The following is a 52,481-nucleotide window of genomic DNA, read 5'->3' as shown; positions in this document are numbered from 1 at the left end:
CTGGTGCAGGCAGGGCAGGTACTGCTGCAATTCGACCCGGCCGACAGCGAAGTGGCCCTGCAGTCCGCCGAGGCCAAACTGGCGCGCAGCGTGCGCCAGGTGCGCGGGCTGTACAGCAATGTCGACGCGCTCAAGGCGCAGGTGCAAACCCGTCAGGCCGAGTTGCAGAAGGCTCAGCAAAACTACAACCGGCGCAAGGTGCTGGCCGACAGCGGCGCCATTGCCCAGGAAGAGATCGCCCATGCCCGTGACGACCTGACCGTGGCCCAGGCTGCCGTCAACAGCGCGCGCCAGCAGCTCAACACCAGCACGGCGTTGGTCGACGACACCGTGGTTTCGTCGCACCCCGAAGTCATGGCCGCCGCCGCCGACCTGCGCCAGGCCTATCTCGACCACGCCCGCACCACCCTGGTGGCGCCGGTCACCGGCCATGTGGCCAAGCGCACCGTGCAGCTGGGCCAGCGCTTGCAGCCGGGCACCGCGACCATGGCGGTGATCCCGCTGGATGAGGTGTGGATCGACGCCAACTTCAAGGAAACCCAACTGCGCGACATGCGCATCGGTCAGCCGGTGCAGATCACTGCCGACCTGTACGGCAGCGAAGTGAAGTACAGCGGCACCGTCGACAGCTTGGGCGCCGGTACCGGCAGCGCCTTCGCCCTGCTGCCAGCGCAGAACGCCACCGGCAACTGGATCAAGATCGTTCAGCGGGTGCCGGTACGTATCCACCTGAACCCCGAGCAGTTGAAAGACCACCCGCTGCGCATCGGCTTGTCCACGGTTGTGGAAGTCGACCTGCATGACCAGAGCGGCCCGGCCCTGGCCCAGCAGCCACAGCAGCAGGCCAGCTACAGCACCCAGGTGTATGACCGCCAGTTGGTCGAGGCCGACAACCTGATCGCCCGGTTGATCCACGACAACAGCGCCAGCGGCAAGACGGCGCAGCGATGAGCCAGGCGGCCCCCGCGCAGTTCACCCCGCCGAGCCTGCTGCTGACCACCATCGGCCTGTCGCTGGCGACCTTCATGCAGGTGCTCGACACCACCATCGCCAACGTGGCGTTGCCGACCATCTCCGGCAACCTCGGCGTGAGTTACGAGCAGGGCACCTGGGTGATCACCTCGTTCGCGGTGAGCAACGCCATCGCCTTGCCGCTCACCGGCTGGCTGAGCCGGCGCTTCGGTGAGGTCAAGCTGTTCATCTGGGCCACCTTGCTGTTCGTGCTGGCATCGTTCCTCTGTGGCGTCGCCCAGTCGATGCCCGAGCTGGTCGGGTTTCGCGTGTTGCAGGGCGTGGTCGCCGGGCCCTTGTACCCGATGACCCAGACCTTGCTGATTGCCGTGTATCCGCCGGCCAAGCGCGGCATGGCCCTGGCGCTGCTGGCGATGGTCACGGTGGTGGCGCCGATAGCCGGGCCGATACTCGGCGGCTGGATCACCGACAGCTACAGCTGGCCCTGGATCTTCTTCATCAACATCCCGATCGGCCTGTTCGCCGCCGCGGTGGTGCGCCAGCAGATGCGCGCGCGGCCGGTGGTCACCAGCCGCCAGCCGATGGACTACATCGGCCTGCTGACCTTGATCGTCGGCGTCGGCGCGTTGCAGGTGGTGCTGGACAAGGGCAACGACCTGGACTGGTTCGAGTCCTCGTTCATCGTCATCGGCACCCTGATATCGGTGGTATTCCTGGCGATCTTCATCATCTGGGAGCTCACCGACCGTCACCCGGTGGTCAACCTGCGATTGTTCGTGCACCGTAACTTTCGCATCGGCACCATCGTGCTGGTGGGTGGCTACTCGGCGTTTTTCGGCATCAACCTGATCCTGCCGCAGTGGTTGCAGACGCAGATGGGCTATACCGCCACCTGGGCGGGCCTGGCGGTGGCGCCGATCGGCTTGCTGCCGGTGCTCATGTCGCCGTTCGTGGGCAAGTACGCGCACCGCTTCGACCTGCGCCTGCTGGCCGGCATCGCCTTTTTGGCCATCGGCACCAGTTGCTACATGCGCGCCGGCTTCACCAACGAAGTGGACTTCACCCATATCGCCCTGGTGCAGCTGTTCATGGGCATCGGCGTGGCGCTGTTCTTCATGCCGACCCTGAGCATCCTGCTGTCGGACCTGCCGCCGCATCAGATCGCCGATGGCTCGGGCCTGGCCACTTTCCTGCGCACCCTGGGCGGCAGTTTTGCCGCGTCGCTGACGACCTGGATCTGGATCCGCCGCGCCGACCAGCACCACGCCTACCTGAGCGAGCACCTCAGTACCTTCGACCCGGCCACCCGTCACACCCTCGACCAGTTGGGCGGGGCCAACCCGCAGAGCTATGCGCAGCTGGAGCAGATGCTCAACGGCCAGGCCTACATGATGTCGACGGTGGACTATTTCACCCTGCTGACCTGGGTGTTCGCCGGTTTGATCCTGCTGGTGTGGCTGGCCAAGCCACCCTTCACCGCCAAGGCCGGGCCGGCGTCGGCGGGGCATTGAGCCGTCGAGGCCGGGGCAGGGGCATCAGAGCGCCTGTGCCCCGGCCTTGGCCACTTCGGCATCCTGCCCGGACTTGACTCCCGACACGCCGATCGCGCCGACCACCTGGCCCTCTACCCGCAGTGGCACGCCGCCTTCCAGGCTGGTCAGCAGCGGCGCGGTGACGAATGCGGTGCGCCCGTCGTTGACCATCTGCTCGTAGTCGCGCGATTCCCGGCGGCCCAGCGCCGCGGTGCGGGCTTTCTCCATGGCGATGTAGGCGCTGGCCGGGGCGCAGCCGTCCAGGCGCTCCAGGGCCAGCGGATGGCCGCCGTCGTCGACCACGGCGATGGTCACCGGCCACTGTTGGGCCTGGGCATGCTGACGGGCGGCGGCGAGCAGCCGGGCGACGTCCGCCTGGTCGAGTGCGGGTTTGCTATGCATGGGGTGCCTCCAGGGCGTCTTCGACAATTTCGATCCAGTGCCGTACCGGTGTGCGGCCAGCGCCGTCGAGGTGGAGCTGGCAGCCGATATTGGCGGTGGCGATGATCGCAGGTTTTCCGCTTTCCAGGGCCGCCAGGCGGTTGTTGCGCAGTTGGCGCGACAGCGCCGGCTGGGTCAGCGAGTAGGTGCCCGCCGAGCCGCAGCACAGGTGGCCGTCGGGCACGCTGGTGAGGTGGAAACCCAGGCGGGTCAGCAGGCTTTCCACAGCACCGCCAAGCTTGAGGGCGTGCTGCAGGGTACAGGGGCAATGGAATGCCAGGCGCTGTTCGGTACACAGGCCCAACTGCTCCAGCGGCTCGGCCTGCAGCAGTTGCACCAGGTCGCGGGCCAGGGCGCTGACACGGGCGGCCTTGGCGGCATAGCGCGCATCGTCCTTGAGCAGGTGACCATAGTCACGCACGAAGGCACCGCAGCCGCTGGCGGTTTGCACGATGGCTTCGGCGCCGGCTTCGATGGCCGGCCACCAGGTGTCGATATTGTGCCGGGCGCGTTGCAGGCCTTGGGCCTGGGCATCCAGATGGTAGTCCACGGCGCCGCAGCAGCCGGCCTCAGGGGCCGGCTCGACGCTGATGCCCAGGCGGTCCAGCAGGCGCGCGGTGGCGGCGTTGGTGTTGGGCGACAGTGCTTGCTGCACGCAGCCTTCGAGCAGCAGCACGCGGCGTGGGTGGCGGGGCGCCGGGCGCTGGCCGGCGTGGTGCACCTGGGCTGGCAACTTGGCCTTGAGGCCGTTGGGCAGCAACGGCCTGAGGGTTTGGCCGACCTTGGCCAGGGCCTTGAACGCGGCCGGGTGCGGCACCACGGCGCGCAAGCCTTCGCGCAACAGACGCTGCCGCAGCGGGCGCGGCACCTGTTGCTCGACCACGGCGCGGCCGATATCGAGCAGGTCGTGGTACTTGACCCCCGAGGGGCAGGTGCTCTCGCAATTGCGGCAGCTCAGGCAGCGGTCCAGGTGCAGTTGGGTGCTGGCGGTCACCGGCTCGCCTTCGAGCACCTGCTTGATCAGGTAGATGCGCCCGCGTGGCCCGTCCAGTTCGTCGCCGAGCAATTGATAGGTGGGGCAGGTGGCCGTGCAGAAGCCGCAGTGCACGCAGGAGCGCAGGATGCTTTCGGCCTCTTCACCGCGGGCCAGTTGCTTGGCGGCATCGCTCAGGTGGGTTTGCATGGCGTGGCCTCACAGGTCCGGGTACAGGCGGCCAGGGTTGAAGATGCCCTGGGGGTCGAGTTGCCGTTTCAGTGCCTGGTGGTAGCGCATCAGCGCCGCCGGCAGCGGCGCCGTGCTGTCATCGCCGGGGGCATAGGCGGTGGCATGGCCGCCGACCTTGGCCACCTGCTCGCGGATCGACTGCGCCGGCGCATTTGACGTGAGCCAGCGCTGCGCGCCGCCCCAGTCGATCAACTGCCGCCCCGGCAGGTCGAGCAGGGCGCAGGTGTTGGGCACCGACAGGCGCCACAGTGGCGCCGGGTCGTCGAAGAAAGGCAGGCGCTGTTCGCGCAGGTCGCCCCACACCCGGTTGTCCACCGTGTCGCCACCCAGCCGCTCGCGGGCCGAACGCACCGAGCCTTCGCCACCCTCCAGGCGCAGGTACAACGCTTCACCGTCATGGCAGGCCGCACTGATCGGCAGCGGCTGCTGGCCCCATTCGGCCAGTGCGGCCAAGGCCTGCCGGCTGTCCATCGGCAAACACAGGCTCAGGCACTGACGCGGCCGGGGCAGTACCTTCAGCGACACTTCGGTGAGCAGCCCCAGGCAGCCGAAGCTACCGGCCATCAAACGCGACACATCGTAGCCGGCGACGTTCTTCATCACCTCGCCGCCAAAGCGCAGCAGTTTGCCGTGGCCGGTGATCAGTCGCGTGCCAAGCACGTAGTCGCGCACTGCCCCGGCCCAGGGCCGCCGTGGCCCGGACAGCCCCGCCGCGACCATGCCGCCGAGCGTGGCCCCAGGCCCCAGGTGTGGTGGCTCGCAGGGCAGCATCTGCCCGGCCTGGTGCAGTGCCGCTTCGATTTCCATCAGCGGCGTGCCGGCGCGAGCAGTGATGACCAGCTCGGTCGGGTCGTAGCTGACGATGCCGTGGTGGCCCCGGGTGTCGACGATCTCCCCGGCCACCGGGCGCCCGAGCATGGCCTTGCTGTTGCCACCCTGGATACGCAGCGGTGTGCCCAGGCTAAGCGCCTGGTTGACCTGTTCCAGCAGGTCCTGGCTGAGGTCGCGGCTCATCAGAAACGCTCCAGGTCAGGGAAGGGCAGTTGGCCGTGGTGCACGTGCAACGCGCCGAATTCGGCGCAGCGATGCAGGGTGGGGATGTTCTTGCCGGGGTTGAGCAGGCCTTGCGGGTCGAAGGCGGCTTTCAGCCCATGGAACAAGGTGATTTCGTCGCTGTTGAACTGGGCGCACATCTGGTTGATCTTTTCGCGGCCCACCCCGTGCTCGCCGGTGATGCTGCCGCCCACCGCCACGCACAGTTCGAGGATCTTGCCGCCGATGGCCTCGGCCCGCTCCAGCTCGCCGGGCAGGTTGGCGTCGAACAGGATCAGCGGGTGCATGTTGCCGTCGCCGGCGTGGAACACGTTGGCCACCCGCAGGCCGTACTGCGCCGACAACTCGCTGATGCCCTTGAGCACCCGGGGCAGTTCGCGGCGGGGGATGGTGCCGTCCATGCAGTAGTAGTCCGGCGAAATGCGCCCCACCGCCGGGAAAGCGTTCTTGCGCCCGGCCCAGAAGCGCACCCGTTCAGCTTCGTCGCAGGCCAGGCGCACGTCGCGGGCATGGGCCTTGCGCAGCAAGGCATCGACCCGCGCGCAATCGTCCTGCACGTCGGCCTCTACGCCGTCGAGCTCGCACAGCAGGATGGCTGCCGCGTCCACCGGGTAGCCGGCGTGGATGAAATCCTCGGCGGCGCGGATTGCCAGGTTGTCCATCATCTCGAGGCCGCCGGGGATGATGCCGGCGGCGATGATGTCGGCCACCGCGCGGCCTGCATCCTCGACGCTGTCGAAACTGGCCAGCAACACCCGCGCTACCTGGGGCTTGGGCAGCAGCTTGACGGTCACCTCGGTGACGATGCCGAGCATGCCCTCGGAGCCGGTGAACAGCGCCAGCAGGTCGAAACCCGGGCTGTCGAGGGCATCGCTGCCCAGTACCAGGCGCTCGCCCTCGACCGTGAGAATGTCCACCTTGAGCAGGTTGTGCACGGTCAGGCCGTACTTGAGGCAGTGCACGCCACCGGCGTTCTCGGCGACGTTGCCGCCGATGGTGCAGGCAATCTGCGAGGACGGGTCGGGCGCGTAGTACAGCCCGAAGGGGGCTGCCGCCTGCGAGATCGCCAGGTTGCGCACCCCGGGCTGGACCCGGGCGAAGCGCCCTTGCGGGTTGACTTCAAGGATGCGGTTGAAGCGCGCCATCACCAGCAGGATGCCCTGGCTCAGCGGCAGCGCACCGCCGGACAGCCCGGTGCCGGCACCGCGTGCCACTACCGGCACGCCGCGTTGGTGGCACAGTTGCAGCAAGGCTTGCACCTGCTCCAGGCGCTCGGGCAGCACTACCAGCAGCGGCACCGTGCGGTAGGCCGACAGGCCGTCGCATTCATAGGGCTTGAGGTCTTCGCTGCGGTGCAGCACCTCAAGGTCGGGCAGGGCGTCGCGCAGGGCCTGTAGCAGCGCGGCTTTGTCCACGGCCGGCAGCGGGCCATCGATGTGCTCGTCGTAGAGGATGTTCATGCGGCTCACTCGGCGGATTCTTGTTGTTGTCCGGCACGCTGCGCGGGATCAAGCAGCAAGCGTAGCGGTTGGTGAGGGCGAAACTCGAAGAAATCACGCAAATCCCAGTCGTTCAGCTATACAAGACACAGTGCGATGCGGCGCAAGTACGCGCCTGGCAATGATTTATCGACACCACAAGGAGCAAGACCATGACTGAACAAGCCCTGATCGAAAGCGTGAACGTCGAAACCCTCACCAGCCTGCTGCAGGACGCTGGCCTGCGCGTCAACCGCAGCGAGCAGAACGGCCTGGTGCAACTGCTCAGCGCCAGCCAGGGGATCGGCTTTGCCGTGCGCCTGGGCAACCCAGGGGCGATCGAAGGGCAGTTCCTCGACTTCACCTTCAGCTGTGCTTTGCGCATCCAGGGTGAACTGCCCGAGGGCGTAGTGGAGCACTGGAGTACTTCGCGGCGTTTCGCCCGCCTGTATCGGCAGGGCGAGTTCCTGGTGATGGAACTCGATGTACTGGTCAGTGACGGGGTCACTGCCAAGCACTTGCTCAACCATCTGCAGTTGTGGGATCGCCTGTTGCAGGAGTTCATTACCTACCTGCGCGATTTCAGTCGCCATGCCGCGCAAACCGAGCAGCTGGAAACCCAGAGCGCCTCGTGAAGCGGCGCAATCCCTGACGAGTAACTGCGCGTTGAATGCCGGCGCTCAACGCGCAGTTGCAGTTTGCTTCAACGCCCCAACGGCAGCGCCACACCGATCAGCGCGAACAGCCCGCCGCAGCACCTGTTGAAGCCCTTGCCGCCCTTGCTCAGCCACGGCCGGATGCGATAAGCCAGCCGCGCCAGCAGGTATTCGACCACGAACTCCACACTGGCGAAGGTCGCCGCCATCACCACGAACTGCAGCGCCAGGCCGCGTTGCGGGTCGATGAACTGCGGCAGGAAGGCGCCATAGAACAGCAGTACCTTGGGGTTGGCCATGGCTGACAGGAAGCCCTGGCGGAACAACCCGGCATTGCCCAACCGAGCACTGCCTGCGCTCAGTTCCAGGTGCAGCGCCGGGGTGCGCCACAGCTGGATGCCCAGCCACACCAGGTAGGCGCCGCCGACCCATTTGAGCACCGTCAGCACCGAGGCCGAGGCCTGCAGCAGGGCGCTCAGGCCGAACATGGCCAGGGCGATCAGGGCACTGAAGCCGAACACCCCGCCGACGATGGTGAACAGCGTGCGCCGCGCGCCATACAACGCGCCGTGGGTCAGCGCCAGCAGGCTGTTGGGGCCTGGGGTCAGCGACAGGCCGATGCTGGCGAGCAGGTAGATGAGCCAGGTGTCGAGTGCCATGGGGTATGCCTTGTAGGTTTTCAGGGCGCCAGTGTAGGGCTGGGCGGGTGGCTTTTAGGGGTATGATCCGGACATCTGACGGTAATATCTGGACATTCTGCATGACCCCTGACTTGCGCCTGCTGATCCTGCCTGTGCCGGAGTTCGCCTTGCTGCCGTTTGGCGCCTTCCTCGACAAGCTGCGCTTCTCCGCCGACGACGAGGACTACAGCCGCCAGCGCTATTGCAGCTGGACCGTGCTGGGGCTGGACGCGGCACCCGTGGTTTCCAGCAGTGGTGCAGTGGTGCAGGTCGAAGCCAGTGTCGAGCAGGTGGTTTGGCGTGATTACGACTACATGGTGCTGTTTGGCGGGCGCAGTGCGGGGGCCACGGTTGCGCTTGCCCCGCGTTACCGGGGCCTGTTGAAACAGGCGGCGAAGGCCGGGGTGAAGCTGGTAGGCGTCGACAATGGGGTGTTTCTGCTGGCCGCCTGCGGAGTGCTGGACGGGCACAAGGTGGTGGTGCACTGGCGCCACGAGGCCGAGTTTCGTGCCGCATTCCCCAGGGTGCAGGTACTGACCGAGCAGCTGTATTGCATGGACGGTGGCCGTATCACTTGCGCGGGAGGGACTGCGGCCGTCGACCTGGCAGTGGAACTGATCGCCCGCGCCAGTGGCCGGGCCCGGGCGCTCAAGGGCCTGGCCGACATGCTGGTGGACGAGAGTCGCGACAGCCGTCATGCCCTGCGCTCGCTGGAAGCAGGGCCGGGGCACGGGCGCCAGGTGCAGCGGGCTACTGCGTTGATGCGCCATCACCTGGCATCGGGGCTTTCGATCGAGCAGTTGGCGGCGCAGCTGGGCATCAGCCGGCGCCAGCTCGACCGCCAGTTCCAGGCCAGTCACGGCATGAGTGCCAAGGCCTGGTGGCTGGAATTGCGGTTGCAGCAGGCGCGCTGGCGGTTGGTCAATGGCAGCCACAGCCTGGCGCAGATTGCCGAGGAGGTGGGGTTGGGGGATGGGAGTTACCTGGGCAAGTGGGTGCGGCGGCGCTTTGGTTGTACGGCGTCGGCACTGCGCAGCAGTCGCGCGTCGGATTAGCCACTGACTAATCAAGGCATGCACCAAGGCAGGCGCCGGTAGTTGCACAGGCATAATTGGCCCGCCTTGGTGCATGGCGTGAGACATGCATGTGGCAGCGGTTTGACTGTACGAACAGACTAACGCGCACCCCCCGCCCCGCGCTCGCGCAACGCCTTGGCCACTTGCGCCTCGATGGCGTAGGCCGGCCCCTCCAGGTCATCGTAATTGCGGGTATAGCGCCGGGCGAATTCCTCCACCCCCAGGTCCTGGTACTGCTGCACGTGCTTGAGTTCGTGGGCCCACAGCGCCACGTTGTCCTCGGCATCGGTTGCGCGGCGGAAGATCACCGTATCGATCAGGGTCACGGCGTTCACATCGGGGTTCTGCAGCATGGCGTTGGCGGCGCTGACCTGCTGCTCATCGCCGACCTGGTAGCGAACCGTATCGAGCACGGCGAAGTCGTACCAGGGCTCAAGCTGGGCACGGATATGCAGCGGGATCGGCTGGGTGCCTCGGTTGGTGGCGTCATCGCGGGCCTGGCGCAGGGCGAACACCAGGCTGGCGGTGGCCATGCGTTCGACATCCTGCAGCACCTGCCCGCCCTGGTTGGGGTCGAGCGGGGCGCAGAAGCACACCACCAGGCACACCTGGTATTGCCCTGTGGGGCAGCTTTGCTGGGCGGCGGCGGGGAGTGCAAGCAGCAGGCCGAGCAGGGCGCTAGCAATCTTCATCGAACACCTTGCCGACCAGCGCGCGGCTGGCCTCCAGCACCTGTACCTGCACCTGTTCGCTGGCGAGCATGCGCCCGACCACCAGCGCGCCGACGCATTGGCTGAGCAGCGCCCAGGCCAGTTGCGGGTCCTCAAGGGTGTCGCTCCAGGCCCGGTGCAGTTCCACCAGCCAGTGCTCGGCCTCCTCGCGCACCGGGCGTTCGGCGCGGGCGATCTCCACGCCCAGTGGCGGCAGCGGGCAGCCACCTTCGGCGTTGTGCAGGTGGGCGAGGGTCAGGTACTGCTCGAGCAGGCGCTTGAGCCGCGCGCGGTCGGTGCCGCGGTTGGCCTGGCGCGCCAGCGGGCTGTTGCACAGCTCGCGGCGGACCACCTCGGTGAACAGGTCGTCCTTGGACGGGAAATGGTTGTAGAACGCGCCGCCGGTCAGGCCGATGGCCTTCATCAACCCGGCCACGCCGGTGCTGGCGAAACCACCGCGCTTGGCCAGCGCGCCGCTGCTGGCCAGCAGTTTCTCGCGAGTCTGTTGCTTGTGTTCGGTGGAGTAGCGCATGCACAGGACCTCGTTGCGCTGGCTTGACGGTGGCGTGATCGTAGCATAGCGTTCGTTTACTAAACGATCATTCATCAATGGAGAGGTCCATGGCAGAACAACAAAAGGTCGTGCTGGTGATCGGTGCGGGGGATGCCACCGGCGGCGAAATCGCCAAGCGCTTCGCCCGCGAGGGTTACACCGCCTGCGTGACCCGGCGCCAGGCCGAGAAGCTGCAGCCGCTGCTGGACGAGATCCGCGCTGCAGGCGGGCAGGCCCATGGCTTTGGCTCGGATGCACGCAAGGAAGAAGAGGTGGCCGAACTGATCGAGACCATCGAGCGCGATATCGGCCCGATCGAGGCGTTTGTCTTCAATATCGGCGCCAATGTGCCCTGCAGCATCCTCGATGAGACACCGCGCAAGTACTTCAAGATCTGGGAGATGGCCTGCTTCGCCGGCTTCCTTACCGCGCAGGCGGTGGCACGGCGCATGGTCAAGCGTGAGCGAGGCACGATCCTGTTTACCGGCGCCACTGCCGGCACCCGCGGCGCCGCCGGCTTCGCGGCCTTCGCCGGGGCCAAGCATGGCCTGCGCGCCCTGGCCCAAAGCATGGCGCGGGAGCTGGGGCCACGGAACATCCATGTCGCCCATGTGGTGGTCGATGGCGCCATCGACACCGCCTTCATCCGTGACAGCTTCCCTGAACGTTATGCGCTGAAGGACCAGGACGGCATCCTCGACCCTGCGCATATCGCCGACAGCTACTGGTTCCTGCACGCCCAGCCGCGCGATGCCTGGACCTTCGAGCTGGACCTGCGGCCGTGGATCGAACGCTGGTAACCCCTCCCTGAAGAAAGGACTGCCGTATGAGCAAGACCGTTGAGTTCTATTTCGACCTGGGCAGCCCGGCCAGCTACCTGGCCTGGACCCAGCTCCCCGCACTGTGTGCGCGCCACGATGCGCAACTGCTGTACCGGCCGATGCTGCTGGGCGGGGTGTTCCAGGCCACCGGCAACGCTTCGCCGGCGATGGTGCCGGCCAAGGGGCGCTACATGTTCATCGACCTCAAGCGGTTTGCCGACCGCTATGGCGTGCCGTTTGGCCTGCCGCCGGGGTTTCCGGCCAACACCCTGAACCTGATGCGCGGGGTCATGGGCACGCAATTGCGGGCGCCGGAGCGTTTCGAGGCGTTGCTCAAAGTGCTGTTCGAGGGGATGTGGGTGCAGCAGCGCAACCTGTCGGATGCGGCCGTGCTGCAGGCAACGCTGATCGAGGGTGGTTTCGATCCCGAGGCGCTGCTGGGGCTGGCCGGGCAGGATGAGGTCAAGCAGGCCTTGAAGGAGGCCACCGGGCAGGCCGTGGCACGCGGTGTGTTTGGTGCGCCGACCTGCTTTGTCGGTGAGCAGATGTTCTTCGGCCAGGACCGCCTGGACTTCGTCGAGCAGGCCCTGGCAGGTTAGGCCAGCAGCTGTTCGATGCGCTGGCGTTCCCACAGGCTCAGGTGGTCGACGGGGTTGGTACCGTAGCGGTGCCAATCCTCGAGCGCGCCCTGACGCCCGTCGGGGCTTGCGCACTGGCTGCAATGGGCCAGGCCTTCGTCGTCGAGGGCCAGGCTCAAGCGCCAGCCCTCGATGCACACGGCCACCTCTGCGGCGCGGGCGACGATCTCCAGCGGCGCAACGCCGAGGGCGGCGTCGCGCAGGCACTGGTAGGCTTCACGGCTGCTGACCAGAGGCATCGCGCAATCAGAAGTTAGCCGGGGTGTTGGCGCTGATGATCTCGGCCTCGTCCGGGCCGATATTCTTGAAGCTGTGGGCGAGGGTGGTGGGGATGTAGTAGCCGTCGCCCGCGTTGAGGATGCTCACCTGGCCGTCGACCCACAGTTCCATGGTGCCGCGGGTGACCAGGCCGCACTCTTCGCCTTCGGCATGCACGATCGGCTCGCCGGAGTCGGCACCGGGGGCATACAGCTCGCGCAGCATGCGCATCTGCCGGCCTTCGACGCTGGCGCCGACCAGCAGCATGCGCAGGCCGTTGCGGCCCAGGTCGGGCTGTTCGCCGCCGCGGAACACGAAGCGTTCTTCGCGCACCGGCTCGTCGAAACTGAAAAACTCCGCCAGCGACATGGGGATGCCTTCGAGCAGTTTTTTCAGGGAACTGACCGAGGGGCTGACGCGGTTCTGTTCGATCTGCGAGATCGTCGAGTTGGTCAGGCCGCTGCGACGGGCCAGTTCCCGTTGCGAGAGGTTGTTGCGTTCACGCACCAGTTTGAGTCGTGTCCCCGTGTCCATAGCCGCCTTGTTTGCAGAGGTGTAAAAAATAATGGGCGACGCATTAAAACACACTCTGGCTGCCTGCGCGCTGTGCGTGTCAGTGGCGCTTGTCGGCAGGTGCAGGCCATAGCCCGACCAGCAACAGCAAGGCGGCCACGGCCAGGAACGGCAAGCGCGGATCGACGGCATACACCAGCGTGCCGGCCAAGGGCCCGATCACCGCGCCCATGCCCTGGGCGGCGCCAACGGAGCCGGCGGTGGCACCCTGTTCCGAGGCGTGCATGGCATTGGCCGCCATGGCCGAGAAGGCCGGGAATACGAAGCCCATGCCGAATGCGGCAATGAAGAACGCCGCCCACAGCCAGGGCGCACTGGCGGCAAAGGACGCGGCGGCAAAGCCCAGCCCGGAAACGCTGGCACCCACGCGAATCATCTTCAGCGGTGGCCATTCGAGCTGGCGCAGCAGCACCTGCGCCAGCATCAGCGCCACGCCCACGCTGGTCAGCGCCACACCGGCCGCCTGGGCGGCTTCGCCTGCGGCCAGTTGCAGGCGGTCGAGGGCGAAGAAACCAACGGTGATCTGCGACACGGTCACGCTGAGCATGGCGCTGAAGGCCACCAGCAGCGGCCGGCGCAGGCGTGGGTCGGACAGCCGTACCGGGCTTGGCGCATGGCGCTGGGGCAGCGGCTGTGGCTTGAGCTTGAACAGCAGCACCACGAACGCCGTGGCCGGCAGCACCGACAGCACGTAGAACGGCAGGCTCAGGCTGTAGCGTGAAAGCAGTGCCGCCAAGGCCGGGCCGAGCACCAGGCCGACGGCGTTGGCGGCACCCAGCGAGGCCATGGCCCGGGCCCTGCGCTGCGGTTCGACATGGTCGGCGATCAGGGCATTGCCGGCCACCGGCAGCGCCGCGTAGAAGGCGCCGATCAGGCCGCGGGTCAGCATCAGGCCGATGAATGCCAAGGTGGCCCCGGGCAACCAGCGCAGGGCGCCGTCGATGAACAGGCACAGCAGCCAGTAGGCCAGGGTGAACCCGGCGCTGCCCAACAGCAGCACGCGGCGCCGGCCGAGGCGATCGGCAGCGCGGCCCCAGGGCCGCGCCAGGAGCACCCAGACCACGCCGGCCACGGTGACCGCCGCACCGGCCTGCCAGGTGGCCATGCCCAGCAGGCGGGCGATCGGGCCGATCAGGGCAACGAAGGCCATCATCGACAGGGTGCAGGCCATGTTGACCAGCAGCAGCGGGCGCAGGTCGAGGGTGCTGGCCGGGGTGAGGGTGGCAGGGTCCTTTGCGAGGTTCATGTGCAGTCCGTGGCAGTTCGGCGGAATAAGTGCCGATGTTAGTAATCATTATTTACATCTGTCGACCCCGCGCGGCCGCCGGTATTCATTCACCCCGGCGCAACGGGCCGGGCCACATGCTACGCAACACGCCGTCGCGGCGCACCAGGGCATGCATCAGCGCCGCGCCCAAATGCACCAGCACGGTGGCGAACAACAGGTAGCCCGCCCAACCGTGGGCCTGGCGCAGCACAGCGTACAGTTGCAGGTCGTGGGGGGCGATGGCGGGCAGCTGTAGCGGGCGTGGATAGCCGCCCGCCGAAAGCATCGCCCAGCCCAAGAGCGGCATGGCCAGCATCAGGGCGTACAGCAGCAGGTGCGAGGCGCCGGCGGCCAGGCGTTGAATGGCGGGCAGGTCGCGCGGTAGCTGCGGGTGCGGCAGACTCAGGCGCAGGCAGATGCGCAGTATCACCAGCACCAGCAGGGCCAGGCCGGTGGCCTTGTGCAGTTCGACCATCAATGGATGGCGGGTGGACAGGTCGCTGACCATGCTCACGCCGATGAACAACATGGCCAGGATCAGCACCGCCATCAGCCAGTGCACCAGGCGGGCCAGGGGGTGGAAAGCGGCGGGGGTCATGGGCGGGCTCCTTCGCTCAGGGCTTCATGGCTGCGGCGGTTGAACGATACCGAGTAGGCCGCCGAGCGGGCGGCGAGGATCGGGTCGTCGGACGCTTCGATGCCGTGGGGCAGGATCAACGGGTCGAAGTTGAGGTCGCGGCAGGCACCCTGTTCGGGGCCGTCCACCTGCTCCAGCACCAGGGTGCCGGCGTCGATGCTGCGCCGCTCGCTGGGCCAGGGGCGGGCCGGGTCGTTGACCGGGTCGCCGGGCTCGGCCAGGGTCAGGCGCAGGGTCCAGCGCAACGGGCCTTGCGCCAGGCGCTGGGCGAGGTCGTGCTGGAGGAACTGCTTGTCATCGACCTGGGTGGGCAGGGCGGCGAACGGCGTCTGTGGCTCCAGCGTCCAGCGCACCGGGTGCTTGTTGCCGTGGGCGTCGATCAGGCGGAAGGCGTTGATGCTGTTGTAGGCGGTACTGGCAAAGCTGTCGCTGGGTTTATAGCCCGCCGCCCATTGGCGGAATGCCGCGCTTTCCGGGTGGGCGGCAAAGAATGCCTGGAGCCTGGCCGGGTCGGGCTTGCCGGTGGCCGGCACCGGGGTGCTGGCCAGCACCTGGTCATAGAAGGCTTCGGGCGTGCTGACCGCCAGCACTGGCGGGTTGTTCATGCCGGTACGCCAGACCTGGCCGTCATCGCTGTTCAGCTCGATGGCCAGGCTGCGCACCGGCACCGCGGTGTCCGGGGCGAACGGGTTGGCGCCGCCGATGGCGAAGCGGCCGATCACCGGCACCTTCTGCTGGCTGAACACCCGGGCCGTTGAAAACGGCGCGGCCTGGCCGCTGCTTTGGAAGTAACCGCTCACGCACAGGCCCTTGGCGTGGTTTTTCCGGTAGCCGGGGTGATGGCCGGCCTGGGCTTCAAAGGTGTCGATGATGCGCTGGGGCGTGAGCTTGGCGGCGCCGATCCAGCCGGCGGCATAGGCGAAGCCCGCGCCGAGGGCGGCCAGCGTGACGCCGATGGCGGCCAGGCGCAGGGCTTTGGCGGGGCCGTGCAAGGGTGTGTTCATGGGGCGATCCGGTGGCGGTGAATGAGCCGGTACGACGGGCGGCCCACTCTTTTATTCCAGATCCGGGAATAGATTTTCGCTTGCGCCGTCTGCCTCTTACACTGACTGCCCATTGGGGGCCTGGAACCCGACCATGCACGACCTGGACGACCATCAATGGCGCGAGCTGCTGCAGCGCCTGCGCCGCTTCGCCCTGTGGCTGACCCGCGAAGCCAGCAGCGCCGACGACCTGGTTCAGGCCACGGTTGAGCGCGCGCTCAGCCGGCGCGGCCAGCAGCGCGAGATGGACAGCCTGCGGCCCTGGCTGTTCACCATCCTTTACCGGCTGTTTCTCGACGGCAAACGCCGCGAACGCCTGCATACGCGCTGGCTGGCCTGGTTCGGCCGCAGCCAGGCCGAGGAGCCGCTGGGCGGTGATACCGAGAGCATCGTGCTGGCCCAGGCCGACCTGCAGGCATTCGCGCGGCTGTCGGCCGAGCAACGGGCGCTGCTGTTGCTAGTCAGCGTCGAGGGTTTGAGCTACAAGGAGGCCGCCGAAACCCTCGGTATCCCCATCGGCACGGTGATGTCGCGCCTGTCGCGCGCCCGCGCCGCCTTGCGTGAACTGACCGAGGGCAACCCGGCGCCAACGTCCCTGCGGAGACTCAAATGACCCGTCTGATCCCCACCGAGCACGAGCTGCACGCCTACATTGACGAACGCCTGACGCCTGAGCGCCGGGCGCAAGTGGCGGCCTGGCTGGCAGCCAACCCGCAGGAAGCGGCGCGGATCGAGGCCTGGCGCAGCGATGCTCGGCGCCTGCGTGCGGCCCTGGCGGGGTTTGCCGAGCGCCCCGTTGACCCTGAACTGGATCTTGCCCCGCTGCGCCGTCGCTTGCGCCAGCGTCGGCAGCGGCGGCTGGCCTCGGCGGCGGTGCTGGTGCTGGCGGTGGGGTTGGGGGGGCTCGGTGGCTGGCAGGCGCGGGAGGCGACGTTGGTAGTCGCTGGGTTGCCCATGGCCGATGCGGTGCAGGCGCACCGGATGTTTGCCGAGGCGTCCACGCTCGATATCCAGGCGAGTGATCCGGGGCGGCTGCAGGCTTGGCTGGGGCGGCATTTCAATCGGGTCGGGCAGTTGCCTGATTTGAGCGGGTACGGCTTTCAGCCGGTGGGGGCGCGGCTGTTGAGCAACGAGGTGGGGCCGGCGGCGCTGTTGGTGTTCGAGGATGGGCAGGGGCAGCGGATCAGTCTGTTCTTGCGCTCGCCTGGTGAGCGGTTCGAGCGGATGCCCAGTGGGCAGCGTACCGATGGGGGGTTGGAGGCGCGGTACTGGTCCCATGGGGATTACAACTTTGCGTTGGTCAGTGCGGTGGATGATAGTCGGGGGGAGGAGTTGCGGCGGGCTTTGAATCTGAGTTTGTGAGTTGGTTGCTAGTTTTTGGGTGTTGGGTGTTGGGTGTTGGTTTTGAAAGTTGTATGCGCATTCATTTGTGATGTCGACGCGTAGTCACCTTTCCGCCCTTACGGCGGGTTACTTTTTTTCTTGGAAAAAAGTAACCAAAAACCGCTCGCTCCATTCATACTGTGAGCAAGCGGTAGAGATGGCATATGTCAAAGGGGTGGTGGGTCTTTGTGGGATGACCTGGGTTAATCCGGGCAGGCCAGACAGGACGCGGGGTGTGGGGAGGCGAAGAACCGGGAAGTGGCAAAAGCAGTGCCAAATACCGGAAACCAGCTTAAGCGCGGTTATGGCAGGGGTATTTGGCACTACGATTCGGGGTGGGCAATCTGGTCTGACACACTAGGGCGTCAGATCATCCAGCCGCCGGACCAAACTACACGCCCGACAATCTGTAGCTCATCGAGGCGATCACGCGGCACGGTCAGCTCTTTGTAGGCCTTGTTGTGACTGATGATCAGCACTGAGCCATCGAACTGCCGCTGCAGTAACTTGGCGTACAGATGATCATCTAGCAGCAAGACGTAGACACCCTCACCCTCAAGCGTATTGCGGCTTTGGTCGATCATGACCGTATCGCCATCTTCAAGCAGACCAGTCATTGAGTCGCCATCCACGCGAAGACAGGCGAGATTGGCTGGCGAGAGCCCTTGTTTACGAAGGCTGTAGCGAGTGAACGAAAGGTTCACCAGCACACGGCTACGCTCGTTCCAAGCCCCGCTCCCTGCGCTACAGCGAGCGTCGTAGAGTGGGACGTATGCGTAGGCATCGTCCTCATTGGCTCGGGCAGGTGCAGCCTGAGCGACCTTATCTCCCTCGCCAGCCGCCAGCCAGGCGATGCTGACCCCAGCAGCTTTCGCCATCACCACCAGGTTGTCAGTACCAGGGAGCGAACCTGCCAGGTACTTCCTGACCAAGCTATCGCTGATTCCGCACCTTTTGGAGAAGGCAAGAACAGATTGAGCCCCTATAGCCTCACGCAAGCGCTCACTGAATTTTCCGGTTTCAAGCTCCAGGGGCGAACTTGAAAGCGAATCGCCCTCCAAACCTTCCACTTTCAAGTTCTCGCAAGTCCTTGATTTACCTGTATTTTCCAAACTGGTAGCACCATATGGGTGAAAAATGAACTTGAAACAAGCTCTCTGGTGTTGATTTTTAAGCTCTATGGTTCTATGTTTATCCGCAACAGGGCGTTAGACAGCCCAAAAAAACCACCCGCCAAGATGGTTGTTGCAGATGAACATCTCCGAAATGCCACGTGATCCAGCCAACCGCTGGGAGTGGATCAAATACCAGCTACGCATTCATGGCTGCCCACCCGCCGAACTGGCGCGCGAGCTGGCCGTTACTGACCGAGCAATCCGTACGGTGAAGTCTTCGCCGTACCCGCGTATCGAGCGCGCCATTGCCCAGAAACTGGGCGTTGAGCCCATGCAGCTTTGGCCTGAGCGCTGGAATCAGGACGGTACTCCGTGCCGTCAACGACCGAATCGCGCCGAAACATTCCCGCGTAGCGTCGCCAAGGATAGCCGTTACTCTCCTGTTTCGCACCGTATAACGGGCGCGGGGGTGTAGCCATGCGCCGTGTTCATGACGACCGCACCCTAGATCTCTTCGCGATCCCGCAGCCAGTCCTGGCTGTGCCTGGCCAGGGCAACTACTCGGTTCAGGTCAGTGAACTGGTGGCTGAAATGCTCAAGGCCACCGACATTGACCGCTATGAAGTGGCCGCACGCATGTCTCGCCTGTCTGGCGACGATGTGAGCAAGGCCATGTTGGACGCTTGGTCAAGCCCGGCTCGCACGGACCACAACCTGCCTTTCTATAGAGTTGCCCTCCTCGAAGAGGTCTGCGCTACCCATATCCTCACCAACTGGCTGGTTGCTCAACGTGGCGGCCGAGTGGCTTACGGGCGTGATGCCCTGTTGGCTGAGCTGGGCCGTTTGGAGCGCACCCGTGAAGAAGCTGGGCGCCAGGCCCGCGATCTCAAGCGGATGCTCGGGGGTGACCATGCTTAATTGGCTCACTGCTCAACACCTGGTTGGTCTGCCAGGCATGCCAACCACCGTTCAGGGTGTGAACGCCCGTGCAAAACGCGAGGGTTGGGAAGCACAGCTTCGCCTGGGGCGTGGCGGCGGACAGGAGTATTCATTCGCCGTGCTGCCTAAGGAAACTCAGACCGCTTTGCTGATGCGCGAGGTCGCGCAACAAGAGCCAGCCCCGGCGCAACAGCTGCAACAGCCAGGCGCAGCCCAGGTTGTTAACTCGCCTAAGCGTGACGCCTTTACAGAGTCACGCTTGAATGATGATCAGCGTTCGGTGATGGCGGCACGCATGGTGTTGATCCGCGAAATCGAGCGGATGAGCAAGGTCGTGTCCCAGCAACGGGCCATCGATACCTTGGTAGGCCTGGCGCGCACTGGCGGCCTGAGCCCCTACTTGGCCGAGCGGGCCGAGCGTGCGAATGACCGCAAGAACGCCGACCGCGCCCTGAGCGAGCGCACCCTCAAGCGCTGGCTGGCGGACTATCGCAAGCACGGGGAAGTTGCCCTAGCGCCGGCTCGACGCAAGCCGAACATGAGTGTTCCGGTTTGGGCAGCCGACTTCCTTAAGCACTACCAGCGTCCCCAGAAGCCAAGTGCCCAAGCGGCATATTTGGCATTCCAGCGCGAATACCCTGGGGCGCCGAGTCTCCATGCGGTGCAGCGCTTCCTGGCCAAGCTATCCCCGCAGGCACGTGAAATGGGCCGAATGGGGCCACGCGAGGCCAAGGCACTGCTGCCATATAACAAGCGCCTCACCGATCACATGTGGCCGAACGACGTGTGGGTCGCTGACGGGCACAAGTTCGACGCCGAGGTCATCAACCCCAACAGCGGCCAGATCTTCCGACCGGAAGTTACCAGCATCATCGACTGGGCAACCCGCCGTATCGTGGGCTTCGCCATCAACGTGGCGGAGTCCACCTTGGCCACGCTGGACGCGCTGCACAGCGGCATCAGCCGTGTCGGCATGTTTCGCGTCTTCTACGTGGACAACGGCAGTGGCTTCGCCAACGACACCATCCGCGAAGTGGTCGAGCGACTCGGGGGCGAGATGACTCACTCGCTGCCCTACAACTCGCAAGCGCGGGGCGTCATTGAGCGTGCCCACCGAACCATCATGGTGAGACTGGCCAAGGACTTCGACAGCTACATCGGCGCTGACATGGATGGCGAGGCCGGCAACAAGGTGCACCGGATCTCGCGGGCAGACCTCAAGAAAGGCAGCCAGCCCCGCCACATCCCAACGCTGAACGAGTTCTACGAGCGCCTGGCCATCGCCCTGGACGAATACAACCACTCGCCACACCGTGGGTTAACCAAGATCCGCGACAGCGAGACTGGCCGATTCCGCCATCCCTCTCCAATGGAGGCCTGGCGCCGGGCCGAAGCCGAGGGCTTTGCAGCACTGCAACCATCGACCGAGCTGTCGATGCTGCTGGTGCGGCCGCAGGATCTGCGCCGCACCCACCGAGGCCTGGTCCGCACCAATGGAGCCAACTACTTCCTGCAGGATCTGGTGCCCCTGCACGGCGATCAGGTGCGGGTGGCCTGGGACTACCGCGATGCCAGCAAGGTGGCGGTGTTCACCCTGGATGGCGACCTGATCGGACAAGCGATCCTGGATGGCAACGCATCTGATGCCATGCCTCGCATCGTGAAGGACCAGGACCGCCGGGTGAGCGGCCAGCTCGCCAAGCTCGTTCAGAAGGGCAAGACGCTCACCGGGAACGACGTCGAGCTGCGTGTCATCGAGCGTCCAGCCGAAGACGACCGCTTCCAGCAGCACTTGCTGGAGGCCGAGAAGTTCGTCGCCCTGGCACATGAGCCGGAAGCCGACGCGTTCAAGGCGCCGGACAACGAGATGACTCGCTACGACCGGTGGCAACAGCTCGATAGCCGGCAGCGCCTGGGCGAAGCCCTGAGCGACGAAGAGGCCCGCTGGCACGCCTCCTACCCCAATCACCCGGACTTTAAATCCATTCAGCGCATGTACGACCACTTCGAGGCCGAACAGGCCCGCGCTTGACCATCAGGGAGTAACACCGTGATCACGAAAATTGTTCCATTGACCAACGTCGGCCTGCTGTCGGCTGCAATCGGTCGCGCCCTGCAACGCCCAGTCGGCCTGCCCGGCTTGGTAGTGATGTATGGGCCGAGCGGCCTCGGCAAGTCGGTATCCGCTGCTTACGCCGCCAACCAGTACCGGGCGTATTACGTTGAGTGCCGTCACACCTGGACGAAGAAAGCCTTTCTGCAGGCGATCCTCCGCGAGATGTCCATCAAGCCGGAAAGCACCCTGTACCAGATGGTCGATCAGGTCGCCGAGCAACTGAGCCGTAGCGGTCGCCCGCTGATCGTCGACGACGTGCAGTACCTGCTGGCCAAGTCCGCAGCCGATGTGTTGACGGACCTCTACAACGCCAGCCAAGGCACCATTGTGCTGATTGGTGAGGAAGGCGTTTCGAACAGCCTGGGCAAGCTTGAGCGACTGCACAACCGAGTCCTGGAATGGGTGCCCGCACAGCCCGCATCGCTGGGCGATATCCAGCGCCTTGCAACGGCGACCTACCCAGGCGTGGCCTTTGCCGAAGACTTGCTCAATGACCTGAACAAGGCCGTAAAGGGCTGCCTGCGTCGCATCACCGTGAACCTGCACCGTGTTAACAGCGAAGCTGCAGCGGCCGGTAAGGATCACGTCGACCTGGCGGATTGGGGTAAGCGCGGCTGGTTCACTGGCCAGGCTCCTGATCGGAGGAGCGCGTAATGCCTTCCGGTAAGAGACCGACCCACCTGTCGATGACTGGCGGCAAGTCCCAGCGCCAACAGATCTGGGAAGCGCTGCGCAAGTTGATCAAGGCAGATGGCAAGGCTGATACCTACACCGTCGCTCGGCGCAGCAACCAAACAGACAACACCGTCCGTTGCTACCTGTATTCCCTTGAGCGGGCGGGTCTGCTGGCCAGGTCCAGCGAGCCAGGCACCTGGCTGCTCCTCAAGGACGAAGGCGTAGAGGCTCCACGGGTCAACAAAGAGGGGCAGCGACTCGCCCCCGATGGCTACGAATGCATCTGGCGGGCGCTGCGCATCACGGGCGAGCTGAACGCCGAAGAAGCTGTCGCCATGGCTGCTGCAGGTGGGTCGTCGATCACTGACCAGAGCGCTCGCGTCTATCTGCAATACCTGGCCAATGCGGGTTATGTCGCTCGCACCGATGGCATCCCAGGTAAACCTGCGCGCTACACGCTCATTGCCTCGCGTAACACTGGGCCATTGCACCCGGTTTACCAGCGCATCGACGCCGGCCAGTTGTTCGATCCGAACATTGATCGCGTTGTCTGGACAAAGGGCGAGCAGCCGAACCTGGCTGAACTCAACGGCTACCGGATCGAGGCCGAGCGTATGCGTGCCTTGCTGCGCGAGTGGCTGGTGGACGAACGCTCGGGTGGAGCGTCCCGTGACTTGGTCGCCCGCACTGAGAAAGAGCTGGAGATCGAGGCATGACCCAGCCCGCCCGCCTTGACCTGAGCGCCTGGGGTGACCAGCCACCGCTGTTCGTCACCCTGCTGGCTCGCGAAGTCGAGCAGTCCAACCGCACCCGTGCCGGTGCTCGCATTGGTATGAGCCGCACCGCTGTCACCTTGGTCCTGCTCAACCGCTACCCAGCGACGACCACTGCGGGCGTAGAGCGTCGTGTGATCGAGGCACTGGGGCGCATCGACTGCGTGGCAGTCGGTGAGGTCGTCACCGTCGAGCAGTGCCAAAACTTCCGCGAAAAACCCGCCCCAACTCACAACCCCCACGCGATGCCGGGCTGGCGCGCATGCCAGCACTGCCCGCACAACCCTGCATGTGGAGAGCAACCCGATGGCCACCACTGACAGCCTGAAAGTCCTGACGCCTGAGCTTGCCAAGAGCCTGGGCACGTTCAACGAAACCGCCCGCGAGCTGCAGCGGCTGGGGGTCAAGATCGCCGGCTTTTTCCCCAACGAAAACCGCCTGCAGATCACTGCGGAGGGCGGCCAGAAGCTGCTGGCCGAGCACCTGGTCAGCGGCTTCCACCGTGCAGCCTCGGCAGGCAGCACACATTTCACCGTGCAGTTCCAGGGGGTCACCCTCGACTGGCACGAGTCCATCACGTACCGCAACTACCAGATCTAAGGAACGCGCTATGCCACACACACAAACCATTCCAGAAGGCTACCGCCGAGACGCCCAAGGCCGACTGATCCACGAAACCATGATCAAGCCGATCGACCAGGAGCGCGACCGCCTGGTGTTGGAGTTGGTCAACTCGGCCCGAGCCCTCAACACCATGCTGGCCACCTTCAAGGCCAAGGTGTTCGGCGATGTTCGTGCCTTCGTTGAGATGAGCTTCGAAGAGTACGGCGCCAAGGTCGGCGGCAAGAAAGGCAACGTCACGCTGGTCAGCTTTGACGGCCGTTACAAGCTGCAGATTGCCGTGCAGGACAGCATCAGCTTTGACGAGCGCCTGCAGGCGGCTCGCGCATTAATCGACGAGTGCCTGGCGGAGTGGACCGAGGGCGCCCGCCCCGAAGTGGTCACCCTGGTCAACGATGCATTCCGCACCGACACCAAGGGCGAGATCCGCACCGCCAGCGTTCTGGCCCTTCGCCGCCTGGAGATCGCCGACGTGCGCTGGCAGCGCGCCATGAAGGCAATCAGCGAAGCCGTCCAGGTCACCAGCTCGAAAGAGTACGTGCGCATCTACGAGCGCATCGCGGACAGCGAGCTGTATCGCCCGATCAGCCTGGATATCGCCGTTATCGCTGCCCTGGAGGTGAAGTAATGGGGCTGCTCACTGAGATGACCTGGTCGAAGACCACGCTGTTGGATCTGCTCAATGACGCGGAACTGATCGACGGCGAAATCTGCGATGTGGTGCACCTGGAGCTGAACTCCGGCCTCGACTACCTCATTGCCGTCATCACCGGCAGAAAAGCCGAGCAAGCCGCTGAGCTGCTGGAGCGCCTGCGCTCGCCCAAGCCGAAAGCGGCCGAGGGGGATGCAGTCGCCTACATCAACGACGAAAACATCGTCGCCATGGTTGAGATGCTGCAGCAGTGGCACGGCAGCCGCGTCGAGAAGCTGGAACTGATCGCCAGCGCCAAGCCTGGGACGGAAATCCAGGCGCGAGGACCAGATGGTCAGCCTCTGGTCCTTACCAAGGAAATGCGCACCGGTCTGCTGCTCGGCGTCGATGTGGCCCTGCAGATGTTCCGCAAGCTTCCACTGACCCTGGAAGAGAACGCCAGCGATGACCTTGAAGAGGACGAATGAGCATGGCCGCCCAATCCAAACAGAAAAAGCTCATCGCCTACTGCTGGTCCACTGGACGCATTGACTTCGGGTACGTGCTGCCCGAAGGCGCTATCGCAATTGCGGAAGGCGACGAGGCCACGGTCCGTGACGAGATCGAGGTCACGGCTCGGCTGGCCTACGACAACAAGACCCTGCTGGTGCCCGGTGTTCCTGAGGCCCCGAATCAGCGCGCTGGTATTGAGGCATTGGCTCGCCATATCCAGTGGTTGAGCGAGCGCAACGGGCCAGGCTTCCGGGCCTTGGGGGTTTGACCATGAAGGTAGATATCAACGTCCGCTGGGCATCGCTGACTTACCAGGCCTCATGCCCTGGACAGAAGCTGCGCGCCACCAACGTGATCAGCCAAGACGCTGCCGCCAAGGCCTTGGTGGTGAAGCTGTACCCCACTGCCAAGGTCGACCAGGTCGAGTGCATCAAGGCAGCCGCACAAGGGCAGACCGCAGTCTGGCGCTGCCATCTCAGTTTTGAGGAGTAATGACGTGGACTTCGAAGATCGTAAGGAAATCAAATTCGAGAACAACCCGACCCGCTCCGAAGAGCGGGACGAGCTGCGCCAGCTGCTTGCCGACCGTACCGAGGCATTCATTGCTGCAGGCGGCCAGGTTCAACAAGTCGGGCACCAGATGCGCGAGCCGTCCAACAAGTTCACCGTCTCGCCAGCTAAGGCGACCCCGCTTGAACGCCTCCTAGGCAAGCCGACGACAACCCGTCCACAAGCGATGCCAAAGCCCCTGACAGCTCAGGCCAAGCCACAGCGGCCCCAGCCTGCGCAGCTCCTGCCTACTGATCAGTTGGCTGCGCGGCTGATGGCGCAAGCAGCACTTGGCGCATCGCCGTCAGCCGCAGCTAAAGCGATCGGCATCACCGAGAAGCAAGCCAGGCAGATCGCCCGCGATTTCCACATCAACTTCACCCGACAGCGCTAAGGAGACCAATCCATGTCTGAGTTCACCATCAAGGTCACTGACGAAAACGGCGTGCTCGGTATCACGCTCAGTAGCCCGGAGGAGTCCAGGCCGCTTGCGCAATTGGTCTCCGATGAGCTGACCGCCGTCCTGCCGGTAATCGTCTCTCGCGCTGCTTTCAAGCTGTCGGGGAAAGCCAAGTGCAATTGCCCGAAGTGCGAGCAACGACGTGCTGGGAGCGATATGCCTGCCGCAGACCGCGTTCTCCACTAAGCGAAACCGCCCCGGCCTGGCCGGGATGGTCTGCCGGACGTGGTGGTCCGGTACTGATGAGCAGCCCTGTAGATGGAGAGAAGTATGAGCGAGCAACGAGACCCGTTACGTCGATCGGTAAACGACGAAGACCAAATGAATTTGCCCGAGGGCAAGACTTGCGGCGATTGCGTGCACTGCCGTCGCTGCACATCGATGTTTGGCCACATCCCAGCTGATGAGTCTTGCGACTGGAGCCCTTCGCGCTTTCGCGAAGTCGTGCCAACTACCGTTTCAGCCTAATTAGCAAAGGACAGGATATGGACCGTAACAAGGCCCTGGACAAGATAAAGAAGTGCCTGCGCCTGGCGAGCAGCAGCAACCCGCATGAGGCCGCTGCAGCACTGCGCCAGGCCCGTGCGCTGATGGAAAAGTACCAGGTCACCGATGGTGACGTGCTGATGGCTGACGTACAGGAAACCACTGTACGCAGCGGCTCCAAGGTGAACCCGCCCAAGTGGGAAGTTCAGTTGAGCGTCACCGTGGCCTGGGCCTACAACTGCGGGATTGTATTCCTGGTCGGTCCTGGCCAATGGGCATTCATCGGTGAAATGTCCGAAGTCGCCAGCTACGCCATGACCGTGCTGTTGCGCCAGGTGCGCCAGCACCGTCGTGACTACATGGCGGACAAACTCAAGCGCTGCAAAGCAGCCACAAAGACCAAGCGCGCCGATGTGTTCTGTGAGGCATGGGTGCGCGGAGTGCGCCGGGCAGTGGCCGAGTTCGCCGGGACGAACAAACCATCGGCAGCGGTCCTGGCCTACATGGGCAAGCACTACCCGGACCTGGACAAGCTCAATCCACTGGATCGCAACGCCAGCACCAACAAGCTCAGCGCGCGAGCCCTGAACGATGCCGCCAATGGCATCGAGGCAGCCAACGGCGTGCAACTCAATCACGGCGTGAACGGTGAAGCCCCACGAACCCTGCATTGAGCGAAACCGCCCCGGCCTGTCCGGGGATGGTCTGCCGGGCGTGGTGGCCCGGTACTGATGAGCAGCCGATATGCCAAAGAAAGTACGAACAGATCGAATTCGAAAGCAGGACGCAGCCCGGCAACAGGCCCGCCGCGACCGCGAAGCCGCCGGCCGTCAACGGATCGGGGCGCAAAAAACGAAGTTCACCAGCTCGCAGAGCACGCGGGATGACATCGCCGTGATGCAGCAGGTGGGCGGATTTGAGCAGGACGAGGCCATCAGCCTGGCCCTGCGCTGGATGGCCGGGCTAGCCCGGCGCGATGCACCTGCATTCCTTGCAGCCATGGACCCGAGGAACCCCGCATGAGCCGACTGATGGCCAAGATTCACATTGCCAAGGCCCAGTTGGGCATGGATGACGACACCTATCGAGCGCTGCTAGCCCGCGTTGCCGGCGTACGCTCCGCGAAAGACCTCGGCCCCCGCCAGATCGGCGCGGTGCTGCGCGAGTTCGAGCGCCTGGGCTTCCAGCCCAAGCCAGCAGCCAAGGCCAAGAGCCGTCCTGCGCCGAACCCTAGCGACGAGCGCAAAGCCCTGATTGGCAAGATCGAGGCGCAACTCACCGAAGCCGCTCGCCCCTGGTCCTACGCCGACGCCATGGCAGCCCGCATGTTCCAGGTCGAGCGCGTCGAGTGGTGCGACCCCGAGCAACTGCGCCGCCTTGTTGCTGCGCTGGCCTATGACGCCCGGCGCCATGGGAGGACTGTATGAGTGAGCAGGACATGTTTGGTGACGAAGTGCCGGATGATGCACTGGATTACCTGCAAGATCCCGAGATCAAATCCAAATGGCCCAAGCTCCTGGTCGAGTTGATCGACGTAATCGAGGTAGCCAGCATCAACAAGGGCTATGAGCCGGCCTTTGCAAAAGAGCACGCCATCGTTGTCACTCGCGCTCTGGCTCGCTATGCCGGAGGCCGTCCCTTGTACCTACCAGGAGACAAGAGGCTGGAACGTGCGCTACGGGACAGGGATATTTGGGCTGAGTTCTCGGGCGATAACGCTGACGAGTTGATGGCGAAGTACAAACTATCGGCAAGGCAGGTATACACAATCCTTGCCGAACAGCGTGCATTGCATAGAAGGCGTGTGCAGCCCTCACTGTTTTAGACAGGCTGGACTTTACAGAACGTGTATCTACCGCGTTCAATTATCAGGTTCTCTACGGCCCGCCTTATGGCGGGCTTTTTTGTAAGGGGGACCGCATTCTCCCGCTTTAGCCCTTAATACTTATTGTCAGTGCTCCTTTCTCGATTGCCTCTCGCATTCACCTGGAGCCTGTACATGACCATCAAACGCCACACCTTCCTGGACAAACTTCGCTGCTGGCCCTGGTTGCTCGCAGCCTGTCTTTCTACCGTCGTCGTTTATATTGTCGCCCCCCAACAAGTCGGCCTGCTGGCCTGGGCTCTCAGCAAGTTGTCGTTTGCTGCGTACCTGGGCTACTGGATCGATCGTGGCGTTTATAGCTACGCCCGCCCACGCGACCTGTACACGGCCGGCGAAATCGCACGCGACAAGGGCGACATGCCCAGAGCCAAGTACCTGGCACGCCTGGCATTCGCTGCAGCCATTCGCCGCGCCATCATCATGGCCGCTGCCATCATGGCCATCGGCCTGGGGATCTGATCGTGCGCGCCGCTCTGATTCTGTTGGTCAGCCTGCTGGCGTGCCCGCTGACCTGGGGCGATGTGCCCCAGGAGGCGGCGCGTTACAAGCGCGAATTGACCCGCATTGTTGGCCAGGAATGGGGCCTCGGTGGCCCTGTCGCGCTGCACGCTGCGCAGATCCACCAGGAAAGCGGCTGGCGTGCCGGCGTCAGCAGCCCGGCCGGGGCACAGGGCCTGGCTCAGTTTATGCCAGACACCGCGAGCTGGATGGCTCAGGCTTACCCTGATCTGGGCCAGGCCGCGCCTTATTCCCCAGGCTGGGCTATGCGCGCCATGGCCCGCTACAACCGCTGGAACTGGCAGCGCCTGGCCAATACGGCCGACGGCTGCAACCGTTGGTCCATGGCCCTGTCGGCCTACAACGGCGGACTGGGCTGGGTGCAACGTGACCAGCGCCTGGCCAAAGCAGCCGGCGCTGATCCCCGCACTTGGTGGGGCAGCGTCGAGCGCTACACCAACCGAGCAGACTGGGCGCGGCGCGAGAACCGCCAGTACGTCAGCCGGATCATGTACACGCATACCCCGCTGTATATCGAGGCAGGCTGGCCGGGAGGTTCGCCATGTCCGTGATCGAGAAAATCCAGACCGTCTGTATTTTTGCGCTGCTGGTCGTAGTGGTGTTCCTTTCCCAGGGTGCGACCAATGCCAAAAAGGATGCAAAAGACCAAGAGCGCCTGGCCGCCCTCTACAAGGGTGAGCGCGACGGCTGGATCAACACCGCCGAGCAGCGCGCCCTGGACCTGCAGCTTGCAACCATCCGCCGAGCCCAGGCCGAGCAGTCGGTAACCGACCTGCAGGCGCGCCTGGGCGACTTGGGCCAGCAGCATGAGCCAGCCCGCCAGGCCGTGCGGGCGTCGACTCTCGCAGACGACGGCCCTGTGGCCCCCGTGTTGCGCAACGCCCTGGAGCTGCTGCCATGACGCGCCTGCTCCCCCTTGTCCTGGTGCTGTTGGCTGGCTGCGCTCACCACCCTGAGAGCCGGCCAGCCCCGACGCCTGTCGAGACACCCGCTGACTGCGCGGCGCCTGCAGGCCTGACGGGCATTGATTCATCACCTACCAAGCCCACCGGCAACTACGGCCAGTCGGCCGTCGCCGAGTACCTAGTTGAACTCCACGCCTGGGGCGCGGCGGGCTGGGCTCGGGTCGAACAAATCGCAATAGACAGCCGCGACTGCCAGCGGCTCAACAAGGAAAAGACATGGAAATCAACTGGGACGCAATGAAGGTGATGTGGGACGTGCTGCAGGCGGTAGCCCTGGTCGCGTTCTCGGCTTACGTGTGGTGGTCGAATCGCAACCGGGCCAGCGAAAGCACCATCCATGACATCAACCGCCGCCTTGACGGCGTCGACGGGAAGATCGCTCAGATGGAACAGACCATTGCGCGGCAGCCTGGCCACAAAGACCTTGAAGAACTGCGCGACGAGATGGCCGAGACCAACCGGCTCTTGGCCGAGATCAACGCCACGCAGCGCGCCACCTCAAATCTGGTGAACCGGCTGCACGACTACCTACTGACCGAACGGAGCAAGTAATGAGCAAATTCAAGGACTACGAAACCGAAGGCCGCCGCCTGGTTATCCTGCGCATCCTGTCGCGCCGGACCCAATACACCACGAACGAATACTCGCTCAACGACGAGCTGGTGGACGCCTATGCCCATCGCGTGAGCCGCGATCGCCTGCACAGCGACCTGGCCTGGTTGGAGGAGCAAAGCCTGGTGATCGTCCAGACCCCGCGTGCAGGTCGGATCATCACGCTGACTTCGCGTGGCCACGACGTAGCCACCGGCCTGGCCCGCGTGCCGGGCGTTTCCGCACCGCTGCCGGAGGCCTGACATGCCACCTCGCAACAGCGTGTACGACCTGCCGACCGAGGTTCGCGAGGAGCTGAATGCGCGCCTGGTCGGCAATGGGTTCCAGGGCTACGCCGGGCTGGCCAAGTGGTTGGAGGAACGCGGCTTTAAGGTGTCCAGGTCGTCGGTCCATCGCTACGGCCAGGACCTGCAGCAGGACTTTGAGGAGGCCATGGGCGACGTGCGCAAGACGCAGGAGCTGGCCCGCGCCATGGTTTCCGAGCAGGAGGACGAGTCCGGTGCGCTGATCGACGCCACGGCGCGGATCGTCCAGGACCAACTGCTGCGTATCTCCATCGAGATGCGCAAGGCCGAGCACGAACCCGAGAAAGCCGCCAAACACCTGGCCAGCGTGACCAAAGCACTGTCACAGATCGGTCGGCTTAGCCTGGTCCAGAAGAAGTGGGCCTCGGAGGTTGAAGCCCGCCGTGCTGCCCTGGAAGAGGCTGCAAGCCGCATTGATACGGCGGCGAAGGCTCGCGGCCTGACCGCCGAAGAGGCCAGTTTCTGGCGTGAGCAAGTCTTGAAGGGGATGGGCTGATGGGTATCCCCGCACCACTGCACGACACTGAGCGCGTCCTCGACTGGGAGGAGTTGCCGGAGAGCGTCCGTAACATTCCTGCTGACTTCAACCCGCTCGCCAAGGGTGTGCTGATGGCGCACCAAAGCGAGTGGATCACGATGCAGCAGGACCTGGACATTGCGGTTTGCCAGAAAGGCCGCCGAACCGGCATCACCTTTGCCCAGGCCATGACCGACACCATTACCGGCGCTTCCGCGAAAGCGGCTGGGGGCGACAACGTCTGGTACATGGCCGACACGCGGGAAAAGGGCCTGGAGTACATCGGCTATGTGGCCAAGTTTGCCCTGATCGTAGCCCGTGGCCAGGCCACCATGGTCGAGCAACACATCTTCATCGATCAGCTCGAAGACGGCAGCAGCCGCAATATCCAGGCATTTCGGGTGCGCTTCGCCAGCGGCTACCGAGTCACCGCGCTGTCGTCCAGGCCGGAGAACATCCACGGCCTGCAGGGTCTGGTCAGCATCGACGAAGCGGCCCTGCACAAGAACGTCGGCCACGTCCTGGAATCGGCTACCGCCTTGCTGATCTGGGGTGGCCGCATCCGGGTCTGGTCGACCCATCGGGGCAAGAAGAACCCTTTCAATCAGTTCGTCCAAGACGTTCAAGCCGGTCGCTACGGCAAGAAGGCCAAGGTCATCACGATCAGCTTTGACGATGCAGTGGCCAACGGTCTGTTTGAGCGCGTGTGCTTCATGCGTGGCACCACGCCGACCGAGCAGGCCAAGAAAGAGTGGTACGAAGCCATCCGGGCGGGCTACGGCCCGCGCAAGGCGGCCATGCGCGAAGAGCTGGACGTGATCCCGCGTGACGGTGAAGGCTCGGCCATCCATGGCGTTTGGATTGAACGGGCCATGCCTGAGATTCGCCCTGTTCTGCGCATTGTGTTCAACGACGATTTCCCCAAGCGCCCGGAGTATGAGCGAGAGTCCTGGTGCGCCACCTGGATCGCTACCAATCTGCTGCCCGTGCTCGATGACGTGACCAAGGGCTTTAGCGGCAATTGGGCGGTCGGGATGGACTTCGCCCGTCATCGCCACTTTTCCGTCATCAAGCCAGCGCGGATCACACAGGAGCTGCGTCGAGATGTGCCGTTCCTGATCGAGCTGGCCAACGCTCCGACCCGCCAACAGGAGCAGATCCTGTGGGCATTGCTCGACACCTTGAAGAACTGGACGTTTGCCGGTGACGCCAGCGGTCCTGGTCAGACGCTCATGGAATACACCGGAGACCGCTATGGACGGGCCGAGTGGGCAGAAGATCAAAACCGCTGGACCGGTGGCCCGGTGCACGAAATCACCCTGTCACGGCCGTGGTATGGCCTGTGGATGGGGAAATACATCTCCCTTTTTGAAGACGGCTTTATCACCCTGCCTCGGGACGCTTCCCTGGAGGATGACCACCGCGCGGTGGAGTTCATCGACGGTATCCCGATGGTGCCAAAGATCGAGCGAAAAGATCTCAAGGACGCCGAACTGGTGCGCCACGGTGACGGTGCGATCGCGGGTGCGCTGATGAACTTTGCCGCCCTCAATCAAGTGGGTGGCTGGGTCAGTGAATTCACGTCAGCCCCCCGAGGCGGAGCGTTCGGTGGACAAGATGTCAGCGATGACGATGACAACGATGGACATAGCGGCTCTGGAGGCGGCGCATGGTAATTCCTGGATTCATTAAACGTCTGTTTGGCAGCGATGCCGCCACCTCTCTCATCGAGCAACAGACCGACGATCCGGCCCGCGTAGGCCAAATCAAGCACGAGTTCGCCAATCACCCGAGCAAGGGCCTGACGCCTTCGCGCCTGTACCAGATCCTGGAAGGCGCCGAACAGGGCGACCTGCTGGCCCAGTCCGACCTGTTCGAGGACATGGAAGAGAAAGACCCGCAGATCGGCGCTGACATGCTCAAGCGCCGGCAACTGGCGGCCGAGCTGGAATGGCAGATCATCCCGCCCGAAAACCCGTCGGCCAAGGAGAAACGGGCCGCTGACCAGGCCAACGAGCTGTTCTCGGCCCTGGAAGTGGAAGACCTGGTGCTCGATCTCGGCTCTGGCCTGGGCCACGGCTACGCCAACCTGGAACTGTCCTGGCAACTGGACGGCAGCATGCGTTACATCGAGCAGCCGACCCTGCGCCCCCACCGCTGGTTCCGCCTGCACCCGGACGACCAGAACGTGCTGACCCTGCGGGACATGAGCGCGACTGGGGCCGAACTGTGGCCGCTGGGTTGGGTCGCGCACCGGCACCGTGCTCGACCAGGTTACGTTGCTCGCTCAGGCCTGCACCGCATGCTGGCTTGGCCGTACCTGTTCCAGAACTACGCCCTGGGCGACCTGGCCCAGTTGCTGGAGATCTACGGCATGCCGGCGCGACTCGGCAAATACCCGAAGAACGCCACTGACAAAGAGAAGGCCACACTGCTTCGGGCCGTGGTGAGCATGGGTAAAGATGCGGCCGGCATCATCCCGGAAGGCATGTCGATCGACTTCCTCGACGCGGCGCAGGGCCGTAGCGACGTGTACCTCGCGATGATGAACTGGTGCGAGCGCTCCAAGTCGCGGGTGATCCTGGGCGGTACGCTGACCAGTGGCACTGGCGACGGCACCAACACCAACGCCCTGGGCAACGTCCATGAGCGTGGCCAGAGCAGCCTGATCCGATCGGACGTGCGTCAATACTGCAGCAGTATCCGCAAATCGATCCTCTGGCCACTGGCGGCGCTGAACTTCGGCATTGAGGACGCTAACCGTGTCCCGCGTTTCCGCCTGGACATGGGCGAGACCGAAGACTTCCAGGCCCTGGCCAGCTCATTGCCGACCTTCGTCGATATGGGGGCCAGGGTGCCGGTGTGGTGGCTGCATGAGAAGACCGGCATTCCCGAGGCCTCGGAAGATGACCAGGTGCTGCAGCCACGGCCACAGCAGCCGATGACCGCCATGCTGCGTCAGCAGCCTGGCCAGCCACTGGCGATCCTGAACCAGGCGCAGCGCCCGGTTACCCCGGCCGACGCCATCGCGGCCCGTATAGCGCGTGAGGGCGATCCCCAGGTCGCGGCCTGGCTGGAGAAGATCGAAGCCATGTTGCAGGCGGCGAGTACCTTGGAGGAGTTCCGCGAGATGCTGTTTGCCGCCCAGGCCGACCTGGACGAAAGCCAGCTCGCCGCGTTGATTGGCACCGGGCTGTCCGTGGCCGACCTGGCTGGGCGTGTCGATCTTGAAGACGCTTCGGAGAGCGCAAATGGCTAAGGGGCAGCCGGTCATGCGTGCCGTCCTGGGCAAGCCATTTGCCGAGCAGGCGGCGTTCTTTCGCAACAAGCTGGGCAACCTGGTGCCCACTGAGCGCTGGGATGATATCCAGCGGGATGCCCATGACACGGGCTTTATGGTTGCGGGCGCCGCCAAAGCCGACCTGCTGACTGACCTGGCCGTGGCTGTCGACCGGGCGATCACCGAGGGCCGAGGCCTGGGCGAGTTCCGCAAGGACTTTCGGTCGATCGTCGAGCGCAACGGCTGGCACGGCTGGACCGGTGAGTCGACGGCGGCCGGCCAGCGCTGGCGCACCAGGACGATCTACCAGACCAACGCCATGACCAGCTATTCGGCCGGTCGACTGGCGCAGTTGCAGGAAGGTGGTTTCGACCTCTGGGTCTACAAACACAACGATTCGGTACGCTATCCCCGGCCGGAGCACCAGAAGCTCCACGGACTAACCCTGCCTGCCAACCACCCGCTGTGGAAGCGCTACTATCCGCCGAATGGCTGGGGTTGCCAGTGCTATGTCGTGGGAGCGCGTTCTGCAGCTGGTGCACGTCGACTGGGTGGCGACCCTGACAAGGCGTTGCCCGAGGGCTGGGATGCGGACAAGGCGCCGGGGATCGATGACGGCTGGGACTACCAGCCTGGCGCCCGTGTAGCGCAGACCGTGAACCTGATGGCGGAAAAGGCGCAGGCCTGGCCCGCTGAGATCGCGAGGGCTTACATGGGAGGCGTACCAGAGCACCTGCGTGACAGCATGGCCATCAGCTACCGGGCGCTGCCCAGCGTTGCAGATGACGCCAGGCGTTACGCTCAGCGAGTCCTCAAGGGTGAGAGCGCGGCGAGACTGCCGGCATCGAGCACCCTTGGCCCCCTGACCATTGCCGACGTCGACCAGGTGAACAAACTGGCCGATTTCAAGGCTGCCGGGTTCGACTTCGCCCTGGATGCCGCTGCTGTCAGGGCGTCTCTGTTGGAGCTGAGTGCCAAACAGACTGCAACAAGTCGTCCGGTCCAGGTCGAGGACTTCGCACTCCTGCCCAGACTGCTGAGTGCCGGCGGGCCGTTGAAAGACGCCGGGCGCTCCCCGGCCGGTAATCCACTGCTGCAGCGCGAGCTGGAGTTAGGCGGCGTCACCTTCATCGCGACATTTGAGGCCAAGCGAGCTGCGCGTAGCCTCGTTCTGCAGTCGCTGCACATTCGAGAGGGCAAGCGATGATCGAAACCAAGATCGACAACAAGCGCGTTCTGGATGCCATGAACAGGCTGCTCAATCAAAGTGGCAACCTGCGTCCGGCCCTGCAGGACATGGGGGAGTATTTCGTCGAGTCTACTAAGCGCCGCTTTGCGACCAGGACGGCCCCGGACGGCACGCGGTGGAAGGACAACGCCGATACCACGGTCGAGCGCAAAGGCCATGACCAGCCCCTTATCGGTGAAAGCCGTCGCCTGTCCAACGAGATCCACCCTGTCGTCGGCAACAAGTCGGTGAGCTGGGGCAGCAGCCTGGTCTATGCCGGCATGCAGCAGAACGGCGGTTTGAAGTCAGCCTATCCGCACCTGTGGGGCGATATTCCGGCCCGTCCATACCTGGGCATATCCGACGAAGACGAGCGCGTCGCCCTGGAGATCCTGCAGGAGCATCTGGCGGCCCCGCTAGGCGGCTGAAAATAAGCCCGTATGACGTTGATCTGCCATGCGGGCTATACGTGAGGGCGGGTTTTGATGGATAGGCCCGTTAGAGGTGCGTTAGAGGCGCTTCAATGGGCGGTGGGATGGAATGCTACGGCCGTCATCCGCTTTTCATGTACGATTCCGCATTCACTTCTTATGATGTTCCGTCCCCGCCAGCCCCTCAGCTGGGTTAGGGGAGCCGCACTCTGACACTCTTTTCAATGTGCCCGACCATGGGCACATGAAAACGACTACCCCACACCCTCTCGCAATCTGCAACTCGGCCCGAAACGTGGCCATAGCCGCGTGCACCCTGGCCCTGCAGGTCGCCAGCGAAGGTGGCTTGACCCGACTCATCCCTGCCGGGAAGTTCGACGCGCCCCGTGGCGCCATGTCGGGCAGCGGCCCCTGGTTCCTTAACGAGTCCCTGGCCAAGCCGATCATTGAGCGTGCTGCGCTGCGCAGCACCGACATCGTCATCGACTACGAGCACCAGACCCTGGGTGGCGGCCCGGCCCCGGCCTCGGGCTGGATCGATCGCACCTCCCTGGAATGGCGCGACGACGGCATCTATGGCCGCGTTAAGTGGACCCGTGCCGCCACCAAGGCCATCGCCGAAGACGAATACCGCTATCTCTCCCCCGTTTTCCCCTACGACGCCGAGTCCGGCGCCGTCCTCGATCTGCTGCACGTCGGCCTGACCAATAACCCGGCGATCGACACCGCTATTCCCGCCCTTGCTGCTGCCCGCATGGGTAGTGGCGCCTATCCCACTACCCAAGAGGACAACACTGTGGACCGCGAAGAACTGATCAAGCTGCTCGGGTTGGCCGATGACGCCACCGACGAGCAGATCGCCGAGGCCATCAAGAAGCTGCAGACCGATCTGGCCGCAAAGGACGAGCAGATCGCCGCCAAAACCCAGGAAGTGGCGGCCGCCAAGGCGGGTGCTGCTCCTGACCTGAGCCAGTACGTGCCGCGTGCCGTGTACAACGAAGCCCAGGCCCAACTGGCAGCGCTGAGCGCCAATGGCAGCGCTGCCGAGCTGGACAAGATGATCGACGAAGGCCTCAAGGATGGCCGCATCCCCGGCAAGGCCACCGCCGACTGGCTCAAAACCCAGGGTTTGGCGGCCTGCAAAGCACACCTGGAAGGCGCCACCAGCATCGCCGCGCTGACCACCCGTCAAACCCAGACCCGTATGCCCGATGACAAGGGCGACAAGAACAAGCTCACCGATGCCGAACTGGCGGTCTGCCGCTCGATGGGGCTTTCCCCCGAGGCGTACCGCAAAGCCAACCCCGTGGAGGCCTAAGCCATGGCTGCAGCGACCAAGAACCGTAACACCCCACAAACCCCTGGCCACCGTCGTGGTTACCCCGTGGCTGCCAATGCCCGCTGCTTCGCCGGCACTGTGGCGGTCCTCGACGCCACTGGCCTGGCACAGCCGGGCAAGACCGGCCTCGATCTGATCGCGGTCGGCGTGTTCGAGCACCTGGCGGACAACTATGCCGGTGCTGCAGGTGACCAAACCGCTGAAGTGCTGCGCGGCTTCTTCCGCCTGGAGAACAGCGCCGCCGCCGACGCGATCACCTCGGCCGAGATCGGCCAGGCCTGTTACCTGGTCGACGACCAGACCGTGGCCAAGACCGATGGTGCTGGCACTCGTTCGGTTGCGGGCATCGTCGATGGCGTCGACGACGTCGGTGTGTGGGTGCTGATCGACCCCACCAGCGGTGTGCATCTCGCCGCCGCATCCGCTGGCTGAGCCAGCCCCCTTTATTTGATCTTAGGAGTCTTCAATGGATCTCACTTCCGCCAACCTGCAGGTGGTTTTCCGCGCCTACAACACCCTGTTCCAGCGGGGCTTTTCTGAGCTGGGCGATGATGCCGAGCTGTACAAGCTGTTCGCTACGGTGGTCCCGTCCACTACTGCCGTCGAGGTTTACCCCTGGCTCCAGCAACTGGCGCAACTGCGCGAGTGGATCGGTGATCGAGTCGTTCACGGCCTGGAAGGCGGTGATTTCAGCATCAAGAACCGCAAGTTCGAGCTGACCTACGGCATCAACCGCGACGCCATCGATGACGACACCTACGGCCTGTACGGTCCAATGTTCCAGGAATTCGGCCGTTCCAGTGGCGAGCACCCGAACGTGTTGACCAGTGAGGTGCTGGCGGCCAACCCGAAGTGCTACGACGGCCGTTCGTTGTTCGGCACCCATGTGGTGCTCAACGACAAGGAAAAGGAAGTCAACGTCAGCAACGACATGGGCGGAAACGGCCCGGCCTGGTACGTGATGGACCTGACCCGCGTTATCAAACCGGTCGTGTTCCAGAACCGTCGCGACTACAACTTCCGTGCTCTGACCAACCTGAACAGCGACGCCGTGTTCGATACCGACGTGTTCAAGTTTGGCGTGGACGCCCGTGTCAACGCGGGCGCCGGTCTCTGGCAGTTGGTGGTGCGTTGCAAAGAGCCGCTCAACGCCGAGACGTACGAAGCGGCCCGCGCTCGCCTGACCGAGCTGAAAGGCGATCACGGGCGCCCGCTGGCCCTGCGTCACAGCCACACCATGGTGCCTAACAACTTCGAGGGCGCGGCCCGGCGCGTGTTGAACAACGCGCAGACTGCCAACGGCGCGACCAACGAATGGGCCGGCACCTCGAAACTGATCCTCAACCCTTGGCTGCCTACCGCAGCCTGATAGGAGCTGATCATGTCCTACGTGACCCTGGACGACCTGGTCAAACGCTTCGGCCGTGACGAGATCCTGGATATCGCGGCCGATGAGACCGGCGACGAGATCAATGCCGAGACCGTAAATCGCGCCTGTGAAGACGCGGCCGGCGAGATCGACAGTAGCCTGTCGGCCGGGGGCTACAAGCTCCCGCTGGCCAGCGTGCCGCCAGTGGTCACGGCCTACGGCTGCGACATAGCTCGTTATCGCCTGTACAGCGATCGTGCCACCGAGCAGGTGACCAAACGCTACGACGACGCTATTCGCTTCCTGCGCCAGGTTGCCAGCGGTGGCCTCAAGCTGGGTGCGCCGAAGGTTGACGACGAAGTCACCAGCGCGGGCGAAGTGAGCTTTGTTCCTGGGCGGCGCGCTTTCCCTGGTGGGGTGTTCTGATGCTGGCCAAGGTTGAGGACGCAATGATCGAGCGCTGCCGCGAGCTGGTCGGTGACCGGCTTAAGGCCATCGAAGACCTGCCGGGCAACTGGGACGAGGCGACTCTCGCGGCTGCGCGGCGCAACGTGCCAGGCATCTATATCGCCTGGTCGGGCGGCTCGGCTGTCACCTCGGGCCGACCAATGATCAATGGCCGCTATGCCGTGTATGTCGTCACCGGCCATGCCAGTGGCGAACGAGCCAGACGCCGGGGCAATGGTCGTGACATTGGTGCCTACGAGATCCTGGAGCGAGTAGTGCCAGGACTACACGGCTTGTCGGTTGACGGGGTGGGCACGCTGCGCCTGGAGCGAGTGGACAACTTGTACTCGGATCAGGGCGACAAGAAAGGGGTCGTCGTCTATGGCGCCGTTTTCACGATCGACAAGATGCCATTCCCAGCCGCCAAGGACGCCAGCAGCCTGGCCGACTTCGAGATCTTCCATACCACCAGCAAGGTGCCGGACGGCCCAGATACTGAGGGCCACCACGTGTTCCCCAATGGCAACGAGGCAACGCCATGACGCAGCAATTCATCAAACCCGCCAGCGAAGACCTGGTCGTGCGCCAGCCTGACAACTTCAAGCGCCTGCCTGCAGATGGGGACACCGTGACCTGGTCGCCGTTCTGGCAGAAGCGCCTGGACGACGGCTCCATCGTGAAGGCGGAACCGGTGCCAAACACCGCGCCACAAGTTAAACCGCAGGCGAGCCCGGCTTTGGGCAAGCCTGCTAGCTCCGAGGTGACCGAGTAATGGCCATCAGTTCAACCGTTTTTAATGACATTCCGGCCGCGCTGCGCCTGCCTGGGTGGTTCGTCGAGTTCGACAACCGCCTTGCCGGCAACGCCGTGTTCAACGGCAAGCTCCTGGTACTCGGGCAGATGCTGGCCAGCGGCAATGCTGATGCACTGCACCCGGTACGGGTGACACGCGTCGAGCAGGCCGACGAGCTTTTCGGCCGTGGCTCGATGCTCGCGGAGCAGCTGCGCGCTATCAAGGCCGTGGACCTGTACACCGAGGTTTGGGCGCTGCCGCTGCTCGATGCCGCCCAGGGCACGAAAGCAAAAGGCAGCATCAAGGTCACGACTGGCCCGACCGAAACCCGTCCATTGGCGCTGTACATCGCGGGCTATCGGGTGTGGTGCGAGATGGTGTCCGGTGCTTCGCCAGAAGTGACGGCGCTGGCCATCGCCGAGGCGATCCAGGCCGAGGACCGCATGCCGGTGACCGCGGCTGTCGACGACCAGGACGCGACCCAGGTCAAGCTCACTTGCCGCTGGGGCGGCGAGACGGGCAACAGCATCTCGCTGGCAGACAGCCTCAAGGGCGAGCAGCGGCCTACCGGGCTGGGCGTGACCTTGAGCGAGCCTGCAGGTGGCGCGGTAAACCCTGACCTGGTCCCGGCCGTGGCCGCCCTGGGCAACGAATGGTGGAACTGGATCTGCCTGCCCTATACCGACACCACGTCCCTGGAAGTGATCGAGGCCGAGTTGGCCAGCCGGTATGGGCCAATGCGTCAGAAAGGCGGCCGGGCCTTCGCGGCCTTCCGGGGTACTCACAGTGCAACGGCAACCCTGGGCAACGGCCGTAACACGCCGCACGTGTCGACCATGGGCATGGGCGCGGCATTCAGTGCGCCCTGGATCTGGGCGGCTGTCGACTCGATCGTCTGTGCCAAATCGCTTGCGATCGATCCGGCCAGGCCGCTGCAGCGTTTGGCACTGCCTGGGCTGATCGGGCCGCGTGAGGCACAGCGCTGGGACGACGCCGAACGCAACATGCTGCTGTATGACGGCATCGCCACGTACACGGTGGCCACCGATGGCACTGTCCAGATCGAGCGCCAGATCACCATGTACCAACGCAACTCGGCGGGCGTGGAGGACGACAGCTACCTGGATATCGAGACCCCGGAAACGCTGGAGCGTATCCGCTTCGAAACCATCAGTACGTTTGCCCGCAAGTACCCACGCCACAAGCTGGCCGACGATGCCGATCGCCTGATGTATGACCCCAGCCAGTCGGTCATGACCCCGAAGGTGGCCAAGGCCGAACTGCTGGGGCTCTACAAGGACACGTTCATGCGTGATCGGGCGTGGGTGCGTGACTACGCCGGCTACAAAGAGAGCCTGCAGGTCAGCATCGACCCGGACAACCCGACGCGGCTGAACGTGATCGACTCGCCGAAGCTGATCGGCCAGTACCGCACGCACGCCCAGCAAACGCAGTTCCGCCGCTAATAGAAGGAGGGCCGAATGGCCGGACAAGTAACCGGGATCGCCACCATCCGTATCGATGGCGGCGAGATCCCAAGCGAACGAGGGGCAACCCTCAACCCTGGCGGGGTCAACCGCACCACGCGTATGGCGGGCCGCCGGGTCTACTTCAACGAGGAGCCAGTGGCGCCGACGCTGCAGTGCACCGTGCTGCACACGCCTGAAATCGACCTGATCGAGCTGGGGGCGATCACTGATGCCACCGTCCTGGTCGAGTGCGACAACGGCCAGGACTACATGCTGACCGGCGCCTTTGTCACCGAAACCACCGAACTCAACACCGGCGAGGGCCAGGTCCGTCTGAACATGGCCGCCCGCACCTGCGAAAGGATCAACTGATATGGCCACACAAGTAACTCCTGGGACTCTCGAAGCCGCTCTCGCTGAGCTGGACGATGACGAGCGCAGTCGCGTCGAGGACCTGGGCGATGCAATCAAGGTGACGCTCCTGGAGCCGCTGACCTTCCAGCAGAGCAAGCTGGATGGCATGCGCACCGTTGAGGCTCTGAGCCTGCCGAAGAAGGTCAAGGGCAAACACCTCAAGAAGCTGGACACCGTGAAAGGAGAAGTGAGCGCGAGCCTGGCGCTGATGGCCGGCTTGGCCAGCGTGCCAACTCACGCCTTCGATGAGCTGGACGCCCGCGACCTGGAGCTGATTACCACCATCATGGACCCTTTTTTGCCCAAATCCCGTCGGACTGGGCGGGATTGATTCGCGTCGTCGCGACGGCGTTCGGCGGGTTCAATCCGCTGGACCTGTTGGATATGGAGCTGGAAGACCTGCGCTGGTGGTTCGAGCAGGCCGAAAGGCTGGCTGAGGAGATGAAGGACAATGGCGGGTGAACTTAGAACCTCAGTCATTCTTGACCTGGTTGACCGCATTACCTCCCCGCTGCGACGTATTACCCAGTCCTTTTCTGGCCTTGGGGGCCGCATGGGGCTGGACCGAATCGTTGCTCAAGGCCGGCGTGTTCGAACTTCGCTAGCGGCAGTCGGTAGCCAGGCTGTTGCCCTCGGTAAAAATCTGATGTGGGCAGGCGGTGCTGCAGGGGCGGCTCTGTGGGGCGTCAACAAGATGGTCGGCGGTGTGGCTGAGCTTGGAAACGAGATCCAAACCAGCGCGGAACGGCTGGGCGTCGGCACCCGCTGGTTGCAGGAGTGGATGTATGTCGGCAAGCAGTTCAGCGTAGGGAATGACGCACTGATCGACGGCTTGAAGGAGTTGGGCCTACGTGCCGACGAATTCGTCGTGACAGGTGAAGGGGGCGCGGCCGAGTCGTTCAAGCGCCTTGGTATCAGCGTGAAAGACCTGCGCAAGACGGCGGGTGAGACTGACAAGATCCTCGACCTGGTCATGTCGCGGATGGGGAAAATCCAGAACGACGCTGCTCGGCAGCGGATCTTTGATGAACTGTTCGGCGGCACGGGTGGTGAGCAACTGGTCGCAATGCTGAGCAAGTCCCGCGCAGAACTGGATGCAATGCGTAAGGATGCCCAGGCGCAAGGCGCGATCATCAGTGATGAGGACATAGAGCAGTCGCGCATCTACACCCGCCAGATGGGAGACCTCGGCATCATGCTGACGTCGATCAGAACCATGCTGGCAGGTGCCTTGCTTCCCACGATTAACGAATGGGTCGGGCGTTTGCGTGATGCGGGGAAGGCCAACCGCGAGCTGATCACACAGGAGATCGTGAGCCGAATTAAAGAGTTCTGGCAGGGTCTCCAGGAAGTCTGGCGTTGGACTGCCCTGGTCGCCGACATGGTAGGGGGATTTGGAAACTTAATTAGTATCGTCGCTGGAATATTAGCCGGGAAGTTAGTTTCTGCATTAGTACTCTCGGCTTTTTCAATGGGGAAACTTGCCTGGGTGGCAGGGCTAGCAACATTGAAGATGGGTGGCCAATTCATTGGCGCTGTTGTTTCGCTGTCAGCCTCCCTGTTGGGGCTAGCAGCCAGGGCGGTTCCCGCAGCTATTGTCGGGGTTCGAGCACTTTCACTGGCATTAGTCACCACTCCTGTAGGGCTAATTATTACAGGCATCGTAGCTCTGGGTGCAGCTGTTTATCTGATTTACAAGAACTGGAGCAGTATCGGCAAATGGTTTAGTGGGTTGTGGCAAAGCGTGCTGGCGTTCTTTGACCAAGGTATCGGCGAGATTATTAAGTCGCTGCTGGAATTCAGCCCGGCAGGTCTTTTGCTCAAAGCGATCGATGCGGTCTTTGAGATGTTCGGGCTGCGACCACTAAGCGAGCTGGGTGCAGAGTGGATCGGTGGACTTTGGGACGGCGTGAAATCGAAGTTCGAAGCGTTCACTGGCTGGCTCAAAAGCAGCGTTGACGCCGTGACAGGTTGGTTGCCGGACTGGATGACTGGGGGCGGGCTAAGTTCGCGAGTATCAGCGCCAGTCGCCAGTGCACCACCTAATGTTGCGCTAGGCAGTCCAGCAATGACTGGACGTCCTTCGCCCCTGGTTCTGCAGGGGCAAAAGGCAGATGTCGGTGGAGAGCTTCGGATCAAGATTGATTCGGAGGGACGCGCCCGCGTGACCTCGATGAAAGGCAATGGGGGACTGGGTTATAGCGTAGAGAGCGGCCCTCTTGGGATGGTGCCTTGATGTTAGCTCTTTTCCTTTACTGGAAAGTCGCCGTTAGCAATGCGTTCGGCAGCCATGTTTTTAGTGATGCCCTGATGGACTCCTCCGCCAACAAAGGCACCAAACAGGATTGGCACCCACCAGGCAGTTTCAATAGGCGCGAGCGCCACGAGAGTACCTACAGCAATGCCGCAGGCGGCAGCAACCAACGCAGCTTTATCGGTCGGCTTCACGATGAGTCCTCCAATGACCAATCCACAGATTCAGGGAGGTTAGCACATGTCCTGGCGTGATCGAATCGACCCTGAGCTGCGGGGCAGCTACCGGGGTGTCGAGTTCCACGTAGAGCAATCCGGCACCAACGGCGGTCGCCGCTGGCTGGTGCATGAGTACCCGCGCCGCGATATCCCGTATGCCGAGGACATGGGGCGCCGCAAGCGTGAGTGGCGCTTGTCGTTCTTTGTTGCCGGCGACGACTACGACCTGCAGCGCGACCGGCTGATCGAGGCCCTGGACGCACCAGGTGCAGCAACCCTGGTGCACCCCTTTGTCGGTAGCGTGTCGGCGGTCGCCGTAGATCCGACATGGACCGAGTCGAGCCGCGAAGGTGGCACCTGCACCTTTGAAGTAACGTTCGTTGAGAGCGGCCAGCAGTTGCTCCCCTCGGTCAAGGTCGACACGCAGCGCGAGGTTGGCCAAGCCGCCGACGCCTGCCAGGCCAAGACCGAGGAAGACTTCTTCGATCGCTGGAGCATTGAAGGCCTTACGGGATGGTCGCTGACCGCGATTGAACGTGACCTGACTTCGGTCATGGGCGGACTGGAGCGGTTCGTCGGCGGCATCGCTGATGGCATCGCCAGTGCGATCCGCTTCCCGGTGAACATCGTTGGGATTGTCCTGGGCGGCTACAACCGACTGCGAAACGCAGTGATGCGTCCGATCAACGCCCTGGACCTGTACAGCGGGCGCAGCGTGCTTTCGAGCAATGACAGTGGTGGTGGCCATCTGCGGCTCCCACCAGGTCCACCTGTTCGAGCTGTGCGCATGCTGCGTCAGGCCGGCCTGGCCGGTGACGCGGTCGTTCTGCCCGAGGGTGACACCCCGGAGAACGCAAAGCGAGCGGCAGACATTCTGGCTGCGCAGCAGCTCAACGCCCGCCTGGCCGCGATTACTGCAGCACGGGTCGTGGCCGAGACGGACTGGCTGTCGCGACAGGACGCCGACGACGCCGGCAAGGATGCGCTGGCGTTGATCGACCACCAGTTGCAGACCAGCCCAGCGATCAACGATGACGTCTACAACGCCCTGGCGGCGCTGCGAGCCGCCCTGGTGACTGACCTTCGTGAGCGGGCAACGGCGCTTCCTAACCTGGCCAGCTTCACCCCACAGACCACGCTGCCGGCGCTGGTGGTGGCTCAACGTCTGTACGGCGATGCCAAGCGTGCCGACGAGATCTGTGTTCGAAACAATGTTCGTCATCCTGGTGCTCTGCGCGGCGGGATGGCTCTGGAGGTATTGAGTGAGTGAAGTAGCCCCGGTCGTACTGCAGGTCGGCAGCCTGATGCATACGGGCTGGCAGGAAGTCAGCATCCGCCTGTCCCTGGAGCAGATCGCCGATGAGTTCAGTTTGACCCTGACCGAACGTTGGGCCGAGTCCGGGGAAGTCCGGCCGGTGGTGCCTGGTCAGGCTTGCACAGTGAAGGTGGGCAACGAGCTGGTGCTCACCGGATACCTGGACGAAGTGCTGCCCGACTATGACGCCCAGTCTCATTCGATCGTCGCCAACGGTCGCAGTCGTGCTGCCGACCTGGTCGACTGCTCCGGCAAGGAAAAGCGCCTCGACGGCCGGACCCTGGCGCAGATTGCAACGGATTTGGCACAGCCCTACGGCATCGAGGTCGTCGACAAAGTCGGCGATAGCAAGCCGTTCAAAGCGTTCGTCCTGGAAGATGGCCAGCCCATGGCCGAAGCGATCGAGCGCGCCGCTCAGTTGCGTGGTGCCCGAGTGGTCAGTGACGCCCAGGGCCGACTGGTGATTGTCCACGCGGTACAGCGAGAGATCAGCACCGTCCTGGAGCTGGGCAAGAACATCTGGAAAGCATCCGGCACGTTCAGCGATCGAGACCGGTTCAACCAGTACATCATTGAGGGCCAAACCCCTGGCGACAATGACTGGAACGGTAAGCAGGCATCCAGCCCTCGGGGCACTGCGAGCGATCCGCGTGTACGTCGGCCCCGCACAATCCTGGTTGTCTGCGACACACCTGCAGACGGAAAAGACTGTTCCTCTCGGGCCGAACTGGAGGCCCGTATGCGCTGGGCCAAAGGGCGCGGTGTGACCTACACCGTGTTGACCTGGGAGCACGAACAGGGTGTGTGGCGCCCCGGCGATCTGGTGCACGTGCGTGACCCGTACCTGGCCCTGGACGAAAAGATGCTGATCAGTGATGTGCAACTGATCGAGGGTCTGGACGGGCGCCGCGCCGAACTACGTGTTGCGCCGCCTGCCGCGTTTGAACCTGTGCCAATCAAAGAGAAGGATGCCAAGGGTGCCAAGGGTGCCAAGTCGGGAGATCTAGGATGGTGAGCAAGCAGACTTGGCAACGCATGCTCGGCCCGGTATGGCGTCGCATGCGCCTGATGATCAACCGTGGCGTACTGCAGATGGCCGACGATGGCCAAAAAATGCAGACCGTTCAGGTGACGCTCCTGGGCGAGTCCCCGGCCTGGGCCGAGCGCTTCCAGAACTACGGCTTTACCTCGGTGCCGCACGCTGGTGCAGAGGCGGTGGTGGCCGCTGTGGGCGGCGCTCGCGCTCACCTCGCAGTCATCGCGATCGACGACAGGCGCTATCGCATGTCGGCACTCAAGACCGGTGAGGTGGCCTTCCATGATGACCAAGGCCTGTCCATACACCTGACCCGCGAAGGCATCGTGATCAATGGCGCCGGAAAGCCACTGGCCTTCGTGGACTGCCCGAAAGTGACCATGGACGGCGACCTCGAGGTCGCGGGCGAAGTGCGCGACCACACCAGCACCATGCAGGTGATGCGCAATATCTACAACCAGCACCAGCATGCCAACGGGCCGAAGCCCGACCAGCTGATGGCGCCAGCGGAAGCGGAGTAGCGCCATGGATATCGGATTGAGCTATGACGCCGATGCGAAGTGCTTCGACCTGGCGATCGTCGACGGTGACCTGGCGGGCGACGCCACCCTGGAAACGGCCGTGCTGCTTTCGCTGTACACGGATCGGCGCGCCCTGGACGAGGACGTGTTGCCGGATGGCGGCAAGGACCGTCGCGGCTGGTGGTGTGACGCTTACTCCGATCGGGCGGCCGGGTCGCGTCTGTGGCTGATCAGCAGGGAGAAAGAGGAAGACCAGGTTCTGCGCAAGGCCGAGCAGTACGCCAACGAGGCGCTGGCCTGGGTCATCGAAGACGGTATCGCCAGCTCGGTGGACGTTGAGGCCGTCCATGTACGGCGCGGCGTGCTGCAACTGATTGTCGGTATCCAGCGGGTAGATGGTTCGGCCCTGGAAGGCCGCTATGACTATGTATGGGGAGCCACCAATGGCCTTTAGCCGACCCACACTGCCTGAGCTGATCGCACGGGCAGACAACGACCTGGTCTCGCGATTGCCCGGCGGCCAGGCCGTCTTGGCACAACGGATGACCAGAGCGCTGGCCACCGGCCAAGCGGGCCTGGCCCACGGCCTGTATGGCTACTTGCAATGGATGGAGCGCCAACTCTTCCCCGAGACCTGTGATGACGACCTGCTGTACCTGCACGCCGTTGGTGTGCCCCGTCGAGAAGAGTCGACCAACAGCGGTCTAATCATCGTTGGGGGCGTCAACGGTTTCCCGCTGGATGCCGGCACGGTGTGGCAGTACGAGGGTGCTGAGTATCGAACCACGGCCGACGTAGTCATCCAGGCCGGGGCCGCCCAGGTGAATGTCGAGGCACATACAGGCGGTGCTGCCGGAGAGCTTCCGGCCGGTGCCGAACTGACGCTGATTTCCCCGGTGACCGGGATCAACAGCAAGGCAAAGGTTGCTGCAGGCGGGATCACCGGGGGCGCGGACATTGAAGAGTTCAGTTCCTGGAGAGATCGCATCATGCTTCGTCGTGCCCGTATCCCACGTGGCGGTGCGGAGGGCGACTGGGCCGAATGGGCGCTGCAAGTCCCAGGTGTGACCAGGGCGTGGGAAGACCCGCTAGGGATGGGGTTGGGCACCGTCGTGCTACGCATCATGGCTGACGACGCTGCAGGCGGTCCGATGCCATCCCTGCAGCTCCTGCAGGACGTTTTCGACTACATCGAAACGCAGCGCAACGTGACTGCCCACGTCTATGTCGTGCCGCCCATTCCGAAGTACTTCGAGCCTCGCTTACGTGTTACCCCGGACAACAGTCAGGTCCGTAGCGCCGTTGAGAAGAACCTGCAGGACTTGATTCTGCGAACGGGTGAGCCTGGCAAGCCACTATCGATCTCGCAAATTCGCACGGCAATTGGCACTGCTGCGAACCTCACCGACTACGACCTGGAATGGCCGACGACGAACGTTGCCCACGGCCACGGTGAGTTGCCGCTGTGGGGAGGTGCCGTGTGGCTGGCTTGAAGGCGAACGACTACCGGCAGCAGCTCTTTGCGCTGCTGCCCCAGGGCATCGTGTGGGCTACCGATCTCAACTCGAACCTGCAGCGGTTGCTGACGGGCGAGGCACAGGAGCCGGCACGGATCGATGAGCGGGCCGGTGCGCTTCTGGTCGAAGCTGATCCGCGCCAGGCCTCCGAGACGTTCGAAGAATGGGAGACCAGTTACGGCCTGCCGTCCGCTTGCGCGCCTGCTGAGCAGTCCATGGCCGATCGGCGTGCCGCGTTGATCGGCCGGATCATCGGCCGGGGCGGGATGACCATCCAGGACTACCTGGACCTGGCCGAAGGGCTCGGCTACGTCGGCTCGCAAGTGTTGGAGTTCCGCGAAGCCACGGTCGAGGTGGAAACAGCAACGGGGCATCGGGGCGCGGTCATCGGCGACGACATGAACAGCGCCGACTGGGACCTGACCTGGCGTGTGCTACTGCCGGCCGGCGTAATCCGCGAGTCGGTCATCAACGAAGCCGTTGTCGGCGATCCGCTCCGCTCCTGGGGCGACGAATTAATTGAATGCTCGCTGCGGCACGCCGCGCCGAGTTGGCTGGTCCTGCAAATCGGATATCTGGAGGAATAATGGAAAAGGTAGGAGCTTATACCGAGCGGGTAACGGCCTCGGGTGAGTGGCAAGGCGGCGATGTTCAGTCAGGCCTGCGTGCCACGCCGATGAAGGCTGATTACTTCAACATGCTGCAGCGCGAGCTGTTGGCCGTCGTCCAGGGGGCAGGTATTGCCCTGGACAAAACTGATGACAACCAGTTGCTGCAGGCAATCCGCCGCATTCGAGGCGGCGCAGCAGCGAACTTCGGGTCGTGGGCTTGGAGCGAGTCTCTGAACGGCAACCCTGGCCAGGGCCATCTGGCCCTGAACAATGCCAACCCAACCTTGGCAACCGAGCTGCGTATCAGCGAGACAAGTGCCGATGCTGAGGACTTCACGCAAAGCCTCTCGCTGCTTCGCGCAGGCGACACAATCACCTTCCAGGACCCGAGCGCGGTGCTGTCGTATCGCTTCCGGGTTACCAACAGCGGAGTCGACAACGGGGCATACCGTAGCGTCCCAGTTCGGCACTTGAGTGGTGGCGGCGGACTTCCTGCCGCCGACGCGGTTGTCTCGGTGCTCCTAACCTTGGCTGGCGCCTCTGATGATGGGCTGCCTGTGGGCTCCATGATTCCCATGCCAAAGGCTGGGGTGCCTACGGGATACCTGGAGCTGGATGGCAGCCCCCATGACGGGGCCACATTTCCCGACCTGTACGCCTATCTTGGCACCACCTACAACACGGGTGGCGAGGCTCCGGGTTTCTTCCGTGTGCCTGATTCGCGGGGTGAGTTTTTCCGAGGCTGGGACCACGGGCGCGGGATTGATGCCGGACGGGCTATTGGCAGCAATCAGAAGGGTACGGCGGTCGCCTTTGATGATGCTGTAACGGCAGGCGTTGCTGGCTGGAAAGCAAACAATGCCGTGGATGATAAGGCCGAGACGTTCAGTGCCGACACCGTCCCTCGGACCGATTATCCGCTTGCAGCAACCACGGTGGCGTCGGCTGGTGTGTCTGCCACCATGACAGTCGGTGCAGCTCGCCCACGCAATATCGCAGTGATGTGGTGCATCAAGGCCTGGAGCGCCCCGGTGAACCAGGCAAACATCGACATCGGCGCCTTGGCTGTCCAGGTTTCCGCCCTGGGGCAGCGTCAACGAGCGCTGGGTGACGGGCAGACGAACCAGAATCTGACTGCTAATCGTCTGATTGGTACGACCTACGTGAACACCACGGGGCGAACCATCTGGTGGGAGGTCTCCGTCTCCATGTCGCAGGGTGGAACTTCAACTGCGTACACCGGGCCTGCGGGAGCATTGGAACCCAGGAGTTATGTATCGAACAACGGTACGGGAGGCTCAACTGACACCCACTCCGTTCCCGTCTTCCATGGTGAGTCCTATTACGTGAGCGGCGGCACTCTGGTGCGCTGGCATGAGGCACGAGCATGAACATGAAATACTTGAAAGATCTGAGCAGCGGCCGCGTTTTCGCTTTTGAAGCAGATGGGTCCCAAGACGACTTCATCCCTGAATGGCTGACGGCGATGAGCGAGGCCGAAGTGCAGGCCCATATTGCCCCGCCTTCCGCTGCGCCCCAGGATGTGGATGCAGAACGGGATCGGCGCATTGATGCCGGCGTCGAGTTCCAGGGGGCCATCTTTCAATCGCGGAGCACTGATAGGGAAAACATCGCAGGCGCGGCTCAGCTCGGTTTCATGGCGATTGTAGCGGGCGCACAGCCAGGCGATCTTCGCTGGTCGAACCCGGAGCAGGACTTCACTTGGATCGCCTCTGATAACAGCCTGGTCGAGATGGACGCACAGACTGTTGTGGCGTTCGGAAAGGCCTCGGCCGAGAGGAAGCAAGCCCTGATCTTCGCTGGGCGTATGCTCAAGGACATGACGCCCATTCCGGCCGACTTTGATGATGATAAGTGGTGGCCATGATGGAGCGCTTTCCACTTCCCCTTAAGGCAGAACTCTCGATCCGTGGCAGCCAGGCTCAGTTGCTCGGCGGCTTCGTTTATCAGGACCCTCAGCATGGGGCGATTCAGGTGCCAGCAGGTTTTAAGACGGACTTCGCGAGCGTCAAACCACTACGGACCATCGCATGGACGCTCCTGGGGGCAAGCCTGGCTGTTGGCACCATTTGGCCCGAGGCGGGAGCGTGCATCGGATCGGCTGGTTATGGTGCGCTCGCGCTGTATGCCAGCGTGGTTGGCTATGGTGACGCCGCTGCGACCATCCACGATCGGCTCTATACGACTGGCGAGCTGAGCCGGAAATCGGCCGACAGCGTGTTCTTCAATGCCCTGTGCTCCAGTGGTGTAGCTCGCTGGAGAGCATGGTTAATGTGGTCCGGCGTTCGCCTGGGAGGGCACTGGCGATATCGTAAGTAGAGAGCTGCAGAAGCTGAAGGCCGCGAGCCTCTTGAAGAGCGCCAATGAGCGCCCAACCACGTCAGGAGGCAGTATGTCTGCACAACCAATCATTCCATGGCTCGGCGGCAAACGCAGGTTAGCCGATCGCATTTTCCCCTTCTTTCCGAGCCATTCTTGCTACGTCGAACCATTTGCCGGTGGAGCAGCACTTTTCTTCCTCCGGCCGGTGCCGGCCGAGGTTGAGGTTCTGAACGATATCAATGGGGACCTGGTCAACCTTTACAGGGTCGTCCAGCACCACCTAGAAGAGTTCGTGAGGCAGTTCAAGTGGGCTCTCAGCAGTCGGCAGGTGTTCAAGTGGCTGCAGGAGACCAGGCCGGAGACCCTCACCGATATCCAGCGAGCTGCACGGTTCTACTACCTGCAACAGAGCGCATTCGGTGGCCGAGTCCAGGGGCAGACCTTTGGTACAGCTACAACGACCCCGCCAGGGCTGAATCTGTTGCGCCTTGAGGAGACCTTGTCGGCCGCGCACCTGCGGCTGAGCAGCACCTACATTGAGCACCTGGCTTGGCCAGAGGTAGTCAAGAAGTACGACCGGGAGCACACCTTGTTCTACATGGACCCGCCTTACTGGCAAACCGAAGGCTATGGGGTTTCCTTCGATATTGATCAATACACCCTCATGGCTGACATGCTGCGCAAGCTGAAGGGCAAGGCGATCATCAGTCTCAATGACCACCCCGATATCCGTCGGGTGTTCGACGGGTTCCATATCGAGTCCACGGACATCAGGTACACAGTCGGCGGAGGGAAAGGCAGTGACGCCAAGGAAGTGCTGATCTTCAGTTGGGATATTCAGGCGGAGCCTGCTGGTTTGTTCTAACTGTGCCAATTATGGCGCGTCGCGCTGCGCTGTTGTCCGGCCAGCGCGGTGCCAATCATCCCGCAACGCCGTGCCAAAAACGGCGCGCGCTTACACATACGGCCCTCCGCTGCGCTCCGGGTCCCTTCGCTCCGGCGTCCTCCGGGCCCGCGCGGCCTCCGACTTGCTGCGCAAGTCTACATCTCGCGCCTTCGGCTTACGCCGAAGGGTGCTGCGCACCAGGGCCCTCCAGACGCCTACGCTCAGCCTCCTGAAGTCGCGAAGTTAGGGGCGGCGCCTGGGCTGGCGTTAGCTGACGCTAGTTGGATGGGTTGGGAACTCAGGATAGCAATCGCTGGCAAGCCAGCTCCCACA

At 63.8% G+C, this 52,481-nt stretch carries 71 protein-coding genes and 2 other RNA genes (1 of these 73 running past the window's edge); 59 read left to right on the top strand and 14 right to left on the bottom strand.

The window, feature by feature from the left end; genetic code table 11:
• Positions 1 to 951: the 3' portion of an HlyD/EmrA/EmrK family protein gene (locus tag DM373_RS21495; protein WP_110995489.1), read on the top strand. It extends 243 nt beyond the left edge of the window; the window shows 951 of its 1,194 coding nt (coding positions 244–1,194); the start codon falls outside the window, past its left edge; the stop codon is at positions 949 to 951.
• Complete coding sequence (locus DM373_RS21490) at positions 948 to 2,483, top strand: DHA2 family efflux MFS transporter permease subunit (protein ID WP_110995488.1); 1,536 nt, start codon at positions 948 to 950, stop codon at positions 2,481 to 2,483. Before DM373_RS21495 ends, DM373_RS21490 begins: the two co-directional genes overlap by 4 nt.
• 24 nt (positions 2,484 to 2,507) lie before the next feature.
• On the opposite strand, the gene DM373_RS21485 is transcribed toward DM373_RS21490, so the two are convergent.
• Genes DM373_RS21485 through glcD form a run of 4 tightly spaced genes read right to left on the bottom strand, consistent with a single transcriptional unit; the run spans position 2,508 to position 6,683 of the window.
• Entirely contained in the window at positions 2,508 to 2,906 is a 399-nt protein-coding gene (locus DM373_RS21485) for a heme-binding protein (RefSeq protein ID WP_110995487.1), read from the bottom strand.
• Entirely contained in the window at positions 2,899 to 4,128 is a 1,230-nt protein-coding gene (gene glcF / locus DM373_RS21480) for a glycolate oxidase subunit GlcF (RefSeq protein ID WP_110995486.1), read from the bottom strand. Before glcF ends, DM373_RS21485 begins: the two co-directional genes overlap by 8 nt.
• 9 nt (positions 4,129 to 4,137) lie before the next feature.
• The gene (gene glcE / locus DM373_RS21475; RefSeq protein WP_110995485.1) at positions 4,138 to 5,184 is read right to left on the bottom strand and encodes a glycolate oxidase subunit GlcE; all 1,047 of its coding nucleotides are present in this window, start codon (positions 5,182 to 5,184) and stop codon (positions 4,138 to 4,140) included.
• The gene (glcD, locus tag DM373_RS21470) at positions 5,184 to 6,683 is read right to left on the bottom strand and encodes a glycolate oxidase subunit GlcD (protein WP_110995484.1); all 1,500 of its coding nucleotides are present in this window, start codon (positions 6,681 to 6,683) and stop codon (positions 5,184 to 5,186) included. The genes glcE and glcD overlap by 1 nt, the downstream gene beginning before the upstream one ends.
• Before the next feature lie 191 nt (positions 6,684 to 6,874).
• Here glcD and DM373_RS21465 point away from each other — a divergent pair, with 191 nt between their 5' ends.
• Entirely contained in the window at positions 6,875 to 7,336 is a 462-nt protein-coding gene (locus DM373_RS21465; protein ID WP_110995483.1) for a YbjN domain-containing protein, read from the top strand.
• A gap of 68 nt (positions 7,337 to 7,404) precedes the next feature.
• On the opposite strand, the gene DM373_RS21460 is transcribed toward DM373_RS21465, so the two are convergent.
• Positions 7,405 to 8,016 (bottom strand): LysE family translocator, encoded by a 612-nt coding sequence (locus DM373_RS21460; protein WP_110995482.1) that lies wholly within the window; start codon positions 8,014 to 8,016, stop codon positions 7,405 to 7,407.
• Between the two features lie 101 nt (positions 8,017 to 8,117).
• On the opposite strand from DM373_RS21460, the gene DM373_RS21455 reads away from it, so the two are divergent.
• Positions 8,118 to 9,092 (top strand): GlxA family transcriptional regulator, encoded by a 975-nt coding sequence (locus DM373_RS21455; RefSeq protein WP_110995481.1) that lies wholly within the window; start codon positions 8,118 to 8,120, stop codon positions 9,090 to 9,092.
• Between the two features lie 119 nt (positions 9,093 to 9,211).
• Here DM373_RS21455 and DM373_RS21450 read toward each other — a convergent pair whose 3' ends face one another.
• Both DM373_RS21450 and DM373_RS21445 read right to left on the bottom strand, forming a co-directional pair.
• Entirely contained in the window at positions 9,212 to 9,805 is a 594-nt protein-coding gene (locus tag DM373_RS21450) for an eCIS core domain-containing protein (protein WP_110995480.1), read from the bottom strand.
• The gene (locus DM373_RS21445; RefSeq protein WP_110995479.1) at positions 9,792 to 10,355 is read right to left on the bottom strand and encodes a TetR/AcrR family transcriptional regulator; all 564 of its coding nucleotides are present in this window, start codon (positions 10,353 to 10,355) and stop codon (positions 9,792 to 9,794) included. Before DM373_RS21445 ends, DM373_RS21450 begins: the two co-directional genes overlap by 14 nt.
• Before the next feature lie 89 nt (positions 10,356 to 10,444).
• Between DM373_RS21445 and DM373_RS21440 the strand changes: the two genes are divergently transcribed.
• Positions 10,445 to 11,176, top strand: a complete 732-nt coding sequence (locus DM373_RS21440; RefSeq protein ID WP_110995478.1) for an SDR family oxidoreductase — start codon at positions 10,445 to 10,447, stop codon at positions 11,174 to 11,176.
• A 26-nt stretch (positions 11,177 to 11,202) separates the two neighbouring features.
• A complete protein-coding gene (locus tag DM373_RS21435; protein ID WP_110995477.1) occupies positions 11,203 to 11,796 on the top strand; it encodes a 2-hydroxychromene-2-carboxylate isomerase in 594 nt (197 codons plus the stop codon).
• Here the strand turns inward: DM373_RS21435 and DM373_RS21430 are convergent.
• The 5 genes from DM373_RS21430 to DM373_RS21410 all read right to left on the bottom strand — a co-directional run bounded on the left by DM373_RS21430 (position 11,793) and on the right by DM373_RS21410 (position 15,574).
• Entirely contained in the window at positions 11,793 to 12,074 is a 282-nt protein-coding gene (locus tag DM373_RS21430) for a DUF7693 family protein (protein ID WP_110995476.1), read from the bottom strand. The two genes, DM373_RS21435 and DM373_RS21430, sit on opposite strands and share 4 nt — an antisense overlap.
• 7 nt (positions 12,075 to 12,081) lie before the next feature.
• A complete protein-coding gene (locus tag DM373_RS21425; protein ID WP_110995475.1) occupies positions 12,082 to 12,627 on the bottom strand; it encodes a cupin domain-containing protein in 546 nt (181 codons plus the stop codon).
• A gap of 79 nt (positions 12,628 to 12,706) precedes the next feature.
• Positions 12,707 to 13,912, bottom strand: a complete 1,206-nt coding sequence (locus DM373_RS21420) for an MFS transporter (protein ID WP_110995474.1) — start codon at positions 13,910 to 13,912, stop codon at positions 12,707 to 12,709.
• Between the two features lie 85 nt (positions 13,913 to 13,997).
• The gene (locus DM373_RS21415) at positions 13,998 to 14,531 is read right to left on the bottom strand and encodes a cytochrome b (protein ID WP_110995473.1); all 534 of its coding nucleotides are present in this window, start codon (positions 14,529 to 14,531) and stop codon (positions 13,998 to 14,000) included.
• Positions 14,528 to 15,574: a catalase family peroxidase gene (locus DM373_RS21410; protein ID WP_110995472.1), complete on the bottom strand. Its 1,047-nt coding sequence runs from the start codon at positions 15,572 to 15,574 to the stop codon at positions 14,528 to 14,530. Before DM373_RS21410 ends, DM373_RS21415 begins: the two co-directional genes overlap by 4 nt.
• A gap of 133 nt (positions 15,575 to 15,707) precedes the next feature.
• On the opposite strand from DM373_RS21410, the gene DM373_RS21405 reads away from it, so the two are divergent.
• Together DM373_RS21405 and DM373_RS21400 are read left to right on the top strand one after the other, a co-directional pair.
• Entirely contained in the window at positions 15,708 to 16,226 is a 519-nt protein-coding gene (locus tag DM373_RS21405) for a sigma-70 family RNA polymerase sigma factor (RefSeq protein ID WP_110995471.1), read from the top strand.
• Positions 16,223 to 16,975 (top strand): anti-sigma factor family protein, encoded by a 753-nt coding sequence (locus DM373_RS21400; RefSeq protein ID WP_110995470.1) that lies wholly within the window; start codon positions 16,223 to 16,225, stop codon positions 16,973 to 16,975. The genes DM373_RS21405 and DM373_RS21400 overlap by 4 nt, the downstream gene beginning before the upstream one ends.
• A 386-nt stretch (positions 16,976 to 17,361) precedes the next feature.
• On the opposite strand, the gene DM373_RS21395 is transcribed toward DM373_RS21400, so the two are convergent.
• Positions 17,362 to 18,066, bottom strand: coding sequence for an XRE family transcriptional regulator (locus DM373_RS21395; protein ID WP_244215110.1), 705 nt, complete (start codon positions 18,064 to 18,066; stop codon positions 17,362 to 17,364).
• Positions 18,067 to 18,247: 181 nt separating this feature from the next.
• Between DM373_RS21395 and DM373_RS21390 the strand changes: the two genes are divergently transcribed.
• The 41 genes from DM373_RS21390 (at position 18,248) to DM373_RS21195 (ending at position 43,683) form a co-directional block, all read left to right on the top strand.
• A complete protein-coding gene (locus tag DM373_RS21390; protein ID WP_110995468.1) occupies positions 18,248 to 18,586 on the top strand; it encodes a helix-turn-helix domain-containing protein in 339 nt (112 codons plus the stop codon).
• 2 nt (positions 18,587 to 18,588) lie between these two features.
• Positions 18,589 to 19,029: a hypothetical protein gene (locus tag DM373_RS21385; protein ID WP_110995467.1), complete on the top strand. Its 441-nt coding sequence runs from the start codon at positions 18,589 to 18,591 to the stop codon at positions 19,027 to 19,029.
• The gene (locus DM373_RS21380; protein WP_208642822.1) at positions 18,968 to 21,082 is read left to right on the top strand and encodes a DNA-binding protein; all 2,115 of its coding nucleotides are present in this window, start codon (positions 18,968 to 18,970) and stop codon (positions 21,080 to 21,082) included. Before DM373_RS21385 ends, DM373_RS21380 begins: the two co-directional genes overlap by 62 nt.
• Positions 21,083 to 21,100: 18 nt before the next feature.
• Positions 21,101 to 21,820 carry an AAA family ATPase gene (locus DM373_RS21375; protein WP_110995466.1) on the top strand — a complete coding sequence of 240 codons (720 nt, stop codon included), beginning with the start codon at positions 21,101 to 21,103 and terminating at the stop codon, positions 21,818 to 21,820.
• A complete protein-coding gene (locus DM373_RS21370) occupies positions 21,820 to 22,557 on the top strand; it encodes a hypothetical protein (protein WP_208642821.1) in 738 nt (245 codons plus the stop codon). The genes DM373_RS21375 and DM373_RS21370 overlap by 1 nt, the downstream gene beginning before the upstream one ends.
• Positions 22,554 to 22,934 (top strand): hypothetical protein, encoded by a 381-nt coding sequence (locus tag DM373_RS21365; protein ID WP_110995465.1) that lies wholly within the window; start codon positions 22,554 to 22,556, stop codon positions 22,932 to 22,934. Before DM373_RS21370 ends, DM373_RS21365 begins: the two co-directional genes overlap by 4 nt.
• Positions 22,921 to 23,214 (top strand): hypothetical protein, encoded by a 294-nt coding sequence (locus DM373_RS21360; protein WP_110995464.1) that lies wholly within the window; start codon positions 22,921 to 22,923, stop codon positions 23,212 to 23,214. The genes DM373_RS21365 and DM373_RS21360 overlap by 14 nt, the downstream gene beginning before the upstream one ends.
• Positions 23,215 to 23,224: 10 nt before the next feature.
• Positions 23,225 to 23,863 (top strand): DUF3164 family protein, encoded by a 639-nt coding sequence (locus DM373_RS21355; RefSeq protein ID WP_110995463.1) that lies wholly within the window; start codon positions 23,225 to 23,227, stop codon positions 23,861 to 23,863.
• The gene (locus DM373_RS29100) at positions 23,863 to 24,354 is read left to right on the top strand and encodes a hypothetical protein (protein ID WP_208642820.1); all 492 of its coding nucleotides are present in this window, start codon (positions 23,863 to 23,865) and stop codon (positions 24,352 to 24,354) included. The genes DM373_RS21355 and DM373_RS29100 overlap by 1 nt, the downstream gene beginning before the upstream one ends.
• A gap of 2 nt (positions 24,355 to 24,356) precedes the next feature.
• On the top strand, positions 24,357 to 24,647 hold the full coding sequence (locus DM373_RS21345) for a host nuclease inhibitor protein (protein ID WP_110995493.1): 291 nt from the start codon (positions 24,357 to 24,359) through the stop codon (positions 24,645 to 24,647).
• Between the two features lie 2 nt (positions 24,648 to 24,649).
• Positions 24,650 to 24,871, top strand: coding sequence for a hypothetical protein (locus tag DM373_RS21340; protein WP_110995462.1), 222 nt, complete (start codon positions 24,650 to 24,652; stop codon positions 24,869 to 24,871).
• A gap of 4 nt (positions 24,872 to 24,875) precedes the next feature.
• Positions 24,876 to 25,322 (top strand): hypothetical protein, encoded by a 447-nt coding sequence (locus DM373_RS21335; protein ID WP_110995461.1) that lies wholly within the window; start codon positions 24,876 to 24,878, stop codon positions 25,320 to 25,322.
• Between the two features lie 12 nt (positions 25,323 to 25,334).
• Positions 25,335 to 25,574 (top strand): hypothetical protein, encoded by a 240-nt coding sequence (locus DM373_RS21330; protein WP_110995460.1) that lies wholly within the window; start codon positions 25,335 to 25,337, stop codon positions 25,572 to 25,574.
• An RNA gene (locus DM373_RS21325) (hammerhead ribozyme type II) lies at positions 25,573 to 25,644 on the top strand. Before DM373_RS21330 ends, DM373_RS21325 begins: the two co-directional genes overlap by 2 nt.
• A gap of 229 nt (positions 25,645 to 25,873) precedes the next feature.
• The gene (locus DM373_RS21315; RefSeq protein ID WP_110995458.1) at positions 25,874 to 26,548 is read left to right on the top strand and encodes a DUF2786 domain-containing protein; all 675 of its coding nucleotides are present in this window, start codon (positions 25,874 to 25,876) and stop codon (positions 26,546 to 26,548) included.
• Positions 26,547 to 26,619: hammerhead ribozyme type II (locus DM373_RS21310), an RNA gene on the top strand. The genes DM373_RS21315 and DM373_RS21310 overlap by 2 nt, the downstream gene beginning before the upstream one ends.
• Positions 26,619 to 26,897 (top strand): hypothetical protein, encoded by a 279-nt coding sequence (locus tag DM373_RS21305; RefSeq protein ID WP_110995457.1) that lies wholly within the window; start codon positions 26,619 to 26,621, stop codon positions 26,895 to 26,897. The genes DM373_RS21310 and DM373_RS21305 overlap by 1 nt, the downstream gene beginning before the upstream one ends.
• Complete coding sequence (locus DM373_RS21300) at positions 26,894 to 27,301, top strand: gp16 family protein (protein ID WP_110995456.1); 408 nt, start codon at positions 26,894 to 26,896, stop codon at positions 27,299 to 27,301. The genes DM373_RS21305 and DM373_RS21300 overlap by 4 nt, the downstream gene beginning before the upstream one ends.
• Positions 27,298 to 27,699 carry a Mor transcription activator family protein gene (locus DM373_RS21295; RefSeq protein ID WP_110995455.1) on the top strand — a complete coding sequence of 134 codons (402 nt, stop codon included), beginning with the start codon at positions 27,298 to 27,300 and terminating at the stop codon, positions 27,697 to 27,699. Before DM373_RS21300 ends, DM373_RS21295 begins: the two co-directional genes overlap by 4 nt.
• 174 nt (positions 27,700 to 27,873) lie before the next feature.
• On the top strand, positions 27,874 to 28,218 hold the full coding sequence (locus DM373_RS21290) for a putative holin (RefSeq protein WP_208642819.1): 345 nt from the start codon (positions 27,874 to 27,876) through the stop codon (positions 28,216 to 28,218).
• A 2-nt stretch (positions 28,219 to 28,220) separates the two neighbouring features.
• Positions 28,221 to 28,829: a transglycosylase SLT domain-containing protein gene (locus DM373_RS21285; RefSeq protein ID WP_244215109.1), complete on the top strand. Its 609-nt coding sequence runs from the start codon at positions 28,221 to 28,223 to the stop codon at positions 28,827 to 28,829.
• On the top strand, positions 28,820 to 29,179 hold the full coding sequence (locus tag DM373_RS21280; RefSeq protein ID WP_110995453.1) for a hypothetical protein: 360 nt from the start codon (positions 28,820 to 28,822) through the stop codon (positions 29,177 to 29,179). Before DM373_RS21285 ends, DM373_RS21280 begins: the two co-directional genes overlap by 10 nt.
• Positions 29,176 to 29,484 carry a hypothetical protein gene (locus tag DM373_RS28825; RefSeq protein WP_157966874.1) on the top strand — a complete coding sequence of 103 codons (309 nt, stop codon included), beginning with the start codon at positions 29,176 to 29,178 and terminating at the stop codon, positions 29,482 to 29,484. The genes DM373_RS21280 and DM373_RS28825 overlap by 4 nt, the downstream gene beginning before the upstream one ends.
• Entirely contained in the window at positions 29,460 to 29,795 is a 336-nt protein-coding gene (locus DM373_RS21275) for a DUF2730 family protein (protein ID WP_110995452.1), read from the top strand. Before DM373_RS28825 ends, DM373_RS21275 begins: the two co-directional genes overlap by 25 nt.
• Positions 29,795 to 30,097 carry a VpaChn25_0724 family phage protein gene (locus DM373_RS21270; protein ID WP_110995451.1) on the top strand — a complete coding sequence of 101 codons (303 nt, stop codon included), beginning with the start codon at positions 29,795 to 29,797 and terminating at the stop codon, positions 30,095 to 30,097. The genes DM373_RS21275 and DM373_RS21270 overlap by 1 nt, the downstream gene beginning before the upstream one ends.
• 1 nt (position 30,098) lies before the next feature.
• The gene (locus DM373_RS21265) at positions 30,099 to 30,656 is read left to right on the top strand and encodes a DUF3486 family protein (protein ID WP_110995450.1); all 558 of its coding nucleotides are present in this window, start codon (positions 30,099 to 30,101) and stop codon (positions 30,654 to 30,656) included.
• Positions 30,656 to 32,353, top strand: a complete 1,698-nt coding sequence (locus DM373_RS21260) for a hypothetical protein (protein ID WP_110995449.1) — start codon at positions 30,656 to 30,658, stop codon at positions 32,351 to 32,353. The genes DM373_RS21265 and DM373_RS21260 overlap by 1 nt, the downstream gene beginning before the upstream one ends.
• Positions 32,347 to 33,936, top strand: a complete 1,590-nt coding sequence (locus DM373_RS21255; RefSeq protein WP_110995448.1) for a DUF935 domain-containing protein — start codon at positions 32,347 to 32,349, stop codon at positions 33,934 to 33,936. Before DM373_RS21260 ends, DM373_RS21255 begins: the two co-directional genes overlap by 7 nt.
• A gap of 13 nt (positions 33,937 to 33,949) precedes the next feature.
• Positions 33,950 to 35,164: a phage head morphogenesis protein gene (locus DM373_RS21250; protein ID WP_208642818.1), complete on the top strand. Its 1,215-nt coding sequence runs from the start codon at positions 33,950 to 33,952 to the stop codon at positions 35,162 to 35,164.
• Positions 35,161 to 35,613, top strand: coding sequence for a phage virion morphogenesis protein (locus tag DM373_RS21245; RefSeq protein WP_110995446.1), 453 nt, complete (start codon positions 35,161 to 35,163; stop codon positions 35,611 to 35,613). Before DM373_RS21250 ends, DM373_RS21245 begins: the two co-directional genes overlap by 4 nt.
• Positions 35,614 to 35,962: 349 nt before the next feature.
• The gene (locus tag DM373_RS21240) at positions 35,963 to 36,934 is read left to right on the top strand and encodes a phage protease (protein ID WP_157966873.1); all 972 of its coding nucleotides are present in this window, start codon (positions 35,963 to 35,965) and stop codon (positions 36,932 to 36,934) included.
• A gap of 3 nt (positions 36,935 to 36,937) precedes the next feature.
• Positions 36,938 to 37,387, top strand: coding sequence for a hypothetical protein (locus DM373_RS21235; protein ID WP_110995444.1), 450 nt, complete (start codon positions 36,938 to 36,940; stop codon positions 37,385 to 37,387).
• A gap of 34 nt (positions 37,388 to 37,421) precedes the next feature.
• Positions 37,422 to 38,324 carry a Mu-like prophage major head subunit gpT family protein gene (locus DM373_RS21230; RefSeq protein ID WP_110995443.1) on the top strand — a complete coding sequence of 301 codons (903 nt, stop codon included), beginning with the start codon at positions 37,422 to 37,424 and terminating at the stop codon, positions 38,322 to 38,324.
• A gap of 12 nt (positions 38,325 to 38,336) precedes the next feature.
• On the top strand, positions 38,337 to 38,750 hold the full coding sequence (locus DM373_RS21225) for a gp436 family protein (RefSeq protein WP_110995442.1): 414 nt from the start codon (positions 38,337 to 38,339) through the stop codon (positions 38,748 to 38,750).
• Positions 38,750 to 39,313 (top strand): phage protein Gp37, encoded by a 564-nt coding sequence (locus DM373_RS21220; protein WP_110995441.1) that lies wholly within the window; start codon positions 38,750 to 38,752, stop codon positions 39,311 to 39,313. Before DM373_RS21225 ends, DM373_RS21220 begins: the two co-directional genes overlap by 1 nt.
• On the top strand, positions 39,310 to 39,543 hold the full coding sequence (locus DM373_RS21215; protein WP_110995440.1) for a DUF2635 domain-containing protein: 234 nt from the start codon (positions 39,310 to 39,312) through the stop codon (positions 39,541 to 39,543). Before DM373_RS21220 ends, DM373_RS21215 begins: the two co-directional genes overlap by 4 nt.
• On the top strand, positions 39,543 to 41,030 hold the full coding sequence (locus DM373_RS21210; RefSeq protein WP_110995439.1) for a phage tail sheath subtilisin-like domain-containing protein: 1,488 nt from the start codon (positions 39,543 to 39,545) through the stop codon (positions 41,028 to 41,030). Before DM373_RS21215 ends, DM373_RS21210 begins: the two co-directional genes overlap by 1 nt.
• 15 nt (positions 41,031 to 41,045) lie before the next feature.
• Entirely contained in the window at positions 41,046 to 41,405 is a 360-nt protein-coding gene (locus DM373_RS21205; RefSeq protein ID WP_110995438.1) for a phage tail tube protein, read from the top strand.
• Position 41,406: 1 nt separating this feature from the next.
• The gene (locus tag DM373_RS21200) at positions 41,407 to 41,778 is read left to right on the top strand and encodes a phage tail assembly protein (RefSeq protein ID WP_110995437.1); all 372 of its coding nucleotides are present in this window, start codon (positions 41,407 to 41,409) and stop codon (positions 41,776 to 41,778) included.
• A complete protein-coding gene (locus DM373_RS29455; RefSeq protein ID WP_271673847.1) occupies positions 41,775 to 41,909 on the top strand; it encodes a hypothetical protein in 135 nt (44 codons plus the stop codon). The genes DM373_RS21200 and DM373_RS29455 overlap by 4 nt, the downstream gene beginning before the upstream one ends.
• Positions 41,899 to 43,683, top strand: coding sequence for a phage tail tape measure protein (locus DM373_RS21195; RefSeq protein WP_110995436.1), 1,785 nt, complete (start codon positions 41,899 to 41,901; stop codon positions 43,681 to 43,683). The genes DM373_RS29455 and DM373_RS21195 overlap by 11 nt, the downstream gene beginning before the upstream one ends.
• A gap of 2 nt (positions 43,684 to 43,685) precedes the next feature.
• Here DM373_RS21195 and DM373_RS21190 read toward each other — a convergent pair whose 3' ends face one another.
• Complete coding sequence (locus tag DM373_RS21190) at positions 43,686 to 43,895, bottom strand: hypothetical protein (protein WP_157966872.1); 210 nt, start codon at positions 43,893 to 43,895, stop codon at positions 43,686 to 43,688.
• A gap of 46 nt (positions 43,896 to 43,941) precedes the next feature.
• Between DM373_RS21190 and DM373_RS21185 the strand changes: the two genes are divergently transcribed.
• From DM373_RS21185 to DM373_RS21140, 10 genes are all read left to right on the top strand, one after another.
• Positions 43,942 to 45,189 carry a DNA circularization protein gene (locus DM373_RS21185; protein WP_110995434.1) on the top strand — a complete coding sequence of 416 codons (1,248 nt, stop codon included), beginning with the start codon at positions 43,942 to 43,944 and terminating at the stop codon, positions 45,187 to 45,189.
• Positions 45,182 to 46,249 carry a phage baseplate assembly protein gene (locus DM373_RS21180; RefSeq protein ID WP_110995433.1) on the top strand — a complete coding sequence of 356 codons (1,068 nt, stop codon included), beginning with the start codon at positions 45,182 to 45,184 and terminating at the stop codon, positions 46,247 to 46,249. Before DM373_RS21185 ends, DM373_RS21180 begins: the two co-directional genes overlap by 8 nt.
• Positions 46,246 to 46,791, top strand: a complete 546-nt coding sequence (locus tag DM373_RS21175) for a phage baseplate assembly protein V (protein WP_208642817.1) — start codon at positions 46,246 to 46,248, stop codon at positions 46,789 to 46,791. The genes DM373_RS21180 and DM373_RS21175 overlap by 4 nt, the downstream gene beginning before the upstream one ends.
• 4 nt (positions 46,792 to 46,795) lie before the next feature.
• On the top strand, positions 46,796 to 47,245 hold the full coding sequence (locus tag DM373_RS21170; RefSeq protein ID WP_110995431.1) for a phage GP46 family protein: 450 nt from the start codon (positions 46,796 to 46,798) through the stop codon (positions 47,243 to 47,245).
• Complete coding sequence (locus tag DM373_RS21165) at positions 47,235 to 48,284, top strand: baseplate J/gp47 family protein (protein ID WP_157966871.1); 1,050 nt, start codon at positions 47,235 to 47,237, stop codon at positions 48,282 to 48,284. The genes DM373_RS21170 and DM373_RS21165 overlap by 11 nt, the downstream gene beginning before the upstream one ends.
• Entirely contained in the window at positions 48,272 to 48,895 is a 624-nt protein-coding gene (locus DM373_RS21160) for a YmfQ family protein (protein ID WP_157966870.1), read from the top strand. The genes DM373_RS21165 and DM373_RS21160 overlap by 13 nt, the downstream gene beginning before the upstream one ends.
• The gene (locus DM373_RS21155; protein WP_110995428.1) at positions 48,895 to 50,310 is read left to right on the top strand and encodes a phage tail protein; all 1,416 of its coding nucleotides are present in this window, start codon (positions 48,895 to 48,897) and stop codon (positions 50,308 to 50,310) included. Before DM373_RS21160 ends, DM373_RS21155 begins: the two co-directional genes overlap by 1 nt.
• Positions 50,307 to 50,807 carry a DUF4376 domain-containing protein gene (locus tag DM373_RS21150; RefSeq protein ID WP_110995427.1) on the top strand — a complete coding sequence of 167 codons (501 nt, stop codon included), beginning with the start codon at positions 50,307 to 50,309 and terminating at the stop codon, positions 50,805 to 50,807. The genes DM373_RS21155 and DM373_RS21150 overlap by 4 nt, the downstream gene beginning before the upstream one ends.
• Positions 50,804 to 51,259, top strand: a complete 456-nt coding sequence (locus tag DM373_RS21145) for a DUF1353 domain-containing protein (RefSeq protein WP_244215108.1) — start codon at positions 50,804 to 50,806, stop codon at positions 51,257 to 51,259. The genes DM373_RS21150 and DM373_RS21145 overlap by 4 nt, the downstream gene beginning before the upstream one ends.
• Positions 51,260 to 51,332: 73 nt before the next feature.
• Positions 51,333 to 52,127, top strand: coding sequence for a DNA adenine methylase (locus DM373_RS21140; RefSeq protein WP_110995426.1), 795 nt, complete (start codon positions 51,333 to 51,335; stop codon positions 52,125 to 52,127).
• The last annotated feature ends 354 nt before the right edge of the window (positions 52,128 to 52,481 follow it).

It is taken from the genome of Pseudomonas sichuanensis, assembly GCF_003231305.1.
Taxonomy (GTDB): Bacteria; Pseudomonadota; Gammaproteobacteria; order Pseudomonadales; family Pseudomonadaceae; genus Aquipseudomonas; species Aquipseudomonas sichuanensis.
The sequence above is the reverse complement of the archived record's forward strand: the minus strand, read 5'-3'. Positions and strand labels throughout refer to the sequence as shown.

Bases quoted from the DNA above. Each gene is read 5' to 3' on its own strand.
- DM373_RS21490 (WP_110995488.1), top strand. From the start codon at position 948: ATGAGCCAGGCGGCCCCCGCGCAGTTCACCCCGCCGAGCCTGCTGCTG.
- DM373_RS21485 (WP_110995487.1), bottom strand. From the start codon at position 2,906: ATGCATAGCAAACCCGCACTCGACCAGGCGGACGTCGCCCGGCTGCTC.
- glcF (WP_110995486.1), bottom strand. From the start codon at position 4,128: ATGCAAACCCACCTGAGCGATGCCGCCAAGCAACTGGCCCGCGGTGAA.
- glcE (WP_110995485.1), bottom strand. From the start codon at position 5,184: ATGAGCCGCGACCTCAGCCAGGACCTGCTGGAACAGGTCAACCAGGCG.
- glcD (WP_110995484.1), bottom strand. From the start codon at position 6,683: ATGAACATCCTCTACGACGAGCACATCGATGGCCCGCTGCCGGCCGTG.
- DM373_RS21465 (WP_110995483.1), top strand. From the start codon at position 6,875: ATGACTGAACAAGCCCTGATCGAAAGCGTGAACGTCGAAACCCTCACC.
- DM373_RS21460 (WP_110995482.1), bottom strand. From the start codon at position 8,016: ATGGCACTCGACACCTGGCTCATCTACCTGCTCGCCAGCATCGGCCTG.
- DM373_RS21455 (WP_110995481.1), top strand. From the start codon at position 8,118: ATGACCCCTGACTTGCGCCTGCTGATCCTGCCTGTGCCGGAGTTCGCC.
- DM373_RS21450 (WP_110995480.1), bottom strand. From the start codon at position 9,805: ATGAAGATTGCTAGCGCCCTGCTCGGCCTGCTGCTTGCACTCCCCGCC.
- DM373_RS21445 (WP_110995479.1), bottom strand. From the start codon at position 10,355: ATGCGCTACTCCACCGAACACAAGCAACAGACTCGCGAGAAACTGCTG.
- DM373_RS21440 (WP_110995478.1), top strand. From the start codon at position 10,445: ATGGCAGAACAACAAAAGGTCGTGCTGGTGATCGGTGCGGGGGATGCC.
- DM373_RS21435 (WP_110995477.1), top strand. From the start codon at position 11,203: ATGAGCAAGACCGTTGAGTTCTATTTCGACCTGGGCAGCCCGGCCAGC.
- DM373_RS21430 (WP_110995476.1), bottom strand. From the start codon at position 12,074: ATGCCTCTGGTCAGCAGCCGTGAAGCCTACCAGTGCCTGCGCGACGCC.
- DM373_RS21425 (WP_110995475.1), bottom strand. From the start codon at position 12,627: ATGGACACGGGGACACGACTCAAACTGGTGCGTGAACGCAACAACCTC.
- DM373_RS21420 (WP_110995474.1), bottom strand. From the start codon at position 13,912: ATGAACCTCGCAAAGGACCCTGCCACCCTCACCCCGGCCAGCACCCTC.
- DM373_RS21415 (WP_110995473.1), bottom strand. From the start codon at position 14,531: ATGACCCCCGCCGCTTTCCACCCCCTGGCCCGCCTGGTGCACTGGCTG.
- DM373_RS21410 (WP_110995472.1), bottom strand. From the start codon at position 15,574: ATGAACACACCCTTGCACGGCCCCGCCAAAGCCCTGCGCCTGGCCGCC.
- DM373_RS21405 (WP_110995471.1), top strand. From the start codon at position 15,708: ATGCACGACCTGGACGACCATCAATGGCGCGAGCTGCTGCAGCGCCTG.
- DM373_RS21400 (WP_110995470.1), top strand. From the start codon at position 16,223: ATGACCCGTCTGATCCCCACCGAGCACGAGCTGCACGCCTACATTGAC.
- DM373_RS21390 (WP_110995468.1), top strand. From the start codon at position 18,248: ATGAACATCTCCGAAATGCCACGTGATCCAGCCAACCGCTGGGAGTGG.
- DM373_RS21385 (WP_110995467.1), top strand. From the start codon at position 18,589: ATGCGCCGTGTTCATGACGACCGCACCCTAGATCTCTTCGCGATCCCG.
- DM373_RS21370 (WP_208642821.1), top strand. From the start codon at position 21,820: ATGCCTTCCGGTAAGAGACCGACCCACCTGTCGATGACTGGCGGCAAG.
- DM373_RS21365 (WP_110995465.1), top strand. From the start codon at position 22,554: ATGACCCAGCCCGCCCGCCTTGACCTGAGCGCCTGGGGTGACCAGCCA.
- DM373_RS21360 (WP_110995464.1), top strand. From the start codon at position 22,921: ATGGCCACCACTGACAGCCTGAAAGTCCTGACGCCTGAGCTTGCCAAG.
- DM373_RS21355 (WP_110995463.1), top strand. From the start codon at position 23,225: ATGCCACACACACAAACCATTCCAGAAGGCTACCGCCGAGACGCCCAA.
- DM373_RS29100 (WP_208642820.1), top strand. From the start codon at position 23,863: ATGGGGCTGCTCACTGAGATGACCTGGTCGAAGACCACGCTGTTGGAT.
- DM373_RS21345 (WP_110995493.1), top strand. From the start codon at position 24,357: ATGGCCGCCCAATCCAAACAGAAAAAGCTCATCGCCTACTGCTGGTCC.
- DM373_RS21340 (WP_110995462.1), top strand. From the start codon at position 24,650: ATGAAGGTAGATATCAACGTCCGCTGGGCATCGCTGACTTACCAGGCC.
- DM373_RS21330 (WP_110995460.1), top strand. From the start codon at position 25,335: ATGTCTGAGTTCACCATCAAGGTCACTGACGAAAACGGCGTGCTCGGT.
- DM373_RS21315 (WP_110995458.1), top strand. From the start codon at position 25,874: ATGGACCGTAACAAGGCCCTGGACAAGATAAAGAAGTGCCTGCGCCTG.
- DM373_RS21305 (WP_110995457.1), top strand. From the start codon at position 26,619: ATGCCAAAGAAAGTACGAACAGATCGAATTCGAAAGCAGGACGCAGCC.
- DM373_RS21300 (WP_110995456.1), top strand. From the start codon at position 26,894: ATGAGCCGACTGATGGCCAAGATTCACATTGCCAAGGCCCAGTTGGGC.
- DM373_RS21295 (WP_110995455.1), top strand. From the start codon at position 27,298: ATGAGTGAGCAGGACATGTTTGGTGACGAAGTGCCGGATGATGCACTG.
- DM373_RS21290 (WP_208642819.1), top strand. From the start codon at position 27,874: ATGACCATCAAACGCCACACCTTCCTGGACAAACTTCGCTGCTGGCCC.
- DM373_RS21280 (WP_110995453.1), top strand. From the start codon at position 28,820: ATGTCCGTGATCGAGAAAATCCAGACCGTCTGTATTTTTGCGCTGCTG.
- DM373_RS28825 (WP_157966874.1), top strand. From the start codon at position 29,176: ATGACGCGCCTGCTCCCCCTTGTCCTGGTGCTGTTGGCTGGCTGCGCT.
- DM373_RS21275 (WP_110995452.1), top strand. From the start codon at position 29,460: ATGGAAATCAACTGGGACGCAATGAAGGTGATGTGGGACGTGCTGCAG.
- DM373_RS21270 (WP_110995451.1), top strand. From the start codon at position 29,795: ATGAGCAAATTCAAGGACTACGAAACCGAAGGCCGCCGCCTGGTTATC.
- DM373_RS21265 (WP_110995450.1), top strand. From the start codon at position 30,099: ATGCCACCTCGCAACAGCGTGTACGACCTGCCGACCGAGGTTCGCGAG.
- DM373_RS21260 (WP_110995449.1), top strand. From the start codon at position 30,656: ATGGGTATCCCCGCACCACTGCACGACACTGAGCGCGTCCTCGACTGG.
- DM373_RS21255 (WP_110995448.1), top strand. From the start codon at position 32,347: ATGGTAATTCCTGGATTCATTAAACGTCTGTTTGGCAGCGATGCCGCC.
- DM373_RS21250 (WP_208642818.1), top strand. From the start codon at position 33,950: ATGCGTGCCGTCCTGGGCAAGCCATTTGCCGAGCAGGCGGCGTTCTTT.
- DM373_RS21245 (WP_110995446.1), top strand. From the start codon at position 35,161: ATGATCGAAACCAAGATCGACAACAAGCGCGTTCTGGATGCCATGAAC.
- DM373_RS21235 (WP_110995444.1), top strand. From the start codon at position 36,938: ATGGCTGCAGCGACCAAGAACCGTAACACCCCACAAACCCCTGGCCAC.
- DM373_RS21230 (WP_110995443.1), top strand. From the start codon at position 37,422: ATGGATCTCACTTCCGCCAACCTGCAGGTGGTTTTCCGCGCCTACAAC.
- DM373_RS21225 (WP_110995442.1), top strand. From the start codon at position 38,337: ATGTCCTACGTGACCCTGGACGACCTGGTCAAACGCTTCGGCCGTGAC.
- DM373_RS21220 (WP_110995441.1), top strand. From the start codon at position 38,750: ATGCTGGCCAAGGTTGAGGACGCAATGATCGAGCGCTGCCGCGAGCTG.
- DM373_RS21215 (WP_110995440.1), top strand. From the start codon at position 39,310: ATGACGCAGCAATTCATCAAACCCGCCAGCGAAGACCTGGTCGTGCGC.
- DM373_RS21210 (WP_110995439.1), top strand. From the start codon at position 39,543: ATGGCCATCAGTTCAACCGTTTTTAATGACATTCCGGCCGCGCTGCGC.
- DM373_RS21205 (WP_110995438.1), top strand. From the start codon at position 41,046: ATGGCCGGACAAGTAACCGGGATCGCCACCATCCGTATCGATGGCGGC.
- DM373_RS21200 (WP_110995437.1), top strand. From the start codon at position 41,407: ATGGCCACACAAGTAACTCCTGGGACTCTCGAAGCCGCTCTCGCTGAG.
- DM373_RS21195 (WP_110995436.1), top strand. From the start codon at position 41,899: ATGGCGGGTGAACTTAGAACCTCAGTCATTCTTGACCTGGTTGACCGC.
- DM373_RS21185 (WP_110995434.1), top strand. From the start codon at position 43,942: ATGTCCTGGCGTGATCGAATCGACCCTGAGCTGCGGGGCAGCTACCGG.
- DM373_RS21170 (WP_110995431.1), top strand. From the start codon at position 46,796: ATGGATATCGGATTGAGCTATGACGCCGATGCGAAGTGCTTCGACCTG.
- DM373_RS21165 (WP_157966871.1), top strand. From the start codon at position 47,235: ATGGCCTTTAGCCGACCCACACTGCCTGAGCTGATCGCACGGGCAGAC.
- DM373_RS21155 (WP_110995428.1), top strand. From the start codon at position 48,895: ATGGAAAAGGTAGGAGCTTATACCGAGCGGGTAACGGCCTCGGGTGAG.
- DM373_RS21150 (WP_110995427.1), top strand. From the start codon at position 50,307: ATGAACATGAAATACTTGAAAGATCTGAGCAGCGGCCGCGTTTTCGCT.
- DM373_RS21145 (WP_244215108.1), top strand. From the start codon at position 50,804: ATGATGGAGCGCTTTCCACTTCCCCTTAAGGCAGAACTCTCGATCCGT.
- DM373_RS21140 (WP_110995426.1), top strand. From the start codon at position 51,333: ATGTCTGCACAACCAATCATTCCATGGCTCGGCGGCAAACGCAGGTTA.